Genomic DNA, 55,777 nt, shown 5'->3' with positions numbered 1-55,777 from the left:
TTCCACACCTTGCCCGAATGGAAGTACGGCGCCGTCAGCGTGACGTTGCGCAGCGGCGCCGCGCGGAAGACGTAGGAATCGTCGGCGGTCGCCGTCACCGCGAAGCGGCCCTTGTCGTTCTCCGGCAGCACTTCCGCGCCCGGCTTCTCGATCAGGCCGAACGGATAGTAGCCGTTGCCGCCGACGTTGATGCCGCTGTGGCAGGAGGCGCAGCCCTTGTCGATGAACAGCGCAAGACCCTGCTGCTGCTCCGTCGACATGGCGTTGTCGTCGCCATTGAGGAAGGCGTCGAAGGCGGCCGGCGTGATCAGCGTCGCCTCGAAGGCCTCGATCGCCTTCGCCATGTTGTCGAAGGTCACGGGATCGGCCTCGCCGGGGAAGGCAGCCTTGAACCATTCGACATATTTCGGCATCGACTTCAGCGTGGCGACGACCTGGGTCGGCGTGTTGGCCATCTCGACGCCGGCCTGGATCGGGCCTTTCGCCTGCGCCTTCAGGTCCTCGGCCCGGCCGTCCCAGAACTGCGCCTCGTTGAACACGGCGTTGAGCGCGGTCGGCGAGTTGCGCGGTCCCTTCTGCCAGCCGTGGCCGATCGAGGTTTCCAGGTTGTCGTCGCCGCCCGTCGCCAGGTTGTGACAGGAGTTGCACGAGAAGACCCCCGAGGCCGAGAGCCGCGGATCGAAGAACAGCGCCTTGCCGAGCTCGATCTTCTCCTTCGTGATGGGGTTGTCGCTGACCGCCGGATAGGTCGAGGGTAACGGCTTGAAGATGTCGAGCGCCGTCGCACGCAGATCGGCCGGAACCGGATCGGCGGCGAAGGCCACAGTCGCAAGGACCGACGCGGCGACGGTCGCAAGCAGGAATTTCATGGCTGCCTCCATTCGTTGGGATACGAACGGACTTTAGAACCGCTCCAATCTGGTTGTTTGCGCCAGATCAAACGGCCCTGCCCCGGCCTTGCGCATAAGCAAAAAGCCGCCCGAAAATTTCGGGCGGCTTCTCAATCGTCAAGAGATATGCGGCGTTTATTCCGCTGCCGCGCCCTCGCCGCCGGCGAGATCCGCCAGCATGGGGGTTGCAACGCCCGCGCCGGTCGACTTGCGGCGCTCGTCGAGAATCATCTCGTCGCGGGCCGTCGCGATGCGGCGGATCTGGGTCATCGTGCCACCGGTGCCCGCCGGGATGAGGCGGCCGACGATGACGTTCTCCTTGAGGCCCTGCAGGCCGTCGGTCTTGCCGGCGATCGCGGCTTCCGTGAGAACCTTGGTGGTCTCCTGGAACGAAGCGGCCGAGATGAACGACGGGGTCTGCAGCGACGCCTTGGTGATGCCGAGGAGGACGGGCTCGCCGTAAGCCGGCTTCTTGCCTTCCTCGATCAGCGCGTCGTTGACGTCCTCCAGCTCGATGCGGTCGACGTTGTCGCCCACGATGTAGCTGGAATCGCCGGCATCGGTGATCTCGACCTTCTGCAGCATCTGGCGGACGATCACCTCGATGTGCTTGTCGTTGATCACGACGCCCTGGAGCCGGTAGACTTCCTGGATCTCGTTGACGAGGTAGGAAGCCAGCGCTTCCACGCCCTTGATCGCCAGGATGTCGTGCGGCGCGGGGTTGCCGTCGAGGATGTAGTCGCCCTTTTCGATGTAGTCGCCGTCCTGAAGGTGGAAGGGCTTGCCCTTCGGGATCAGGTACTCGACCGGCTCGACACCGTCTTCCGCCGGCTCGATCGTCACGCGACGCTTGTTCTTGTAGTCGCGGCCGAAGCGGACGGTGCCATCGATCTCGGCGATGATGGCGTGGTCCTTCGGACGACGGGCCTCGAACAGCTCGGCAACACGCGGCAGACCGCCGGTGATGTCCTTGGTCTTGGCGCTTTCCAGCGGCGAGCGGGCAAGAACGTCACCCTGGGAGACCTTCTGGCCCGGCTCGACGGAGAGGATCGCGTCGACCGAGAGCATGAAGCGGGCCTCGCCGCCGCGGGACAGCTTGGCGACGGCGCCGTTCTTGTCCTTGATGACGATCGCCGGCTTGAGGTCGGTCCCGCGCGGCGTCGAGCGCCAGTCGATGACCGAACGCTTGGTGATGCCGGTGGACTCGTCCGTCGATTCCAGAACCGAGATACCGTCGACGACGTCCTCGAAGTGAACGATGCCTTCCACTTCCGTCATCATCGGACGGGTGTAGGGGTCCCACTCGGCGAGGCGCTGGCCGCGCTTCACCTTGTCGCCGTCGTCCACGAAGATCTTCGAACCGTAGGCCACGCGCTGCGAGGAGCGTTCCACGCCGCGCTCGTCCAGGATCTGGATCGCCATGTTGCGGCCCATCGCGACGAGGTTGCCGTCGGAGTTGCGCAGCATGTTGCGGTTCTTGATCTGCACCGTGCCTTCATACGAGGCTTCCAGGAACGACTGGTCGACCACGGTCGCCGTGCCGCCCAGGTGGAAGGTACGCATGGTGAGCTGGGTGCCCGGCTCGCCGATCGACTGCGCGGCGATGACGCCGACAGCCTCGCCGATGTTGACCGGCGTGCCGCGTGCAAGGTCGCGGCCGTAGCAGACGCCGCAGACGCCCGTCTGGATCTCGCAGGTCAGCGCCGAGCGGATGCGGACGGACTGGATGCCGGCCTTCTCGATCTCGGCGACGTGCGCCTCCTCGATCATCTTGCCGCCGGAGACGATGAGCTCGCCCGTGACCGGATGCAGGATGTCGTCGAGGGCGGTGCGGCCGAGGATGCGCTGTCCGAGCGAGGCCACGACCTGGCCGGCATCGACGATCGCCGTCATCGTGAGGCCCTTGTCGGTGCCGCAATCGGTGTGCGTGACGATGCAGTCCTGCGCGACGTCGACGAGACGGCGGGTCAGGTAGCCGGAGTTCGCGGTCTTCAAGGCGGTGTCCGCCAGGCCCTTGCGGGCGCCGTGCGTCGAGTTGAAGTACTCGTTCACGGTCAGGCCTTCCTTGAAGTTCGAGATGATCGGCGTCTCGATGATCTCGCCCGAGGGCTTGGCCATGAGGCCGCGCATGCCGCCGAGCTGGCGCATCTGGTTCGGAGAACCGCGGGCGCCGGAGTGGCTCATCATGTAGATCGAGTTCATCGGCTTCTGGCGGCCGGTCTCGGGGTCGAATTCGACGGCCTTGATGCGCGCCATCATCTCTTCCGCGACCTTCTCGGTGGCCTTGCCCCAGGCGTCGACGACCTTGTTGTACTTCTCGCCCTGGGTGATCAGGCCGTCGTTGTACTGCTGCTCGTATTCCTTGACCAGGTTCTCGGTGTCACCGACGATCTTCGCCTTGGTGTCCGGAATGACCATGTCGTCCTTGCCGAAGGAGATGCCCGCCCTGCAGGCATGGGCGAAGCCGAGCTGCATGATGCGGTCGCAGAAGATGACCGTGTCCTTCTGGCCGCAGTGGCGGTAGACCGTGTCGATCATCTTGGAGATGTTCTTCTTGGTCATTTCCTGGTTGCAGATGTCGAACGGGATGTTGCCGTTCTTCGGCAGCAGCTCGCCGATGATCATGCGGCCGGGCGTCGTCTCGTAGATCTTGCTGTAGGGCTTGCCTTCGGCGTCGACCGACTTGTAGCGGCCCTTGATCTTCGAGTGCAGCGTGACGACCTTGTTCTCGAGCGCATGGTGCAGTTCGCCCATGTCGGAGAAGGCCATGCCCTCGCCCGGCTCGTTCTGGTTCATGATCGACAGGTAGTAGAGGCCGAGGACCATGTCCTGCGAGGGAACGATGATCGGTGCGCCGTTCGCCGGGTGCAGGATGTTGTTCGTCGACATCATGAGCACGCGCGCTTCAAGCTGGGCTTCCAGCGAGAGCGGGACGTGGACGGCCATCTGGTCGCCGTCGAAGTCGGCGTTGAAGGCCGTGCAGACGAGCGGGTGCAGCTGGATCGCCTTGCCTTCGACCAGGGTCGGTTCGAAGGCCTGGATGCCCAGGCGGTGCAGCGTCGGCGCACGGTTGAGGAGCACCGGATGCTCGCGGATGACCTCGTCGAGGATGTCCCAGACTTCCGGCTTTTCCTTCTCGACCAGCTTCTTGGCCTGTTTGACGGTCGAGGAGAAGCCCTTCGCGTCGAGGCGGGCGTAGATGAACGGCTTGAACAGCTCGAGCGCCATCTTCTTCGGCAGGCCGCACTGGTGCAGCTTGAGTTCCGGACCCGTCACGATGACCGAGCGGCCGGAATAGTCGACGCGCTTGCCGAGCAGGTTCTGGCGGAAGCGGCCCTGCTTGCCCTTGAGCATGTCGCTGAGCGACTTCAGCGGACGCTTGTTGGCGCCGGTGATGACGCGGCCGCGGCGGCCGTTGTCGAACAGGGCGTCAACCGATTCCTGAAGCATGCGCTTCTCGTTGCGGATGATGATGCCCGGCGCGCGCAGCTCGATCAGCCGCTTCAGACGGTTGTTGCGGTTGATGACGCGGCGGTAGAGATCGTTGAGGTCCGACGTCGCGAAACGGCCGCCGTCCAGCGGCACGAGCGGGCGCAGGTCCGGCGGGATCACCGGAACGACCTTCATGATCATCCATTCCGGACGGTTGCCGGATTCCATGAAGTTCTCGACGATCTTCAGCCGCTTCATCAGCTTCTTCTGCTTCAGATCCGACGTGGTGTCGGCGAGATCCGAACGCAGGTCGCCGGCGATCTTTTCGAGGTTCATCGAGGCGAGCATCTCATAGATGGCCTCGGCGCCGATCATCGCCGTGAACTGGTCCTCGCCGTACTCGTCGACGGCGATCATGTACTCTTCTTCGGTCAGAAGCTGGTTTTCCTTGAGCGCGGTCAGGCCCGGCTCGGTCACGATGTAGTTCTCGAAATAGAGAACCCGCTCGACATCCTTCAGCGTCATGTCGAGCAGCGTGGCGATGCGCGAGGGCAGCGACTTCAGGAACCAGATATGGGCGACGGGCGCAGCGAGCTCGATATGGCCCATGCGCTCGCGGCGAACGCGCGACAGCGTGACTTCGACGCCGCACTTCTCGCAGATGATGCCCTTGTACTTCATGCGCTTGTACTTGCCGCACAGGCACTCGTAGTCCTTGATCGGCCCGAAAATGCGCGCGCAGAACAGACCGTCACGTTCCGGCTTGAATGTGCGGTAGTTGATCGTTTCCGGCTTCTTGATCTCACCGTACGACCAGGAGAGAATCTTCTCAGGGGAAGCGATCGAGATCCGGATGGAATCGAACGTCTGCGCAGGCACCTGCGGATTGAAAAGATTCATGACCTCTTGGTTCATGCCTAATCTCCTTCGTGGGCCCTAAGCCCTCAGCTTAGCAAGCGATTGCGGCGATACCCGGGTGCCGAACCGCTGCTTCAAACAGATAATGCCGCTCTTCGGAGCGGCCGAATTTCCGCCCTCGCCCGCAAAGGCGAGGCGGAAACGGTGCGCGCCTTTTCCGGCGCGCACCCGATCAGGATTACTCCGCAGCGTCCGGAAGCTGGCCGGCTTCCACGGCCGGGTCGACCTTCGAGTTCTCGAGTTCGACGGACAGGCCGAGCGAGCGCATTTCCTTGACGAGAACGTTGAAGCTCTCCGGAATGCCTGCCTCGAACGTGTCATCGCCGCGGACGATCGCCTCGTACACCTTGGTGCGGCCCGCGACGTCGTCCGACTTCACGGTCAGCATTTCCTGCAGCGTATAGGCGGCGCCGTAGGCCTCGAGCGCCCAGACCTCCATTTCCCCGAAGCGCTGGCCGCCGAACTGCGCCTTGCCGCCCAGCGGCTGCTGGGTGACGAGCGAGTACGGGCCGATCGAACGGGCGTGGATCTTGTCGTCCACGAGGTGGTTCAGCTTCAGCATGTAGATGTATCCGACGGTCACCTGGCGGTCGAACTGGTCGCCGGTACGGCCGTCGTAGAGCGTCGACTGGCCGGTGATCTTGAGACCGGCCTTTTCGAGCATCTCGTTGACGTCCTTCTCGACGGCACCGTCGAAGACGGGTGTCGCGATCGAGACGCCGCGGCGGGTCTGCTCGGCAAGGCGGACGATGGAGTCATCGTCGTAGTCCTTGATCGGCTCGCCCTTCGGGCCGGTGCCCATGACGCTGTCGATCGTGTCGCGCAGCGGCTTGATGTCGCCGCCCGCCTTGTAGGCGTCCAGCATCTCGCCGATCTGCTTGCCCATGCCGGCGCAAGCCCAGCCGAGGTGCGTCTCGAGGATCTGGCCGACGTTCATGCGCGAAGGCACGCCGAGCGGGTTCAGAACGACGTCGACATGCGTGCCGTCTTCGAGGAACGGCATGTCCTCGATCGGAACGATGCGCGAAACGACACCCTTGTTGCCGTGACGGCCGGCCATCTTGTCGCCCGGCTGGATCTTGCGCTTCACGGCGACGAAGACCTTGACCATCTTCATGACGCCCGGAGGCATCTCGTCGCCGCGCTGGACCTTCTCGACCTTGTCCATGAAGCGCTGCTCAAGGCGCGACTTGGACTCGTCGTACTGGCCGCGGAGCGCCTCGATCTCGCCCTGGACCTTCTCGTCCTCGACGGCGAACATCCACCATTGCGAGCGGGGATATTCGGAGATGACGGCGTTCGTCAGTTCCGTGCCCTTCTTGAAGCCCTTCGGGCCGGCAACGGCGACGTGGCCGCGCAGCATGTCGATCAGACGGCCGTAGACGTTACGGTCGAGGATCGCCTGCTCGTCGTCACGGTCCTTCGCCAGACGCTCGATCTCCTCGCGCTCGATCGCCATCGCGCGTTCGTCCTTCTCCACGCCGTGGCGGTTGAAGACGCGAACCTCGACGACCGTGCCGAAGGTGCCCGGCGGCATGCGCATGGAGGTGTCGCGCACGTCGGAGGCCTTTTCGCCGAAGATGGCGCGCAGGAGCTTTTCCTCCGGCGTCATCGGGCTCTCGCCCTTCGGCGTGATCTTGCCGACGAGGATGTCGCCCGGCTGGACTTCCGCACCGATGTAGACGATGCCGGCCTCATCGAGGTTCTTCAGCGCTTCTTCCGAGACGTTCGGGATGTCGCGCGTGATTTCCTCCGGGCCGAGCTTGGTGTCGCGGGCCATGACCTCGAATTCCTCGATGTGGATCGAGGTGAAGACGTCATCGCGCACGATGCGCTCGGACAGCAGGATCGAGTCCTCGTAGTTGTAGCCGTTCCACGGCATGAACGCGACGAGCGCGTTGCGGCCGAGCGCGAGGTCGCCGAGGTCGGTCGACGGACCGTCCGCGATGATGTCGCCCTTGTTCAGAACGTCGCCGACGGAGACCAGCGGGCGCTGGTTGACGCAGGTGTTCTGGTTGGACCTCTGGAACTTCTGCAGGCGGTAGATGTCGACGCCCGACTTCGACGGGTCGAGGTCTTCGGTGGCGCGGATGACGATACGGGTCGCGTCGACCTGGTCGACGACGCCGCCGCGGCGGGCCGCGATGGCGGCGCCCGAGTCACGGGCGACGACCGGCTCCATGCCGGTGCCGACGAACGGCGCCTCGGCACGCAGAAGCGGCACGGCCTGACGCTGCATGTTCGAGCCCATGAGCGCGCGGTTCGCGTCGTCGTTCTCCAGGAACGGGATGAGCGCGGCCGCGACCGAAACGAGCTGCTTCGGCGAAACGTCCATCAGGTTGACCATGTCGCGCGGCGCGAGCATCACTTCGCCCGAATGACGGCAGACGACGAACTCTTCCACGAACGCGCCGTCCGGGGTGAGCTCCGAGTTCGCCTGGGCGACGTAGTACTTCGCCTCCTCCATGGCCGAGAGGTAGACCACCTCGGTCGTGACCTTGCCGTCGACGATCTTGCGGTACGGGCTTTCGATGAAGCCGTACTTGTTGACGCGGGCGAAGGTGGCGAGCGAGTTGATCAGGCCGATGTTCGGGCCTTCCGGCGTCTCGATCGGGCAGATTCGGCCGTAGTGGGTCGGGTGAACGTCGCGGACTTCGAAGCCGGCGCGCTCGCGGGTGAGACCGCCCGGGCCAAGGGCCGAAAGACGGCGCTTGTGGGTGATTTCCGAAAGCGGGTTCACCTGGTCCATGAACTGGGAGAGCTGCGAGGAACCGAAGAACTCGCGAACGGCGGCAGCCGCCGGCTTGGCGTTGATCAGGTCCTGCGGCATGACCGTGTCGATCTCGATCGAGGACATGCGTTCCTTGATCGCGCGCTCCATGCGCAGGAGGCCGAGGCGGTACTGGTTCTCCATCAGCTCGCCGACCGAGCGGACGCGGCGGTTGCCGAGGTTGTCGATGTCGTCGATCTCGCCCTTGCCGTCGCGCAGCTCGACCAGCATCTTGACGACCGCCAGGATGTCTTCCTTGCGCAGGATGCGGACCGTGTCGGCGACGTCGAGGTCGAGGCGCATGTTCATCTTCACGCGGCCGACGGCGGAGAGGTCGTAGCGCTCCGGATCGAAGAACAGCGTGTTGAACATGGCTTCGGCCGATTCCATCGTCGGCGGCTCGCCCGGACGCATGACGCGGTAGATGTCGAACAGAGCGTCCTGGCGGTTCTCGTTCTTGTCCGCGGCAAGCGTGTTGCGGATGTAGGCGCCGACATTGATGTGGTCGATGTCGAGGACCGGGATCTCGTCGAAGCCCGCCGACAGGATGACCGGCAGCGTCTTCTCGTCGATTTCGTCGCCGGCTTCGAGGTAGATCTCACCCGTCTCGTAGTTGACGACATCTTCGGCGAGGTAGTTGCCGTAAAGGTCCTCGTCGGTCGCCTTGAGGGCCTTGAGGCCCTTCTCGGCGAGCTGCTTCAAGAGGCGCGGCGTCAGCTTCTTGCCGATCTCGACAACGACCTCGCCCGTGTCGGCATCGATCATATCCGCAACGGCCTTCTGGCCCTTCAGCGCGTCGGGATTGAAGGGAATGCGCCAGCCTTCGCCGTCGCGCTGGTAGAGCGACTTCGTGTAGAAGGTCGACAGGATGTCTTCGCCGTCCATGCCGAGGGCCATGAGCAGCGAGGTGACGGGGATCTTGCGGCGGCGGTCGATGCGCGCATGCACGATGTCCTTGGCGTCGAACTCGATGTCGAGCCAGGAACCGCGGTACGGGATGACGCGGGCGGCGAAGAGCAGCTTGCCGGAAGAGTGGCTCTTGCCCTTGTCGTGGTCGAAGAACACGCCCGGCGAACGGTGCATCTGGGAGACGATGACGCGCTCGGTGCCGTTGACGATGAAGGTGCCGTTGTCCGTCATGAGCGGCATGTCGCCCATGTAGACGTTCTGTTCCTTGATGTCCTTGATCGATTTAGCGCCGGTGTCCTCGTCGATATCGAACACGATGAGGCGCAGCGTCACCTTGAGCGGCGCCGCATAGGTCAGGTCACGCTGGCGGCATTCCTCGACGTCGAACTTCGGCTGTTCGAACTCGTAGGAGACGAATTCGAGCATGGAAGCGCCGGAGAAGTCCGTGATCGGGAAAACCGACTTGAAAACGGCCTGAAGGCCCTCGTCCGGGCGACCGCCGGCGGGCTCCTCGACCATCAGGAATTGATCGTAAGACGCCTTCTGAACCTCGATGAGGTTCGGCATTTCAGCGACTTCAGGGATTTTTCCAAAAAACTTGCGTACGCGCCTACGACCGTTAAACGAAAGGGTCTGAGCCATCGTCGCTCCTTCAAATTAAGCATCCGGGCCTGCAACGGACGGGGTTCGCTGGCCAGTCGATCCCGTCTATCATGGGTTGGTTCAAACTCGTCTCGCCGCCCAAGCCACGGACCGGATTGCCCAATCGCTCGGAGGAAGACCATCCTCTTGAAGAACCCATTACCCAAAAGCCGGTTTTCGCGGCTTTTGGGTAATCCGTTCGGAGGAATCGTCAATGGGAGAGGGTCGAAACCCTCTCCCACCGCATTCCGGTATTACTTGACGTCGACCTTGGCGCCGGCATCCTCAAGCTTCTTCTTGAGGTCGGCGGCTTCAGCCTTGGAAACGCCTTCCTTGACCGGCTTCGGAGCGCCTTCGACCAGGTCCTTGGCTTCCTTGAGGCCGAGGCCGGTGATGGCGCGGACTTCCTTGATGACGTTGATCTTGTTGGCGCCGGCGTCCGTCAGGACGACGTCGAACTCGGTCTTTTCTTCTTCAGCGGCAGCAGCAGCACCGCCGGCAGCGCCGCCGGCAGCAGCGACAGCCACGGGAGCTGCAGCCGAAACGCCCCACTTCTCTTCCAGAAGCTTGGAAAGCTCAGCGGCTTCCAGGACGGTCAGCGAGGAGAGTTCTTCAACGATCTTTGCGAGATCAGCCATTTTGATAGTTCCTTTTATTCGGTTCGAACTGGTGTGTTTGATTTACAGCGAAAAACCGCCTCAAGCGGCTTCGTCCTTCTTGGCGTAGGCTGCAAACACGCGGGCAAGCTGGCTTGCCGGTGCGGCCGTGACCGTGGCGACGCGCGTTGCCGGGGCCGCGATGAGGCCCAGGAGCTTTGCGCGAAGCTCGTCGAGCGAGGGCAGAGTCGCAAGCGACTTGACACCTTCGGCGTCGAGCGTGGTCGAGCCCATGGCGCCGCCGAGGACAACGAGCTTGTCGTTGGTCTTGGCGAAATCCATGGCAACCTTCGGAGCCGTGATCGGATCATTGCTGTATGCAATCAGCGTCTGACCCTGGAAGAGATCGGTGATCCCTTCGGACTCCGTACCCTGAAGGGCAATCTTGGCCAGGCGGTTCTTCGCGACCTTGACGGTACCGCCCGCTGCACGCATCTTCGTACGAAGATCGTTCATCTGTGCAACGGTGATGCCGGCGTAGCGCGCCACGACAACCGAACCGGAAGCCTTGAAGACTTCGTTCAGCTCCGTGACGAATTCGCGTTTTTCCGCTCTTTCCACTGCCTATCTCCAGTTGACAGGACCCTTGACTTCTCGCGGGGCCTGCCGGGTTTGCCTTTGCCGCCAGGGATCCGTTTGAAGGGATCCCGAGCGACGCTCGAGGATCCTGTCCCCCCGCGCTCGGCTCCGTGAGCCGCGGCACAGGCAAGGTAGGTTCGAACCGAATTCCGCGTCATCCGACGCTGATGAAATCCAGGTCTCACCCGTCTCATGCAGGCAAAGTGATTAAGGCATAACCACCTGCAATCTCGGACAGGAGTTCCGGGTTGCCCCGGAAATTCCCGGCCAGACGAGGCCGGGAATTCTTGTCTGGTCCGGCCGGGGCCGGACCCGAAACTTAAGCGACGCTGAGGGTCGACGGATCGACCTTCACGCCCGGGCCCATCGTGGACGAGATGGCAACGCGCTTGACGTAGTTGCCCTTGGCGCCGGCCGGCTTCGCCTTGATGACGGCGTCGGCGAATGCCTTGATGTTCTCTTCCAGCGCCTTGGCGTCGAAGGAGGCCTTGCCGACGCCGGCGTGAATGATGCCGGCCTTCTCGACGCGGAACTCGACGGCGCCGCCCTTGGAGGCCTTGACGGCCGAGGCGACGTCCATGGTCACGGTGCCGACCTTCGGGTTCGGCATCATGCCGCGCGGGCCGAGGACCTTACCGAGACGACCGACGAGCGGCATCATGTCCGGGGTCGCGATGCAGCGGTCGAAGTCGATCTTGCCGCCCTGGACGATCTCGACGAGGTCTTCCGCGCCGACGACATCCGCGCCGGCAGCCTTGGCTTCGTCGGCCTTGGCGCCGCGGGCGAAGACGGCGACGCGAACGTCGCGGCCCGTGCCGTTCGGCAGGTTGACGACGCCGCGGACCATCTGGTCGGCGTGGCGCGGGTCGACGCCGAGGTTCATGGCGACTTCGACGGTCTCGTCGAACTTGGCCGTTGCACGTTCCTTGACGAGCGAAATCGCGTCGGAAAGGCCATACAGCTTTACCGGGTCGATGCCCTCACGGATCTTCTGGATACGCTTTGCGATCTTGGCCATGGTCTTAACCTACCACTTCCAGGCCCATGGCGCGGGCGGAGCCCTCGACCATCGCCATTGCGCCTTCGATATCGGCGGCGTTGAGATCCTTCATCTTGGCTTCGGCGATCGACTTGATCTGGGCCTTGGTGAGCTTGCCGACGGACGCGCCCTTGCCGGGGGTCTTCGAACCGGAGTTGATCTTGGCTTCCTTCTTGAGGAAGTAGGTCACCGGCGGCTGCTTCATCACGAAGGTGAAGGACTTGTCCTGGTAGTAGGTGATGACGACCGGGATCGGCATACCCTTTTCCATTTCCTGCGTCGCCGCGTTGAACGACTTGCAGAATTCCATGATGTTAATGCCACGCTGACCGAGCGCAGGACCAATCGGCGGCGACGGATTTGCCGAGCCGGCCTTTACCTGCAGCTTGAGCTGGCCTGCAACTTTCTTAGCCATTTCTCTCTGCCTTTCAGAATGCGGCCGGTCGCCCGGCCCGTGATGCCGGCCCGAAGACCGGCGGCTGCGGTTGCGTGGTACGGTTCCGGGCGGCCCGGCTTAGAAGGCCGCCTTCCCTTCCACGCGATCGGCGGAAACTTCCGCCACCAACCCTCGCATGAAGATTGGACTTCGATGAGCGGCGCCCGAAGGCCGCCGCCGAAATCAGATTTTCTCGACCTGGGCGTATTCCAGCTCGACCGGGGTGGCGCGACCGAAGATCGACACTTCCACCTTGAGGCGCGAACGCTCCTCGTCCACGTCCTGGACGATGCCGTTGAACGAAGCGAACGGGCCGTCGGAAACGCGAACCTGCTCGCCGATCTCGAAGGAGACCGAGGGCTTCGGACGGTCGACGCCGTCCTGGACCTGCGAGAGAATCCGCTCCGCCTCGCTGTCCGGGATCGGGACCGGCTTGTTGTCGGAACCGAGGAAACCCGTGACCTTCGGCGTGTTCTTGATGAGGTGGTACGCCTCGTCCGTCAGGTTCGCCCGCACCAGCACGTAGCCGGGGAAGAACTTGCGCTCGGAATCGACCTTGCGGCCGCGACGCACCTCGACAACCTTCTCGGTCGGCACGAGAATCTTCTCAAAGAGATGCTCAAGACCCTTCTGGCGGGCCTTGTTCTCGATGTCCTCGGCGACCTTCTTCTCGAAATTCGAATAGGCGTGGACGATGTACCAACGGGAAGCCATGTTCATCTCCGACCGATCAAGCGCTTGCGCTGAGGATGAGGCCGATCAGCCAGGCCAGCAGCTGGTCCGCAGCGAAGAAGAACACCGCGGCAAGGAAGACCATGATGAACACCATGACGGTCGAGATCATCGTCTCGCGCCGCGAAGGCCAAGTCACTTTCGCCGTCTCGGAGCGTACCTGCTGCAGAAACGCAATCGGATTCGTTTTCGATGCCATTGAATGTCCACGCCATTACGGCGCGTAAAGCTGAACTCTCAGCCCCACGCACCGCGTGTCTGTTTTGCCCTACATAAAGCCCGATTCCCTTTTTCACAAGAGGCAACCCAAGCTTTTCGCGAATTTAGGCGGACGCACGCCGCCATGCCATCCGCTGCCGTCGCTGCAAGTGGTCCGCGCTGTCCGGCTGGAATGGCAGGGGCAGAGGGGCTCGAACCCCCGACCTGCGGTTTTGGAGACCGCCGCTCTACCAACTGAGCTATACCCCTATGCTCGCCTGCCGTTTCCGGGCGGAACGCCTCTCGCCGGCAAGGCATGGCGTCTTTACGGCGCGCGGACCGAGTTGGCAAGTCCGGAGACGAGATTTTTTCACAGCTTGCGCGGGGTGCCGCGCCCTGCCGGCTTGCGTCCTACCAGCGCAGGCGAAGCTGCGCCCTGACGGCGCCGATCAGCTCGGCGTCCTGCCGCCGCACCGAAGCGCTCAGGTCGAGGCCGTCGAAGACGCGCTGCTCGATGCAAAGCTCCGTGCCGATCCTCCTGCTCCCGGTGACGGCGGTGCCCGACGCGATGAAGGACGTGCCGGTGCGCAAGGCCTGCACCTGCGCCTTCTGCGTCATGCGCACAGAGCCGTTGTAGCCATGCCGTACATTCGCATCGGCGGAGACGGAGGGGCTCACCACGACGTCGACGGAACGCGTCGCCATCCACCGGCGCGAGACGCCGGCACTTGCCGATGCGCGCCCGGTCGCGGGGTTGTAGGCGGCCGTCGCATTGCGCTCGCCGCCGGAGCGCCCCTGCCCGCGCATTTCCGCCCAGAACCGGGCGTTGTCGCGCGTGTTACGGATCCGGCCCGTCGACGACGTGGCCACAGAGACGTCGACCCCGGCGCTCATGTCGCTTCTTGCGGCGGCCTTCGCACCCATGCGCAGGCGATAGGCATAGCCGGAGAGCTTTGTCGGCGCCCAGATGAGGAGGGAATCACCCGCCTGCGCCTTTCCGGCAGGCATCGTTACGAGAATCATCGAAAGGGCGAGCGCTGCGCGCGCCGCGCGGACAAGAACATGCATGGAGAACGGGCCTGTCTCGTGGTTGCCGTGATGCGCATGGCACGCCTCGTGCCCGCCACACGCAGAGGCGCCCCCACAAACCGGATCGCGACGATCCGCAGGCGCCGTGCCCCCGGCGCATCGTACCGCGGGCCAAGTCGCCCGAAGCGACGCGGCAAACCTACCCTTTGGCAGCCGCCGCCTCTATCCCCAGAACTGGCGAGTTATGGCCGGCGGCTAAAAAAGCCGGCTTTTTCAAAGCGTCCGGAAAAGAAGCGCTCTATGATTTCCCCGCTGCCGGCAGGACTGCGGAACCCCTCCCCCCGTCATGCCGGGCCAGGCGTGCACCGGCTTCACGGAAAAGGCCCCGCGGTTTCCCGCGGGGCCCTTATCAGGTCGAAGGACCCGGATTACTCGACGATGGAGGCGACGATGCCTGCGCCGACGGTGCGGCCGCCTTCGCGGATGGCGAAGCGCAGCTTCTCTTCCATCGCGATCGGAACGATCAGCTCCACGTCCACCGTCACGTTGTCGCCCGGCATCACCATCTCCGTGCCTTCCGGAAGCGTCACGATCCCCGTCACGTCCGTCGTGCGGAAGTAGAACTGCGGACGGTAGTTCGTGAAGAACGGCGTGTGACGGCCGCCCTCTTCCTTCGTCAGGATGTAGGCTTCCGCCTTGAACTTCTTGTGCGGCTTGACCGAACCCGGCTTGCACAGGATCTGCCCGCGCTCCACGCCGTCACGGTTCACGCCGCGCAGCAGCGCGCCGATGTTGTCGCCCGCCTGGCCCTGGTCCAGAAGCTTGCGGAACATCTCAACGCCCGTGCAGGTCGTCTTCGTCGTCGGGCGGATGCCGACGATCTCGATTTCCTCACCGACCTTGACGACGCCGCGCTCGACGCGGCCCGTCACGACCGTGCCGCGGCCCGAGATCGAGAACACGTCCTCGATCGGCATCAGGAACGGCTGGTCGATCGGACGCTCCGGCGTCGGGATGTACGCATCGACCTGCGCCATCAGCTCGCGGATCGCGTCCTCGCCGATCTTCTTGTCCGAATCCTCCAGCGCCGCCAGGGCCGAGCCCTTGACGATCGGAATGTCGTCGCCCGGGAAGTCGTAGGACGACAGAAGCTCGCGCACTTCAAGCTCCACCAGCTCGAGAAGCTCGGCGTCGTCAACCTGGTCGACCTTGTTCAGGAACACCACGATCGCCGGAACGCCGACCTGGCGGGCAAGCAGGATGTGCTCGCGCGTCTGCGGCATCGGGCCGTCGGCGGCCGAAACGACCAGGATCGCGCCGTCCATCTGCGCAGCGCCCGTGATCATGTTCTTCACGTAGTCGGCGTGGCCGGGGCAGTCGACATGCGCATAGTGGCGGTTCGCCGTCTCGTATTCCACGTGCGCCGTCGAGATCGTGATCCCGCGCGCCTTCTCCTCAGGCGCTGCGTCGATCTGGTCGTACGCCTTGAACTCCCCGAAATACTTCGTGATCGCCGCAGTCAGCGACGTCTTGCCATGGTCAACGTGACCGATCGTGCCGATATTCACGTGAGGCTTCGTGCGCTCAAACTTACCTTTTGCCATGTTTTCTTTCCTACTGAACGAAAGTTGGGCTAACCGGCCCTTCCGGTTTGGCAGGCGTTTAAGGCTTTCGCAACGAATGCGCAAGCGTTAAATGCACGGGAAAACATGCCGGAAACGAGCTGAGGCGAGCCAGATCGCTCCCATATCGGAATTCGGAATCACTTTTTCAAGACAAAGCTTTACAGCAGAATTCTGATTCCTTGAATCAGGAGAGGAAGCCAAGCGGAAAGCCGGAATCGCCCCGCATATTCCCCTCGAAGGCTTGAGAGCGGTCGATCTGCGCGCGCCGGCGGGCTGCCGGAAGTCGCAGCGCGCCGGATGCGCCGGGTTGCAAAACCTGTTGCTCCTCGCGTCCCCATCCTGTAGCGGGCGGGCCCAAAGCCGGCACCGCGTGAGGACAACCTCGCAGCCGACGGTCGTGGCCCGCGAACCTGCGCTTCAGGCTTCCTCGTCGTCGGCCTCGAGCAGGTCGATCAGTTCGGCGACGCGCGAGCCCGGCAGCGGGCGCCCCTGTCCCATCAGGGCCTCGTCGTTATGGAGCCAGTTCCACGCCTCCCTCAATTCCTCGCCCGATGCACCGGTCGCCATCAGGTCGGCCACCAGTTCGTCGTCCACAGGACCAAGGACGGACAGGATCTCGTCATGGGTCATCGGTATGCCTCCACCTTGCAAGATCAATGAATTACAGATGGGGCGGCAGTCCTCTTGAAACAAGGAAGGCGGGCTCGCAAATCATTTCACGCCGGTTGCCGAAGCCGGAGCCGGCAGTGCCGGGCAGCCGCCTCCCTCCATTGAAAATCGTCAGGCCCGCGGCGCCGATCCTCCATCGGCAACGGGTACGTTGACGGCAGTTGCCCGAAAGCCATGTCTCCCTCGCTTGGTTTCGGGCATGCCGCGCGGACACGGATTGCCTCCCAAGGGCAATCCGTGTCCGCGCGGCCGTGCGATCGCAAATATTGTGGCCGCCGTTCACGGAACCACCCTTGCCCGGCCGAAGATGCGAGCCATATCGCTTCAGGAAACCTCAAGGGAGCAAGAGCCATTTCCCCACGCGCCCTGCCCATCCTGCTGATCCCGCTAAGCAGCTGTTCCGGCACGCAGTCGGCGCTCGACCCGGCGGGCGAGGAGGCGGCGGCGATCTACCGGCTCCTCCTCGTCATGGTCGTCGGCGGCGCGCTGATCTGGCTCGCCGTCGTCGGCCTGCTCGTCCATGCCGGCAGGAAGCGGGAGAAACCGTGGTCGGCGGAGAAGGCCGGCCGGCTCATCGCCTGGGGTGGAGTCGCCTTTCCCGTCACCGTGCTGCTGGCGCTGCTTGCCTACGCCGTATGGCTGATGCCGGCGGTCCGGCCATGGCTCGCCCGCCAGGTGCCGGAGCCCGAGACGATCGCGGTCGTCGGCGAGCAGTTCTGGTGGCGCATCCGCTATCCGGCCGGCGACGGCGTGCCGGCCTTCGAGACGGCGAACGAGCTGCGCCTGCCGGTCGGCGAGCGCGTCGCCTTTTCGCTGACGACGGCCGACGTCATCCATTCCTTCTGGATTCCCGCCCTCGGCGGCAAGATGGACATGATCCCCGGCCGAACGAACACGCTGTCGCTGCTGCCGACGAAAACGGGCGTCTTCCGCGCGCCCTGCGCCGAATTCTGCGGCACTTCCCACACGCTGATGGCCTTCTCGGTCGTCGTCATGGAGCCGGCGGAATACGACGCCTGGCGGCGGGCGCAGGCGGCGGGCAACCGGCCGGCGGCCAGCGAAGGCGAGCGGCTCTTCGCGCATCACGGCTGCGCCGGCTGTCACAGCGTGCGCGGCGTGACGCCGCCGGCCGGCCTTGGACCCGACCTCACCTTCTTCGGCCAGCGCGGCACGGTCGGCGCCGGCACGCTCGCCAACACGCCTGAAAACGTCGCGCGCTTCATCCGCGATCCCGCCGCCGTCAAGCCCGGCGCGAAGATGCCGGCCTTCGCCATGCTGCCGGACCGGGAAATCGGCGCCATCGCCGCTTATCTCACGGGGCTCGAATGACCGAAACCGCCCGGCCGGAGCTTTCCAGAGAAGAGCGGGAGGCGCAGGAAGCGCAGCTGCGCGAGGTCTGGCGCACGCCGTCCGGCTGGCGCTACTGGACCTCGGTCAACAACACAGAGATCGGCCTCTGGTACGGCGCGGCGGCCTTCCTCTTCATGCTCTTCGCCGGGGTGTTGGCGCTGCTGGTGCGGCTGCAGCTCGCCGTGCCGGGGAACGATTTCCTTTCCGCCGATACCTTCAACCAGGCCTTCACCCTGCACGGCACGGTGATGATGTTCCTCTTCGCCGTGCCGATCTTCGAGGCCGTCGCCATCTTCCTGCTGCCCTCCATGCTCGGCGCGCGGGAGCTGCCCTTCCCCCGCCTCTCGGCCTTCGGCTTCTGGAGCTTTGCGCTCGGCGGCGTGTTCGTCTGCGGCTCGATCTTCTTCGGCGCGGCGCCGAACACCGGCTGGTTCATGTATCCGCCGCTCGCCACCGACAAGGAATATTCCGGCATCGGCGCAGACATCTGGCTGCTCGGCCTCTCCTTCATCGAGGTCGCCTCGATCGCCGCCGCGGTGGAGCTCATCGTCGGCATCATGAAGTGCCGCGCGCCCGGCATGCGCATCAACATGATGCCGCTCTTCGCCTGGTACCTGCTGATCGTCGCCGGCATGATCCTCTTCGCCTTCCCGCCGCTGATCGCCGGCGACATCCTGTTCGAGATGGAGCGGATGTTCGACTGGCCGTTCTTCGACGCGGCGCGCGGCGGCGACCCGCTGCTCTGGCAGCACCTCTTCTGGATCTTCGGCCACCCGGAGGTCTACATCATCTTCCTGCCGGCCATCGCGCTCATGGCGATGATCGTGCCGACCTTCGCGCAGCGGCCGATCGTCGGCTATTCCTGGATCGTGCTCGCCGCCGTCGGCACCGGCTTCCTCAGCTTCGGGCTGTGGGTGCACCACATGTTCACCACCGGCCTGCCGCAGATCTCGCTCGCCTTCTTCTCCGCCGCCTCCGAGGCGGTGGCGATCCCCACCGGCGTGCAGATCTTCGTCTTCATCGCCACCATGCTGGCCGGCCGCGTCATCTTCTCCGTGCCGATGCTCTTCGGCGCGGGCGGCCTTGCGATCTTCGTCATCGGCGGGCTGACGGGCGTCATGGTGGCGCTCGTGCCCTTCGACTGGCAGGCGCACGACACCTATTTCGTCGTCGCCCACCTGCACTACGTGCTGATCGGCGGCATGCTCTTTCCGGTCGTCGCGGGCATCTACTACTACTATCCGCTGCTGAACGCGCGCAAACTCTCCGACCGGCTCGGCAAGGTCGCCTTCTGGCTGATGTTCGCCGGCTTCAACATCGCCTTCTTCCCGATGCATCTTGCGGGCCTGCGCGGCATGCCGCGCCGCGTCTTCACCTATCCCGCCGACATCGGCTGGGACTGGTTCAACCTGATCTCGACCGTCGGGGCCTTCATCTTCGCCGCGGGCGTCGCCGTCGTGGTGATCGACGTGGTGCGCCCGAAGCACCGCCAGCCCAAGGGCGAGCAGAATCCCTGGAACTCCGGCACGCTGGAATGGATTTCCGAGCCGGAGGAGACTTGGGGCGTGCGCTCCATCCCCATCATCAGGAGCCGCTACCCGATCTGGGACCAGCCCGGCCTCATCGAGGACATCAAGGCCGGCCGCTACTACCTGCCCGACGCGAGGGACGGCGAGCGGGAGACGCTCGTCACCTCCGTGCTCGATGCGGAGCCGATCCAGTGCCTGCGCGTCGGCGGCACCTCGCTCCTCACCATTCTCGCCGCCTTCGCGCTCGGCGGCGTCTTCATCGCGCTCACCTTCCACTGGTGGATCGCGACGCTTCTCTGCGCCATCGTCACGCTCGCCGCCATCATCGCCTGGCTGTGGACCGGCACGGCCGTCATCCCGAAGGAGGAGATGCGGGATGTCGGCCTCGGCAAAACCCTGCCGCTCTACACGTCCGGGCCGCAATCGGTCGGCTGGTGGGCGATGTTCATCACCATGGCCGGCGACGGCACGGCCTATGCCAGCCTGATGTTCGGCTACTTCTTCTACTGGACGATCCACGAGGACTTCACGGGGGGACATGCTGGTCCCGGAATGCTGTGGCCGCTTGCGGCCGCCGCCCTCTTCACGCTTGCCTGGTTCGCCATGCTGATCGCCCGCCGCGTCAACGGAAATGACCGGCCCGATCTCACCCGCCTTTCGCTCATCGTCTCCGTCCTGCTGACGCTCTCGGCCTGTTGCGCCGGCCTTGCCGGGCCCTATTTCAACGGCATGGACCCGACCGCCCATGTCTATCCGGCGATCGTGTGGATCGTCGCCCTCTGGACCGTCCTGCACGGCGGCGTCGGCATCGTCATGCAGCTCTACTGCCTGGCGCGCAGCCTCGCCGGCCGGATGAGCGCACGCCACGACATGGATTTGCGCAACGTCGTGCTCTACTGGCACTTCCTCGTCATCACGGCGATCACGTCGTTCGGCGTCATCGGCCTCTTTCCGGAGGCAAGGTGACGCCATGCGCCTGATCCCCAAGGAAGTCGAAAGCCTCTGGACCCTCTTCACCGCACCGACGATCTGGGCGCTGCATTTCCTCGCCTGCTACATCACCGCCGCCGTCTATTGCGCGAAGGCGGGCGCCGCCGCGCTTTCCTTCGACGCGGTACGCTTCGCCCTCGGCGCGATCACGCTCGCCGCGCTTGCCGGCATCGTGCTCTCGGCCTTCCTCGCCTGGCGGCAATGGGGGTTCGGTTCGGGCGATCCGCCGCACGACGAACCGACCCGCAAGGATCGCCTGCTCTTCCAGGGCTTTGCGACATTGCTGCTCTCGGGCCTCAGCTTCGTGGCCGTGCTCTTCGTCGCCGTGCCGCTCGTCTTCATCGGGGCCTGCCAGCCATGAAGAGGATCGCGCTCGTTACCGGCCTCTGCCTGCTTGGCGTGCTTGGCGCCACCCTCGCGGCGAGCTTCGGGAACGGCTCCTTCACCGCACACATGGTCGTCCATATGGGAGTGGTCGCGGTTGCGTCACCTCTGATCGCCTACGGCATCGCCGACACGCCGCACGATCCGTTCCCGCCTCCGGCCCGGCCGTCGCCCATCCTCGCCTCGATCGTCGAGCTTGTCGTCGTGTGGTTCTGGCATGTCCCGGCGATGCGGCTCGTCGCAGACGGAAGCCTCGCCCTCACCCTCGTCGAGCAGGCGAGCTTTCTTGCCGCCGGCCTTCTTTTATGGCTCGCCTGCTTCCGCCCGGACGAAGGACGCCTTGCCGGCGCGATCGGCCTCTTGTTCACCTCCATGCACATGACCTTGCTGGGCGTGCTGCTCGCGCTCGCCCCGCGCCCCCTTTACGGCGAGGGCGATGTCACCTGCTTCGGCATGCCGCTCTCGGCCGCCGCCGACCAGCAGATCGGCGGCGTCGTCATGCTGATGACCGGCGCCTTCGCCTATCTCGCAGGCGGCATCGTGCTGCTGGCAGGCCTGCTGCGCGAGGACGCGAAACTGCCGACGGGAAAACCGCGATGCTGATCGGCTGGAGACATATCGCCGGCCTCATCGGCGCCGGCGCGCTTGCGGCCCTCCTCGTCGCCTGGGCCGGCGTCATCGGCATAGGCGCGAGCACCGGCCATTGGAAAGCAACGGACTGGTTCCTGCACTGGGCGATGCGCTCCTCCGTGCGCACCGCCGCCCTCGGAACGACGGTTCCGCCCTTCACTGAGGGCATGCTGCCGATGGCCGCCGGCCATTTCGAGGCGGGCTGCGCGATCTGCCACGGCTCGCCCGCCATGGCGCCGCCGGAGAGCGTCCGCAACATGCTGCCCGCTCCGCCGGACTTGACGGACAAGGTCGCAACCTGGAGCGACGCGGAGCTTTTCCAGATCGTGCAGCATGGCGTGCGCTTCACCGGCATGCCGGCCTGGCCGGTCGAGGGCCGCGAGGACGAAGCCTGGGCGATGGTCGCCTTCCTGCGCCGTTATCCGGCGCTCGACGCGGACGGGTATCGCGCATTGGCGGGCTTCGCCGCGAGCCAGTCGAAGAGGATGGACCGGTTGATCGAGACCTGCGAGGGCTGCCACGCACCGGGCCGGCTGGGAGCGGAAAGCCTCATCCCGCGGCTGTCCGGACAATCCGCGACCTATCTCGAGCAGGCCCTTGCAGCCTATGCGGACGGCACGCGGCCAAGCGGGGTCATGGCCGTTGCGATCCAGGGCCTGGCCGAGGCGGAACGGCAGGCCCTCGCCCGGCATTTCGCGGACCGGTCCCCGGCCTTCCCCCGGCCGGCCTCGGAGGACGCACGGCTTCGGCACGGCGAAACGCTCGCCCTGAAGGGCGATCCGGACCGGCGTATCCCTGCCTGCCTGTCCTGCCACGACAAGGCCGGGGCAAACCCGGCCTATCCGCGCCTTTCCGGCCAGCCCGCCGCCTATCTCGCCAACCAGCTCCGGCTCTTCGCCGGGAAGACGCGCGGCGGCGGGCCGTTCCGCGACGTGATGATCCGGGTGGCCGCCAATCTGGAAGCCGACGACATGACGGCCCTCGCCGCCTATTTCGCCACGCGCAGGCCATCGGATTGAACAGGTCCGGATCGCCGTTCCCGCGCCGGCGACGGGCATTCTCCAGTTTTTTCGGAACCGGACGCGCCTCTGCGGGTTGGTCAAGGTCAGTTCCGACAAAGAGGAGATCCGACGATGAAAGTCAGCGAAGTCATGACGCGCAATGTGCGTGTCGCCAATGCGGACGAGACCATCCAGGATGCCGCCCGCATCATGGCGGAGATCGATGCCGGCGTGGTGCCGGTCGGCAAGGACGGGAAGCTGGTGGGCATGCTCACCGACCGGGATATCGCCATCCGCGCCGTCGCCGAAGGCCGGGGACCGGATACGAAGGTCAGCGACGTCATGTCGGCCGAGGTGAAATATTGCTTCGACGACGAAGCGCTGGACGAGGTCTGCAGCAACCTCGGCGACCAGCAGATCCGCCGCATACCCGTCCTCGACCGCAACAAGCAGCTGGTCGGCATCCTGTCGCTCGGCGACGTGGCGGTCGAGACCGGAGGCGATGGCGCCGGCGAAGCGCTGGCGGCGATTTCCCGCCCGGGCGGCGCCCATTCCCAATCGAGCGCGCAGCCCCACTAGGCCGCGACCGTTCCGAGGCGTGCCGGACCCGTGAAGCGGCGTTCCGCTTCGCGGGTCCGTTGCGCTGTCCGCGACCTGCGGCGGACAATCAGCGTTGAACGGACTTGCCGGAGGCCGACAGCTTCCGGCCCGCAAACCGCATGGCCATGCCGATCGGGACGGCGATGATCCAGCACAGCAAGGCCGCAGCGTAGAGAACGGCTCGCGGAACGATTGCCAGGAGGCCCGTGAAGTGGACGGGCGACCATATCGCCGCAGCGGTGATCGCCACGTCGACCGGGACGCGGACGAGAGGGAAAAGGGCTGCGCCGACCGCCAGATAGACGAGCAGAGGCACCTTTGCCGCCCAACTCCAATCCCATGACAGCCATGCCGCGGCGGCGAACAAGCACGCCGCGATCGCATAGCTCGTGATGATGTACTGCCATTCCCATAGCGTCCTTTTCCGCCGTTCGGTCCCAGGCATCAAAACCCCTCCGCTCTCCTATCGAAGCCAGATGCGCTCAAGAGCTGCTCCAGCACGACGGATATGAGGATATGATCGCCGGACCGGCTTGACGAGCACGGCGGACAATATTCCGCGCTTGCCGGCCGATCGAAGGAGCATGGATCAGCGTTCGGATTCGTTGGCTTCGGGGGTCGCAGCCGTGAGCGAGGCCTCGTCGACCACCGTTATTTTCATGTAGTCCCCGGTGACGTACATCTCCTCCGTGCCCGGCGCCTTCGCCGTGAAGCGGATACCGCGCGCCGGCGTCACGCCCTTGCAGAACATCGAATAGCGCCGGACCACGCCCGCGTCGGAGAACTCGCCGATACGCGAGGACGGAAGATTGCCCCACACATCGCGCCACTCGCGGGGCAACCTGCCGCAATCGCCGCGCTCGCCATGGATGATGCGGCTCTGGCCGACGACCAGGCGGACCTCGGGCAGATAGGTGATGAGAGGTGCGTCATCGACCTCCGTTCGCCATGGCCTCCATTGCGTGTCCCAGGCAAGGCCGGTCGCCACGCCCATCGCGAAAAGCCCTGCCCCGGCAAGGACCGTCAGGATCAACCGCCTGTCCACTGCCGTATTCCCCCGCGCCGAAACGGCTGCCGGGCTTTCTTCGGGAGCTTCGTCCGCAGGAGGCTCCGAGGCGCTGCGCGCCCGGTCGTAAAGGGCGCTCCAGTGCGCCGCCAGCCCCGCGTCCGACTCGACCTTCAGGAGCCGCGAGAGGACCCGGACGCTCCGGGGCCGGGGCAGATGGCGGCCGGAGCGCCAGTTGTTGAGGTTGCGGACGGCCGTATCGAACTGCTTCTGCCCCCGCCCGCCCGTCATCTCGCAATATCTTGCCGCCAGCGACATGTTGTCGGAGAAGCCGCTGCGATCGCAAAGCGCATCGAAGAGCGTGTGCCAGGTATCGATATGCTCGAAGTTCCTTTCCATAGGCACCCTTTTTCAAAGACCTCGATCGTGCCCGGCCGAGGCGGACGTCACCTCGATCTTGAAGTAGTCGTCGAGCACCTTCAGCTCCTCGACACCCGGGCGAATGGCTATGAACTTGATGGCGCGCACGACCATCTCCTCCCCGCAGCCGTTCATCATCTTCGTGGCAAGGCCGCCGTCGACGAAAATACCCGTCTTGCTGGCCGGCAGGCCCGGCACGATGTCGGCCCAACTCGAAGGCGCGCCACCGCATCCTTCGACCGCGCCGTGTATGAGCTTCTCGGTTCCGACGGACAGAAACGCCCTTGCATTATAGGCGACCGTCGGAAGTCCCGCCCTGTCGGCCGGCATGTTGCCCGTGACCGCCAGTCCGTTCATTCCCGTCGCGACCAGGATCCCGGCGGGTAATGCCGCCGACCAGAACAGGACCGTCCGCGGCGTCAGTGCGCCCCCTCCGGCAGGCCTGCCGCCATCGCCCCCAAGGACCGCCTCCTGCAGGTCGACAGCGCGGCCGCGCTCTTCGCCGCCATGCACGGCGTGGTAGGTTTCATCCCACTTCCTCCTGAGGAACGGGTCCGAATCCACGTCGAGCAGCCTGGAAAGGACGGCGGCGTTGCGCCGCAGCGGGATGCGTTTGCCAAGACGCCAGTCGCGCAGGTTCTTCTCGGCCGCCTGGAAGTCCCTTTCGCCCGACCGCCCCATCTGCCGGCACAATTCGCTCGCCAGCTCGGCGTTCTCGGGATAGCCGCGCTGATGGCAAAGCCTGTCGAACAAAACGTTCCAGCTGCTCGATCCACCCCATTCTTCCGAAGTCAAGACAAGGCTTCCCCTTTTTGGAAAGTGTATGCGCACTCTAGCTGCAAGGCATGAAAGATGAAGGGGTTTTTCTTGGGGTTTTCCTATTTTTCCTGAGATTGCCCGATTTTCCGGTAGTCAATTTACTGGATTGTGCTTCCCTTCAAACGCTGAAACCAAGCAGCGTCGCCCGCTCGACTGCTGAACTCGGCTGCGGTGAAATCAACACGGGAGTGAATAATATGCGCGTCTCGGCCACCACTTTGATTACTGCCTTCGTCATCGGATGTTTTTCTGCATCGTCTGTCCACGCCGCGTGCACCGGAAGCAACGGCCGGGGATGGGGTAGCGGCAGGGGAGCGGGCCAGTTCGAAATGACCGCCCGCGACAAGAGCTGCAGGATCAGCTTTCCGGGCTTCATAGACGACGTCAGGAAGACCCGTATTCCTGCAACGGACGTCACCGTCACGCGGCAGCCGAAGAACGGCAAGGTTTCGGTGGCGGCGGGAAAAGGCGTGATCTACACGCCGAACGCAGGCTTCAAGGGCAAGGACAGGTTCTGCACGAAAAACACGTCCTCGAAAGTGAAGGGAAAATCCCTTTCCGGATGCGTCACGGTCACCATCCGGTAGCCTTCCTCGCGCCGGCCGGCAACGCCTTCTGACGTGAGAAAGGTCTCCGGTGCGCTTCCGGCCCGTAAACATGCCTGATTGGAACGGGCCTTCGACGACAGCGGCCGCATTCTACGGCGCGGCCCTGTTTCGTGAATGGTTTTCCGGACTTGCGCAAAAAACATGCCTCCCATGCCTTCGCCCGCCGCGGGGAAAAGTATTTCATGAGCCGTACGCGCGATTAAGATCGCAAGGCCTTCCCAAGCCGCGCGTCAGGACGGGCGGCGCCTTCGCAGACCTGCGCGCCGCGCTGCCTGGCGCGCTCGCCATCGACGAGTAGAACCATCCGCATGACCGCCGTCCACGACGACAGCCTCGCCTCCCCGCAGCCGGCACCGCGCAACCGCAACTTCGTCCTCTTCGCCGTGGCGCAATGCGCGAGCTTCACCGGCGCCTGGGCACAGAAGACGGCTGTCGGCTGGCTGACCTGGGAACTGACGCATTCGCCCGCATGGGTCGGCGCCGTCGCCCTCAGCGATCTCATCGCGGCACTATGGGTGGCCCCGCTCGCCGGCGCGGTCGCCGACCGCAGCAACCCCTACCGCCTGATCTGGTTCACCCAGGCGCTCACGGTCGTCAACTGCTGCATCATCTGGTTCCTCGTCGCCGCCGGGCTCGCCTCGCCGTGGCTGCTGCTCGCCTGGGCCGTGGCGGACTCAACGCTGCAAGGCTTCAACCAGCCGGTTCGCATGCTGGTGACGGGCGCGCTCGCGCCTGAGGGGCGGATATCGCAGGCGATCGCCGCCAACTCCATCGCCGTCAACGTCGCCCGGACGGCCGGTCCCGCGATCGCCGGCCTGCTCATCGTCAAGGCCGGCGTCGAGAGCGTCTTCCTTTTCAACGCGCTTTCCTTTGCCGTCGTGTTCGCGGCCTTGCTGCATGTCCGCCGCTGGATCGACCGCCCTGCCCTCGCCCCGCGTTCCGCGCGCCTTTCCGGCGAGGTTCTCGCCGGCTTCCGCTATATCCGCACGGAGCCGTCCATCGCGATGCTGTTCGTGCTGACGATCTCGTTCTCGCTGCTCGCCCGCCCCTTCACCGAGCTCTTTCCGGCCCTCGCCGGCGGTTCGTTCGGCGGCGGGCCGCAGATGCTGGCCATGCTGATGAGCGCGCAGGGACTGGGGGCCTTCGTGGGCGCAAGCTGGATGCTGCGGCGCCAGAGCACGCCGGCCCTCGTTCGCATAAGCTACGGCGCCGCCCTCGGCATCGCCGTGGCGCTGATCGCCTTTTCCTTCGCGGAATCGGCACTTTTCGCCCTGCCACTGATCGCGATCGCGGGCCTGTTCCACGTCGTGTGCAACATCGCCATGCAGTCCATGGCCCAGTCGCTCAGCCTTCCCGCCATGCGGGGCCGCGTGCTGGCGCTCTATACGCTCATCTTCCGCGCGGCACCCGCGCTCGGCGCCTTCGTGCTCGGCTGGCTTGCGGAGTGGTTCGATCTCCAGGTGATGATCGGCATCGCCGCCGGCCTCTTCGCCATCGTCGTCGTCGCCGCGCTGCCTTCCGCCAGGCGGATCTACTTCGGCGAGCGAACGTGACCGTTCACGCCTGCGCACCGCGCCCTTCGAGCGTCAGAACCCGAGTGGAAATCCGATCAGCCAGGTATCGGTCGTGCGTGACCAGCAGCATGGCGAGCCCCTTCTCGCGCACGATGCCGACGAGGAGCTCGATCACCTCCTTCTGGCTGACGGGATCGAGCCGCGAGGTCGCCTCGTCCGCAAAGAGGAAGACCGGATCGAGCAGCAGGGCACGCAGGACCGCGAAACGCTGCAACTCACCGCCGGAAACCTGCCCCGGCCGCCGGTCGAGCAGGTCGTTCCGCAGACGCAACCGGGCCAGCAGCGCCTCGACCTCGGACCATGGCCGCCCGTGCAGCCTTGCCAGATCGGCAAGCCCCTTGCGCAGCGGCTGATGCGGGATGAAGGCGGCCGGCGGATCCTGATAGAGCTTCTGGAAGCGCAAGGGCGCATGGCCGCCGCCCCGCGCCACCTCTCCCGCATCCGGGGGAACGAGCCCGAGCAGGATGTTGCCCACGGTGGTCTTGCCGCAGCCGCTCGGACCGACGATCGAGACGATCTCGCCGGCGCGAAGCTCGATGTCGAGATTGCGGAACAGGGTCCTGCCGCCGAAGGACTTTGCCAGCCCGCGCCCGCAGAGCACGACCCCGCCCCCGCCCGCCGGCGCCTGCCGCGCCCAGCCTTGCGGGTCGGCGGCGACCAGCGCGCGGGTATAATCGTGCTGCGGCGCGTCCAGCAGCGTCCCGGCCGCGCCGTATTCCACCAGCCGCCCGTCGAGCATGACGCCCACCGTGCCGCCAAGCGCGCGAGCCACCGCCACGTCATGGGTGATGGTCAGCAGCAGGCGCCCGTCTTCCGCCTCGCGCTTCAGCCGCGAGGCGACGGAATCCCGCAGGTCGGTATCCAGCCCCTTGGTCGGCTCGTCGGCGATGACGAGGTCGCTGCCGCCGGCATGGGCGATGGCGATCGCCACCCGCTGGCACATGCCGCCGGACATCTGGAACGGATAGAGCGAACCGGCATGGCCGAGGCCGACATCGGCAAGGTCGTCCTGCGCCAGCCGCGCGCTGCGGCGCGCATCCCTTCCCTTCACATGGCGGTGCACCTCCGCCACTTGCGCCGCGACCCGCATGGTCGGATCGAGCGCCAGCCACGGCTCCTGCGGCATCAGCGAAATCGCGCGTCCCCAGCGGCCGCGCCGCGCGGCGGGGGAGCCTGCCAGCAGATCGGCGCCGCCGAGGACCGCCCGGCCGGAGGCGTGGAGCTCCGGCGGCAGGTTCCCCATGATCGCCTGCGCCACCAGCGACTTGCCGGAACCGCTTTCGCCCAGCAGGGTCAAAGGCGCGCCGGCGCGGATCGAAAAGGAGACGTCCGTGACGATCCTCTGCCTGCCGGCATCGACGCAAAGGCCGTCGACCGTCAGTTCTTCCATGCTTGCCCGGACGTTCATGGGCGTTCTCCCTGCGCGACGAGTTGAAGGCCGAGCACCAGAAGGAAAATGAGGGCGGCGGGCAGCAGCACATGCACCGGCGCCTCGGCGTAATACGGCAGAAGCTCGACGATCATGCTGCCCAGTTCCGGCGTCGGCGGCTGCAGGCCGACGCTGATGGCGCTGAGCGTGGAAACCGCGACGATGGCGCTCGCCATGGCGAAGGCCGAGAGCGTCGCGATCATCGGCGCGATTGCCGGCAGCACCTGGTTGCGCAGGATGTAACCCGGCCCGAAGCCCAGCATCCGGGCGGCCTCGATCTGCGGCTGCACCAGGATCGTCGCCGTCGCGGCGCGCGTCACCCGGTAGAACTCCACCCAGAGCGTCAGCGCCAGGCCGAGAAACAGCGGGCCGTAATTTCCCGGCGCGAACGCCAGAAGCAGAAGCACGAGCATCAGCCCCGGAAGGGCGAGCACCACCGTGGCCAGGAAATCGAGCCCCCGAGCCAGCCATCCGCCCTTCCACGCGGCGGCAAGGCCGAGCAGCACGCCCGGAACGGCGGCGGCCAGCATGGTGAGGAAGGCGAGCCCGAAGGACAGCCGCGCCCCATGCGCAAGGCGCGCAAGCAGGCTGCGGCCGTAGTGATCGGTCCCGAGCAGATGATCGCCGCCGATCGGCGCGAGGCTTGCGCCGAAATCCTGCGCGGCCGGATCGGCCGTTATGAGGAGCGGTCCGAGCAGCGCGAAACCGCCGACGGCAACCAGAAGCGCCGCCCCGAGGAGCCGGCTGCCGCCGGAGCGCAGGCGCGGATGGTCGAGCAAGATGTCGCGGGTTGTCATGGCGTCCTCCTGAGGCGCGGATCGAGCCAGAGCGAAAACCCGTCGACGGCAGCGGTGATGACGACGAACATCAGGCCCATGGTCAGCGCCGTTCCCTGCACCATGGGAACGTCGCGCTCGACGATGGCGTGGACCAGCGCATGGCCGATGCCGGGATAGGCGAAGAGCGATTCCACCACCACGACGCCTTCGATGAGGTAGATCGCCTGCAGGCCGAGATAGGAAACCACCGGAATGGCGGCGTTGCGCAGGCCATGCCGGCGCACCACAACGGCCTCGGCAAGCCCCTTGTGGCGGGCGAAGGCGAAATAGGGCGCGCTTGCCACGGCGGCGACGGCGTTGCGCGTCACCCGGCTCGACATGGCGGCAAGCCCGAGCGACAGCGTGAGCGCCGGCAGCAGGATCTCGCGCGGCGAGCCGAAGCCCGCCGGCGGCAGCCAGCCGAGCTGCTTGGAAAAGACCAGCATCAGCACCAGCCCCAGCACGAAGGGCGGGACGGCGCGGAACACCGCCGCGCCGGCAAGGCCGAGCCGGTCGGCGATGCCGCCGGGCTTCAGGCCGCAGAGCACGCCGACGGCGGGGCCGATCAAAAGCGAGAGGAAAAGCGCCGCCGCCGCCAGCCAGACCGACGCGCCGAGCTGCGTCTTTAACTCCTCGACGACCGGAGCGCCCGTCACCAGGGAGTGCCCGAGATCGAAGCGCAGGAGGCTGCCGAGCCATTCGAGGAACTGGGCCGGCCAGGGGCGGTCGAGGCCGAGCTCCAGGCGGACCTTTTCCGCCGCGCCGGCGATGCCGGCGTCCGGCCCGTAGCGGCCGGCGGCGATCCGCATGGCGGCATCGCCCGGCAGCACCCGCATGAGAACGAAGCACAGCGCACCGACGGTGACGGCGACGACGGCCATCTGCACGAGACGCGCGAGAAGGAAGCGTTTCATCGGTCGCACTCCGTCACTCGGCCCAGCGAATTGCGGCGACGCCGTAGTTCACCTCCAGCGGATCGACCTCCACCCCGGCGATCCGCTTGTTGGAAACGATCGCGAGCTCGGACCAGGTAACGGGAATGCCCGGCAGTTCCGCCTGCAGGATCTCGACCGACCGGCGTTGCAGCCCGGCGCGTTCGCCCGGATCGCTGGTGACGGCCAGTTTCGCGATGATGTCCTGCATTTGCGCGTTCTCCCATCCCGTCGCGCCCCAATCGCTGCCGCCCGGCGCGTAGTCGGTCAGGAGCGTGCCGACCGGGTCGGGCACGATGGAATAGAGGCGGGACACCAGCCCCATTTGCAGCGTGCCGTCCTGGTGGCGGGCGGGAAGAGCTGGGTGGCCGCCAGCGCCGGATTGCGCAGGATCACCTTGGCGATCCCGGCACGATCGAGCGCGAGGCTGACGGCCTGCCGCTCCTCCACCTCGTCGAAGAACGGCGAGGCGGCGTTGAGCTTCAGGAGCCGCGTGCGGGGAATGGTGGCGATCTGCACGTCAAGCTTCGGATCGGCCTTCAGCCGGTCCACCGACACGGGCAGCATGGAGAAGACCAGATCGGCCTCGCCGCTCTCGGCCATCACCGCGCGCGTTTCGCCCTGCCCCACGGCCAGATAGCTGACTTCGGCGATGCCGGGCTTGCCGCCCCACCAGCTCTCCGAGGCCTCCATCTCCAGCCGCGCCGGCGGCGTCAGGCGCTTGACCTTATAGGGGCCGGTGCCGACGATCCCCGTCACCCTGCCCGCAGCGTCGAAGGACGAAGGCGCAAGAACGATCGTGCTGAAATGGACGAGATAGGCCGGCAGGGCGGAGAACGGCTTTTCGAGGCGGATCACCACGTCCTGCCCGTCGCTTTCGATGCCTGCGACCGGCGCCTGCGACAGAACGCCGACACCGGCAAGCGCCCGGTTGAGGCTCGCCGCCGCCGCATCCGCCGTGACGGGAGAGCCGTCGTGGAAGAGAGCGTCGCGGCGAAGCGTGAAGCGCCATGCCAGCCCGTCCCCGGAGACGTTCCAGCTTTCGGCCAGCCCCGGAACCAGCCGGCCCTGCCTGTCGGCGGTAACCAGCGTCTCGGCCACCTGAAGGCGGCTGAAGATGTAGCCGGTCTGGGCCGGATCGATGCCGGCGATCTCCCAGGGGCCGGCAATCTTCAGGGCCTCGGCGCAGGCATGGCCGATCGGCAGCGACGCTCCGAGCGCCAATGTCAGGAAGAGCGCTTTCACAATGCGCATCATGATCTCCATATTCGCTTAACGGGTTTGCGGAAAAGGTCGGCCCGGCTCGGGAACGAGCGCCGGACATGCATGGGCGACGTCATCGCGCGTGAGGTCCGCCATCGCCTTGTGGATCGAGGCCTGCGCTATCCGCCCGGCATGCATCACCAGCACCACGGTCTCCTTCGGCGGGCAGCCGGGAAGATGGCAGACGAGCTCGTTGACCGAGACGACCGCATCCTCGGGCAAGGCGAGCAGCTCGCGGGTCCATTGCTTGACAGTGCGCGCCTTGTTGACGACGCCGGCCGCGCGCCGCGCCAGGGGATTGACGAAGGCGCGGCTCATGCCGACCTCCGCTTCGGCAAGGAGGACGGCGCGAGCACCTCGAAAAGGTCGCGGATCGGCCTGGCGGGCATATCCTGCCCGATCAGCACGACGCGGGTCCGGCGGTCGCCATCCGGCCAGCGGTCCAGGCGCTGGAGGGGATAGAGCCGGTGCTGGACGGCGTGCGCGACAACCGGCCTTTCCGTGTCGTCCGTCACGGCGAATATCCCTTTCAGCCGCAGCAGGCCGGAGCCGGTATTGCTCGTGACCAGTTCCAGGAAGGTCATGACGGAGCGCGGGTCGAACGGCACGTCATGGTCGAGGCTGATCGCCGCGACCGCATTGCCATGGCGGTTCGGATCGTGCGCGTGCTCCGGATGACTGGCGAAGGCTTCCATGGCGAGCCAGCCGGGCACATCCTCCGCCTTGCCCCGGACGGAATAGGCATGGTCGCCGAACAGGCTGCGGAGATCGAAATCCGGCGCCTGCCGGTCGTGGACGGCCGCGGCCGGGTTCAGTCCATTGAGGTCGCTTGCCCGGGACACCTGCCCTTGCGCGATGTCCGTCTTGGTCAAGACGATGTGGTCGGCGAAAGCGAGTTGCTTCCATCCTTCCATATGGCTGTCGAGGGTCGCCCGGCCGGCGACGGCGTCGAAAGCGGTTATCACGCCGGAAAGGTAGAACTGCCGCGCCACGATGTGGTCGCGCAGGCCCGTTGCCGGCGCGCCGCCCGGAATGAGGCTGTTGACGATGGGCGCCGGATCGGCCAGCCCGGTGGTCTCGATGATCACGCGTGAAACGGGCGGCACGTCGCCGATCAGGCGCGCCTCGTGCAGCTCGTAAAGCGAGACGCGGATGTCGCTCGTCGCCGTGCAGCAGATGCAGCCGGTCGTCGTGCGGAAATACGTCTCGCGCCCGGCGCGCACAAGGTCATGGTCGATCGGGACCGTGCCGAACTCGTTGACGATGACGGCGGTGCCGGCAAAGCGGGGATCGGCGAGGATTTCGTTCAGCAGGGTCGTCTTGCCCGCGCCGAGAAAACCCGTCAGCAGCGTCACGGGCACCGGATCGTAGATGCGCCTCATGCCGGTCTCCGGGCTGGGGCGGCGACGTGCGCGCGATAGCCAAGGCTCATGTTGTCGAAGGCAGGGCAAATGTCGGTCATCGCGGCCTCGGGAACTCACCCCGCCTGCATAGGTAATGTTATTACATCCGTCAAACAAAAAGATACGTAATAACGTATCAATCCCTGTCGCCGCATGCCGGCATGGGGAAGATCCGGACCCGTTACTCGGGTTTGCGCCTGGTGGTGGAGGCCCGCTCGATCAGCGTGCACCCGACTTTGTGAACGCGATGCCGCCCGGGCCTCGGCTTCTTCGCGAGCTGTTCGATCGCCCAGGCGCCCATCGGGCGATGCGGAAGCTCGAGCGTGGTCAGCTGGGGCCTCAAATGGCGTGCCAGTTCGTCATCGTCGTATCCGACGACCGAAAGGTCGGCCGGAATGCTCAGCCCCGCTTCGCCGATCGCGTTGAAGCATCCCATGGCCATCTTGTCGTTCTGGCAGAAGATGGCCGTGGGCGGCTCCGCCAGCGCCAGAAGCTTTCGCGTCGCCTCGAAGCCGGACGTCGGTGTCCAGTTGCCTTCGACCACCAGGCGGCCGTCGTAGGGAATGCCGGCCTGCGCCAAAGCCTCCCTGTAACCGGCAAGCCGGTCCTGGGCCGCTTCCATGAAGCTCTCGCCGACGATCGTGCCGATGCGCCTGTGGCCCTTTTTTATGAGCGAGGCGGTCGCCAGGCACCCGCCGGTCACCTCGTCCGGCACCACCGATGGGAAGCGGTCGTCGCCCGTGTAGCAGTTGAGCAGCACCAGGGGGACGGGAAGGTCTTGCAGTGCCGGATCGAGGGAAACGCGGCGGGTGAAGACGGACATGTAGACGATGCCTTGCGCGCCCGCCTGGAGAAGCCGCGCCACCGCCTTGCGCTCGTGCTCCGCCCGCCCCTGCGTTTGCGCCACGAGAATGGTCACGTCGTTTTCCCATGACGCGTGCCGGGCGCCCTCGATGGCATTGACCGCCTCCGGCGTCGTCGCCAGCTGGTCCACGACGAAGCCGATGCAGCTGCCGCGCAGGTCCTCCAGGCCGGCACGACGGATCGGGCTTGCAAGCCCGTAGCCGAGGGATCGGGCGGCATCCAGCACCCGGCTGCGCAACTCCGGCGAGATCTTGATGTCGGTGACGTTGTTCAGCACGACCGAAACCGTCGCCTGCGAGCAGCCGGCCGCTTTTGCGACATCCATCATCGTCACGCGTTTCGTGCCGGTGCGACTTTTCATGCGCCTCCCCCATTCAGGTAGCGCCCATCCTTACACCAGCTAATAAAGTTCGACCATTGACTAATAATTATTAGTCGCGGTAAGCTCGCCGCAGTCTGGGAGGAAACAGCCAATGAAGACAAACCCCTCGTTCAAATATGACATCGCAGCCCAGGCCGCTCAGCTCGCCGAAGACGGAATCATCGGGCTGAAAGGCGCCTTCAGCCCCGAATGGGCCGACGACATGCGCGAAGACATGATGACGGCCTTCTGGTCCGCCATTCAGCGTCCGGGCGGCGCCGTCGGCCGCGGCCCGCGCCGCTGGTATGTCGAGATCCACCCGCAGGCGTTCCGCGGCTTTGTCGACCTCGTCACCCATCCCTGGGTCGTGGACGTCTGCACCAACGTGCTGGGGCCGGATTACCAGATCGTCGAAATCGGGTTCGACGTGCCGTTCCAGGGGGCGAAATACCAGCCCTGGCACCGCGACTTCCCCTCTCCGGTCGACACCTACCGCGACCGGAAGATCACCTCGCTCGCCTTCAACCTCACCGGCGTCGACGTCACCGAGGACATGGGGCCCTTCGAGGTGGCGCCGGGAACGCAATATGACGACGGCCGCGAATGGAAGCACGAAATGTTCCCCGACAAGTCGCTGTGGGGGCGCTTCCAGGAGCGGGCGACGCGCAAGTATCCGCAGCGCGGCGACATCTCCTGCCGGTCGGCGCTGACGGTCCATCGCGGCACGGAACATCGCTCGCCCATCGCGCGGCCCGTCATGGTGCTCGGCGTCGATGCGCCGGGAGCCGGGCACGCCGAGCTGCACGACATGATGGTCACCCGCGACTGGTACGACGCCCTGCCCGAGATCGCCAAAAAGCATCTCGTCTGCCGGGTCGTCGACGAGCTGGTGCCGATCACCCAGAAGCACGACATCGAGGGCCTGGTGATGGGCGCCGACCCGGCCTGAGTCGGACGCGTCGGTTCAAAGGATCGGCGACGGCATAGCCGATCATCGCCGAAACGCCGCGTGTCCAAACGGATGCGCGGCAGCATGACACGCGTGGCACGCCGATTTCATAAGTGATTGGAAAAACTGGAGCGGGTAGCGGGAATCGAACCCGCGTATTCAGCTTGGAAGGCTGCTGCTCTACCATTGAGCTATACCCGCGGGGTCATGATCCAAAGCAACGGAATGGTGGAGGGAGTTGGATTTGAACCAACGTAGGCTGAGCCAACGGATTTACAGTCCGTCCCCTTTAACCACTCGGGCATCCCTCCATATTCCGTCGGGATCAAGCGACCGGTGTCGATCAGCGGGCAGTGCCTTGCGGCGGCGCCTTCGATCTGGCGGGGTATATGAAGGGCGCAATTCATCCTGTCAACACGACGTTACGGAAAAAATTGCGAAAAACATCCTCGTCCCCACGCGCCGGCCGGAAGGCGCCGTTTGCGCCGCGTCCGCGCTCGGCCTATAAGGCCGCATGAGCAAAGACGACACTGGCGGCAAGTCCGCAAAAGACACCCATTACGCCAAACTGCGCCGGGCGCACCGCGACCAGCGGCGCGAGCGCGGCGAGATCCCGACGCCGAGGGACGACCGCCGCCGCAGGCAGGCGGAAGGCTGGAAACCGCCGGCGCCCGACCAGGTCTATCTCTACGGCCTGCATACGGTGCGCGCCGCGCTCGACAATCCGGAGCGGCAGATCATCAAGCTCTCGGTCAGCCAGAACGCCGCCCAGCGGCTGGAACTGCCGGACCTTTCCACCCTGCCCTACCCGGTCGAGACCGTGCTTCCCTCGGACCTCGACAAGGTGCTCGGGCCGGAAGCGATCCACCAGGGCGTGATGCTGGAAACGCGCGCGCTGCCGGTGCGGCGCCTGGAGGCGCTGAAGGACAGCCCCCTCCTCCTCGTCCTCGACCAGGTGACGGATCCGCACAATGTCGGCGCCATCATGCGCTCGGCCGTCGCGTTCAACGCCGGCGCGGTCATCACCACGCAGCGCCACTCGCCGACCGAATCGGGCGTGCTCGCCAAGACCGCTTCCGGCGCGCTGGAGCTCATTCCCTATATCCAGATCACCAACCTGGCGGATGCGCTGGAGGAGCTGCACAAGCTCGGCTTCCTGACGATCGGCCTCGATTCGGAAGGACCCGCGCCGCTGGAAGGCACGCTGTCCGGCCAGCGCATCGCGCTCGTCATGGGCTCTGAGGGCAAGGGACTGCGGCAGAAGACGCGTGCCACCTGCAAGGTGCTCGCCCGTCTCGACATGCCCGGCGCGATCAAGTCGCTCAACGTGTCGAACGCGGCCGCCATAGCGCTCTACGCCACGCACCGGCACCTGTTCGGCTGAACCGCGGCAAGAAACGCGAAAGCCCGCCGGTTTCCGCCGGCGGGCTTTCGTGGAAAGACGGCTTCCGGCCCCTAGCCGACCAGCCGCAGTCCGGCCCCGCCGGAAATGGAGCGTTCGGCCTCGGAAATCGCCTCGATCTTCGAGTCCGGGCCGAGGTTCAGGCCTTCGGCGCGCACCACTTCCACATCCGTGATGCCGAAGAAGCCGAGCACGGCCTTCAGGTAGCTTTCCTGGTGGTCCATCGCGGCCGCCGGGCCGGCGCTGTAATGGCCGCCGCGGGTGGAGACGACGATGACCTTCTTGCCCTTGGCAAGGCCTTCCGGGCCTTCGGCGGTGTAGCGGAAGGTCTTGCCGGCGACGGCGACGCGATCGATCCAGGCCTTGAGCTGGCTCGGCAGGGAGAAATTGTACATGGGCACGCCGAGGACGACGACGTCCGCGGCGAGGAACTCCTCGAGCACGGCGTGGTTCTCGGCGACGTCGGCCGCGATCCCGGCATCGATCTCTTTCGGATTCGCATTGGCGGCCATCAGGTGGGCGCCGGAGAGGTGCGGCAGCGGGTCGGCGACGAGGTCGCGATAGGTGATGGTTGCGCCCGGCTGCTCGGCCTTTATCTGGGCGACGACGGCAGCGGTGAGGCGGCGGGATACGGAATGGTCTCCGAGAATGCCGGAGTCGATATGGAGGACGTTCATCGGTCAGCACCTTTGCTTGAAATGGGGTGCGACACATATGCTCGGAAAACAATCATGTGATTAGACTGCAAAAATCCAATTGACCGTTTCAAATAAGAAACAATAAATCAGGCGATCACCGGAGACGACGCCATGCAGGACCTCAACGACCTCGCGCTCTACGCCGCCGTGGTGCGGCACAAGGGCTTTACCGCGGCGGCGAACGCGCTCTCGGTGCCGAAATCGAAGATCAGCAAGCGCATCGCCGCGCTGGAGGAACAGCTCGGCGTGCGGCTCATCGAGCGCTCGACCCGCAAGCTCTCCGTCACCGACATCGGCCAGTCCTTCTACGAGCGCTGCGAGGCGGTGCTTTCCGGCGTCGCGGCGGCGGAAGCCGTGGTCGCCGTCGCCAAGGCGGAGCCGGCGGGCACCGTGCGCATGTCGATGCCGCCCGGCTTCGCGCCGATGGTGGCCGACATCCTGCCGGGCTTCATGAAGCGCTATCCGCAGGTGCGCCTCTCGATCCTCACCACCGGCCGGCCGGTCGATCTCATCGAGGAGCGGATCGACGTCGCGCTGCGCGTGCGCGACAGCTACGACACCGACCAGTCGCTGATCGTGCGCCGCTTCGGCGGCACGCGGCGCTATCTTGCGGCAAGCCCGCGCTTCCTGGAACGCTATGGCCCGATCGACCTCGACGGTATCGGCCGCGTGCCCACGCTGTCCATGCAGGAGAACGCGTCCCGCGTTATCTGGACGCTCTTCCACGCCGACGGGGACGTGCATGACGTCTCCCACTCGCCGGTGCTCGCCTGCTCGGATTTCAACGTGCTGGAGCGGGCGACGATCGAAGGCGTGGGCCTCGGACTGCTGCCGGACATGGTCGTCGAGCGGGGTTTCCGCAACGGCCTGCTGACGCCGGTGCTGCCGGACTGGTCGAGCGCGGAATCGGCCGTGCACGCCGTCTTCACCTCGCGCCACGGCATGCTGCCGGCCGTGCGCGCCCTCATAGACTACCTTGCCGAGAACCTGCCGCGCTCGATGCAGCGCTGCCAGGAAATCGTCCCCAGAGCCGCCTCCGACAGCAACTGGTCGATCTGAAACGGCCCTTTTTACTTTACAGCGGCGGAGAATATGCTAACTCCCTCGCTGAGTGCCCTTATAGCTCAGTTGGTAGAGCACCTGATTTGTAATCAGGGGGTCGCGAGTTCGAGTCTTGCTGGGGGCACCACATCACACCCGTTCGCCGTTCTGCGAACGACTTCTCCCCGTCCCTACGTTTCTCATGACGGTCAGGCCGGTTCCCCCCGGACCGTACCTTTGTTTCCGCGCTCGGCCGGCAGCGGATGCCGCTCTTGACGTTCTGATCGAAATAGAACATAAAGGGAACAAACAGAGGATGAGACGATGCGGAACGACGCTTTGGAACGTGGAAATGCCATCCTTGAAGCCTGCAGGTCCCTGCGCGAGCGGCAGATGCAGAACCGCCTGGAGCTGCAGCGCAAGGCGGCAGCGGTCGCCAAGCCGCTCTATGTGCTCAAGAGCAAGAAGCAGTTGGAGCTGAGGCTGCAATGATCTCGCCATGGCGACGCAGAGGGCAGACGGGCCGCGAGGAAGCGGTCGAGATCCTTGCGCTTCACAATGGCGACGCGCTCGAGGCGCTGCGCACGATGATCGCCGAGCGCGATGCGGTCGAGGAACAGCTTGCGATCGCAACGCTGGTCATGGCGCGAACGCATGCCGGCCCAAAGCGCGGCCTCGAATCGTAAGAGACAACCGGATGCCCCCGTTGCGCCCCAAGGCGCAAGCCGCCTGCGCGGCGACGCATTGCCGTGCGGGGCCGACTGTCCTATAGGCCTGTCCAGCTCAAACCGGTGCCTTGCGGCACCATCAGCTCCCCCGCCGTTCGGAAAAGCCGGACAGCCGATCCGGCAGCGGCGCGAAGCGATCTTGCGGAGGAACGGACGTGACGGCAGACAATCAACCGGTTTCGAAGGTCACGGTGGAGAAGGACAAGAAGGGCCGGTACTTCTTCGTGCTGACCTATCGCGGCGTCACCTATCCGGTAAACGGCCCCTTCTCAAGCGCACTCCAGGCCGCCGCCGCCGGACAGGCCGTGCTCAGGCGCCTCGAGGCGCAGACGAACGGCCGGACCTCCTGAACGCGGGCGGCGGACCTCGCCCGCCTCGCCGTCCCTGTCATATTTTTCAGATGCGCGTGCCGTAAAGGCGTGCGACAAAGACCGGCCGGAACGGCAAGGCTTGCAGCGAGGATGCGGACCAGGGCATGACGCATAACTTCAAATCCCTCTCCTTCGTCGCCTCGCAGGCGCCCGAGGCGCAGGACGCGCGGAACGAGCTGATCGCCATCTACGGCAACACGGATCCGGAAGAGGCCGACGTGATCGTGGCGCTCGGCGGCGACGGGTTCATGCTGCAGACGCTGCACACGACGATGAATTCCGGCAAGCGGGTCTACGGCATGAACCGCGGCTCCATCGGCTTCCTGATGAACCGCTACGACACGAAGGACCTGCCGGCGCGCATCGAGGGCGCGGTGGAAAACGCCTTCCGGCCGCTCGAAATGGTGACGAGCGATGCGAGCGGCCAGGAACGCCGGGCACTCGCCATCAACGAGGTCTACCTGTTCCGCCAATCCTACCAGGCCGCCAAGCTGCGCGTCAGCGTCGACGGGCGCGTGCGGCTGGAGGAGCTGATCTGCGACGGCCTGCTGCTGGCCACGCCCGCCGGCTCCACGGCCTACAACCTTTCCGCCCATGGCCCCATCCTGCCGCTGGAGGCGCCGCTCCTGGCTTTGACGCCCGTCAGCGCCTTCCGGCCCCGGCGCTGGCGCGGCGCGCTGCTGCCCAACAAGGTCACCGTGGAGATCGAGGTGCTGGAGGCGGAAAAGCGCCCGGTGAATGCCGTGGCCGACAACACGGAGGTCAAGTCCGTCACCGCGGTGCGCATCGCCGAATCGGCGGGCCTTTCGGCGCGAATCCTCTCCGATCCGGATCATTCCTGGTCCGACCGGATTCTTGCCGAACAGTTCGATTATTGATGTCGCGACAGCACCGGGACAGGAGTCCGCCATGAAACGGCATATGCTTGCAAGCGCCCTCGCCCTCCTCCTCCTCGCCGGCCCGCCAGTCCTGGCGGACGATGCCTCGCCCGTTCCCGAAACGGTGACCTTCGTGGTGAGCACCGGCTTCTGGGAAGAACCGGTCGAAGAGGACGCGGAGGAAAACGCAAAGCCGGAAACGGCCGATGCGGACAAGCCGGCCGCCATGCGCCGCGGCTACTACAAGCTGATCGCCGTGCGGCAGCCGGACGGCACGGCAGAGGTCCACCTCCAGCAGATCGAGGCGACCCCGGACGGCCCGAAGGTCGCCTCCTCCACCGTGCTGGACGAGTTTTCCGCAATGAAGCCCTATGTGACGGACATCCGCCCGGAGAATTCCTCCGGCGTCACCACCCAACCGGGCCTCTTCGCCACGGTCTACCTCAAGACCGATCCGAAGGTCACCGAACCCGAAAGCTGGACGGTGCTGATCGACGACCTCGGCGAGATCAAGGTCGAACGGGCGACGAACTGAACCGCCGTTCCCATGCCCGGCAAACCTCTCCTCCGTCATGATCGGGTCAAGCCCGAGGGTGACGGAGGAGAGGTTTGTCATCAAACGTGGCGGGCGCCGAAGCGCCCGTCTTTGTTGCGGTTCCGCGGACCTCAGTTGAGGTCGTCCACGACCGCGTCGGCGCCGCCGTTGACGCGGTGGGCGAGCGCGGCTTCCATGAACTCGTCGAGCTCGCCGTCGAGGACATCCGAAGGGGCCGTGCTCTCGACGCCGGTCCTGAGGTCCTTGACCAGCTGGTAGGGCTGGAGGACGTAGGAACGGATCTGGTGGCCCCAGCCGATATCCGTCTTGGAGGCGGCCTCGGCGTTCGCGGCTTCCTCGCGCTTCTTCAGTTCCACCTCGTAGAGTCGGGCGCGCAGCATGTCCCAGGCCTTGGCACGGTTCTTGTGCTGCGAGCGCTCCTGCTGGCAGGCGACCACGATTCCGGTCGGGATGTGCGTGATGCGCACGGCCGAGTCGGTCGTGTTGACGTGCTGGCCGCCGGCGCCGGACGAACGGTAGGTGTCGATGCGGCAGTCGCTCTCGTTCACCTCGACGTTGATGGTCTCGTCGACGACCGGATAGACCCAGACCGAGGAGAAGGAGGTGTGGCGCCTGGCATTGCTGTCGTAGGGCGAGATGCGGACGAGCCGGTGCACGCCCGATTCGGTCTTCAGCCAGCCATAGGCATTGTGGCCCTTGACGAGGAGCGTGGCGGACTTGATGCCCGCCTCTTCACCGTCGTGGACCTCCAGGAGCTCCACCTTGTAGCCCGAGCGCTCCGCCCAGCGGGTGTACATGCGCAGGAGCATGTTCGCCCAGTCCTGGCTTTCCGTGCCGCCGGCGCCGGAATGCACTTCGAGGTAGGTGTCGTTGGCATCCGCCTCGCCGGAGAGCATGGCTTCCACCTGCTTGCGCGCGGCTTCCACCTTCAACGCCTTCAGCGCCTCTTCGGCCTCCTTGACGATCGAATCGTCGCCCTCTTCCTCGCCGAGCTCGATGAGCTCGATATTGTCCCTGAGCTGCTGCTCGATGGCTTTCACGGCGTTGATGCCCTCGTCCAACTGCTGGCGCTCGCGCATCAGCTTCTGGGCTTCCTGGGCATCGTTCCAGAGGGTCGGGTCCTCCGCCTTGTTGTTCAACCAGTCCAGTCGTCTTACCGCCTGATCCCAGTCAAAGATGCCTCCTCAGCAGGCTTATGGCCTGCTTGATTTCGTCGACGATGTTCTCGATTTCCGCGCGCATGTCCGTTTCTTCGATGCCTCAGGTTTCGGTGGCCCCGAAATAGAGAGGGCGGGCGCGGATGTAAAGCCCCGCGCCCGCCCTCCAAAAAGGATCCGGTGGATCAGAACAGGCCGCCGCTTCCGCCCGTCACCGCCTGGTTGGCCTGCGGCGAGCTCTTCAGGATCTCCTCCGGCGTCGCGTATTCCTCGCCGCCGATGACCGAGAAGACGTCGGCCGGGCCGGTGCCGGGCTTGAAGGCTTCCATGATCGTGTCCGGCTCGCCCTCATAGGCCTGCATGCCGGTCTTGCGGTTGACGGCGATGAACTGCATGCCTTCCGGCACGATGAACTTCGTCGGGCGCGTGCCTTCCAGCGCCGCCTGCATGAACTCGTTGAAGATCGGCGCGGCGAGCGAGCCGCCGGTCGCGCCGCGCCCGAGCGGCGCGGGATTGTCGAAGCCGATATAGAGGCCGGCGACGAGATCGGGCGTATAGCCGACGAACCAGGCGTCCTTCTCGTCGTTCGTCGTGCCGGTCTTGCCGGCCGTCGGACGGTCGAGCTTGATCTTGCCGGCGGCCGTGCCGCGGGTGACGACGCCTTCCATCATCGAGGTGATCTGGTAGGCGGTCATCGGGTCGAGCACCTGCTCGCGGTTGTCGGTGAGCGTCGGCTCTTCCTGGTTTTCCCAGTCGTTGGCGTTGCAGTTCTCGCAGGTCCGCTCCTCGTGGCGGAAGATCGTCTTGCCGTAGCGGTCCTGGATGCGGTCGATCAGCGAAGGCTTGATCTGCTTGCCGCCGTTGGCGAGCACCGCATAGGCCGAGACCATGCGCAGCACGGTCGTCTCGCCGGAGCCGAGCGACATGGAGAGCACCGGATACATCTTGTCGTAGATGCCGAAGCGCTCGGCATATTCGGCGACGAGGTTCATGCCCATGTCGTTGGCGAGGCGCACCGTCATCAGGTTGCGCGAGCGCTCGATGCCGAGGCGCAGCGTCGAGGGGCCGGCGGCGCCGCCGCCGTAGTTCTGCGGGCGCCAGACCTGGCCGCCGGCGACGATCTCGATGGGCGCGTCCATGATCACCGAAGCCGGCGTATAGCCGTTGTCGAGCGCGGCGGCGTAGACGAAGGGCTTGAAGGAGGAGCCCGGCTGGCGCATCGCCTGCGTCGCGCGGTTGAACTCAGACTGGCCGTAGGAGAAGCCGCCGACCATGGCGAGCACGCGGCCGGTATGCGGGTCCATGGCGACGAGACCGCCCTGCACCTTCGGCGGCTGGCGCAGGCGATAGCTGCCGCCCTCCATCGGCTCGACATAGACGACGTCGCCGACATTGAACACGCCGGCCGGCGACTTGGCCGTCTTGCGGTCCCCCTTGGCCGAACGGTAGGCCCAGCTCATGTCCTTGGCCTCGATGCGGCCGGTGACGCGTCCCTCGGCGACCTTGCCCGAGGCCTCCTTGCTCGGCTGGAGGCCGATGTCGGCGCCGCCGTCGTCGACGGCGAGCACGACGGCGAGCTTCCATTCCGGCACGTCGGAGAGCGCGCTGACCTTGGCAAGCTCCACGCCCCAGTCGCCGCCGATCTCGATCGTCTTGATCGGGCCGTGGAAGCCGCGGCGCTCGTCATAGCTCAGGAGGCCGCGCTGCAGGGCCTTGCGGGCGGCGACCTGGATGCGCGGGTCAAGCGAGGTGCGGACCGAAAGGCCGCCCTCGTAGAGCGCGTTGTCGCCGTAGCGCTCGATGATCTGCCGGCGCACCTCCTCGGAGAAATATTCCGAGGCGAAGAGGTAGGAGCCGCGGTGGCGCGGCGTGACGCCGAGCGGCTGGGCCTTGGCCTCCGCGCCGTCGCTCTGGGTGACGTAGCCGTTCTCGACCATGCGGTCGATGACCCAGTTGCGGCGCTCGATGGCGGCCTCCGTGCGGCGGAACGGATGGTAGTTCGACGGGCCCTTCGGCAGGGCGGCGAGATAGGCGGTCTCGGCGATCGTCAGCTCGGTGACGGACTTGTCGAAATAGGTGAGCGCCGCGCCCGCGATGCCGTAGGAGTTCAGGCCGAAGAAAATCTCGTTGAGGTAGAGCTCGAGGATACGGTCCTTGGAATAGGCCTGCTCGATGCGGAAGGAGAGGATCGCCTCCTTCACCTTGCGGTCGATCGTCTGGTCGGAGGAGAGCAGGAAGTTCTTGGCGACCTGCTGGGTGATCGTCGAGGCGCCGACCGGGCGGCGGCCCGAGCCCATGTTCTGGATGTTGGTGACGATCGCGCGGAAGAGGCCCGTCACGTCGACGCCGGGATGCTGGTAGAAGTTCTTGTCTTCCGCCGAGAGGAAGGCGGCCTTCACACGGTCGGGGATCGCCTGGATCGGCAGGTAGAGGCGGCGTTCGCGGGCATATTCGGCCATCAGCGCGCCGTTGCCGGCATGCATGCGCGTCGTCACCGGCGGCGCATAGCTGTTCAAGACCTCATAATCGGGAAGATCCTTGGTGACACTTCCGAGATAGACGGCGACAACCGCCGCCACGCCGAGGAAGAACACGGCGCCAATCCCGAAGAAATATCCAATCAGTCTGATCATGAGCCAGTTACCGATGCCTTATGTCTTTATAATTTCATCGGGCAGACCTGCCGCCCGGCCTTGCCGCCCCGGCCCGGAACTGCCGTTGCGCCTTCTCTTTCGAAGACGAGTCGTCCCCATTTTTCCCGATCCCGTCTAGCGATCGGAATGTGAGGAAAATAGGGCTTACAGCATGCGTTACCGCTTCGCCACCGCACAATGGCGGCCGCTGTCACTTTTCCGGCACAGGCAGACTAGCACGTTCCCCGCCCGCGCGCTTGCCTATCGCGAGACAAACTTAACCGCCGTTCGCGACGACGGTCGTGCGGTACTCGTCCACCGCCTTGGCGACAAGGCCGGCGACCTTCTTCTGCCAGGCCGGGTCGATCAGCAGCTGCTCGTCCTCCTTGTTCGACATGAAGCCGAGCTCGAGCAGGATCGAGGGCACGTCCGGCGCGGTCAGCACGCGGAAGCCGGCATGGCGGTGCGGATTGTTGATCAGCATCACCTCGTTCTTGAAGGTGTTGACGACGCTCTGGGCAAGGTTGATGGAAAAAGCCTGGGTCTCGCGGCGCGTCAGGTCGAGCAGGATGTCCGCGACCTCGGCCGGCTCGTCGACGAAGGAGATGCCGGCGATCTGGTCGGAGAGGTTTTCCCGTTCGGCAAGGCTCGCCGCCAGGCTGTCGGAGGCCTTGTCGGAAATCGTGTAGACCGTCGCGCCGCGGATGTCCTTCTGCTTCAGCGTATCGGCATGGATGGAGATGAGGAGGTTCGCGCCTTCGCTGCGGGCAAGCTGCACGCGCTGCGAGAGCGAGAGGAACTCGTCCTTCTCGCGGGTGAGGAAGGCGCGCGTGCCGGGCAGCGTGTTGAGCGTTTCAGCCAGGTGGCGGGCAAAGGCGAGCGTGACGTGCTTTTCTTCCGTCTTGGTGACGGCGCCGCGCGCGCCGTTGTCGATGCCGCCGTGGCCGGCGTCGACGGCGACGACGAACGTGCCGTCCGTCCTGCCGCCCGGCAGCATGATCGGCGTTTCGCCGGCCGCCGCCGGCAAGGAGGCCTCCTGCCAGCTCTGCTTTTCCATCTGGCCCTGGAAGACCTGGTCGGTGACGATCGCCGCGTCGATGACGAGGCGGTAGCTCGTGCCCCCCTGCTCCTCCTGGACCTCGGCAAGCACGACGCCGACGGGGCGCGGCGCGGTCAGAACGATGCGCGAGCGGCCGGCGGCCATGGTGCCGTAGCGGATGTCGGAGAAGATGCCGCGCGCCTCCAGTTCCTCCGCCTTGATGCCGAAATCGGTTTCCGGCAGGTCGATGAGGACGCGGTAGGGATTGGCGACGTAGTGGACGCTGAACTCCGGCCTGCGGTCGAAATCGATGATGAGGCGCGTGCGGGCATCGTCACCGGCCATGCGCGCGCCGAAGGCGAGCAGCGGCGCGGCGGAAGCCGGCGTCACGGCCGACAGGCAGAGCACGGCGACGATCGCGCCGGCCGCAAGGCGGAGAAATCTTTCGGTCAGAAGGCGTAGCATCACCACTGGCAGTCCGTTCAAACGCGTGGAAACCGCGCGATGCGGTGCAGGACAAAGCCCATAGATGCCCCCATATGGTTAACCAAAGCTTGCCGTGAGGCCGCGCCGCCGCAGCGGCGCACAGATCACCGCAAATCCATCAAGATTATGACGCTTTTGGCTTTTCCCTTGCCATTGTGACATATCCGCCATAAAAGCAAAATCAGGGAAAAAGATTAGACGGGATAGAATCGCTTAGAGCAGGCAGCCACCCCCTCTTAGGGATTTGGCGCCGAACCGGGCCTTCATCCGCCGTCGCACCGCTTTTTCCCGGACGATTAGATCGCGTAAGCCGGCGGTGGCCGGAACAGTCAAGGTGGTTTTCCACCGCTCGCCCTTAACCAAGGGCATTTCATCGGACCGATCAGGTCTATGGCACAGGCATTCTCGTTGGACGTTGATGTTGTCGCAGCGGATTTTATCAGAGGGTAACAGGCTCCGGGACGCTCGCGGTCCGGCCTTCCTCCGTCCGCTTAACCTTCACCGGAGCCCGACGGGAACTTACTTATCCGGCGCATCCCCCTCCTCCTCCGGCCCGTCCCTTTCGGGGATCGGCTCGCCGCCAGGAGCGCGGCTGCGCCGAGGAGCTCAAACTACATGGCAGAGAAAATGCTTATCGACGCGTCTCACGCTGAGGAGACGCGGGTTGTCGTCGTACGCGGGAACCGCATAGAAGAATTCGATTTCGAATCCCAATACAAAAAGCAGATCCGCGGCAACATCTACCTTGCCAAGGTCACGCGCGTCGAACCGTCGCTCCAGGCGGCCTTCGTCGACTACGGCGGAAACCGCCACGGCTTCCTGGCCTTCGCCGAAATCCACCCGGATTACTACCAGATCCCCCTCGCCGACCGTCAGGCGCTGCTGAAGGCCGAGGCCGAAGAGCACCGCCGCGACGACGACATCGAGCCGGTCGAGACCGGAACGGACCTTTCCGACGACGGCGAATCGGCAGGCGACGCTACCGAGGAGGCGCCGGTCGAGGCCGTTGCCGAGGCCGAGGTTGTCGAAGCCTCCGCGGACCTTGCGCAAGAGGCCCCGGCCGAAAAGCCGAAGAAGCCGCGCCGCACCCGCAAGGCCAAGGCGAAGACCGAGGAAGCCCCGGAAACCGAAGAGGCCGCTTCTTCGGAGAGCAGCGACGACGAGACGCCCGGCGGCGCGATGGCCATGGCCGTCGATGCCGACGAGATCTCCGAGCCCGCCGAGCGCAAGCGCGGACGCCGCCGGCGTGACGACGACGAGGATGACGACGACCACAACGGCGATGAGAAGGAAGTCATCGAATCCGTCGGCGCCGAGGACGCGATGGAAGAGGTCCCGGACCGCGTCGTGCGCAAGCCGCGCAAGCAGTACCGCATCCAGGAAGTCATCAAGCGCCGCCAGATCCTGCTCGTGCAGGTCGCCAAGGAGGAGCGCGGCAACAAGGGCGCGGCTCTCACCACCTATCTGTCGCTCGCCGGCCGTTATTCCGTCCTGATGCCGAACACGGCGCGCGGCGGCGGCATTTCGCGCAAGATCACCAACCTGCAGGACCGCAAGCGCCTCAAGGAAATCGCCCGCAGCCTGGACGTTCCGCAGGGCATGGGCGTCATCCTGCGCACCGCCGGCGCGAACCGCACCAAGGTCGAGGTCAAGCGCGACTTCGAATACCTGATGCGCCTGTGGGAGAACGTGCGCACGCTCACCCTCGCCTCCACGGCGCCCTGCCTCGTCTACGAGGAAGGCTCGCTCATCAAGCGCTCGATCCGCGACCTCTACAACAAGGACATCAGCGAGATCATCGTCGCCGGCGAGGAAGGCTACAGGGAGGCGAAGGCCTTCATGAAGATGCTGATGCCGAGCCACGCGAAGGTCGTCCAGCCCTACCGCGACGTGCATCCGATCTTCTCGCGCTCGGGCATCGAAGCCCAGCTCGACCGCATGCTGCAGCCGCAGGTGACGCTGAAGTCCGGCGGCTACATCATCATCAACCAGACTGAGGCGCTCGTCTCGATCGACGTCAACTCCGGCCGCTCGACGCGCGAGCACTCCATCGAGGAGACCGCGCTCCAGACGAACCTCGAAGCGGCCGAGGAAGTGGCGCGCCAGCTTCGCCTGCGCGACCTTGCCGGCCTCGTCGTCATCGACTTCATCGACATGGAGGAGAAGCGCAACAACCGCGCCGTCGAGAAGCGCCTCAAGGATCACCTCAAGAACGACCGCGCACGCATCCAGGTCGGCCGCATCTCGCATTTCGGCCTATTGGAGATGTCGCGCCAGCGCATCCGCGCCTCCGTCCTCGAATCGACTATGCAGACCTGCCCGCACTGCAACGGAACGGGGCACATCCGCTCGCAGTCGTCCGTTGCGCTGCATGTCCTGCGCGGCGTCGAGGAATACCTCCTCAAGAACACGACGCACAACATCACGGTCCGCACGACGCCGGACATCGCGCTCTACCTGCTCAACCACAAGCGCGGCACGATCATCGACTATGAGGCCCGCTTCGGCGTCGCCATCATCATCGAGGCGGACGCCCATGTCGGCGCGCAGCATTTCGCCATCGACCGCGGCGAACCCGTCGAGAACCCGGTCAGGATCGATCAGATCCTGCATTTCGAGCCCGAGCCGGAAGACGACGACGTCGTGATCGAGGAAGAGATCGACGAGGAAGAGGAAGAGGCCCGTCCCGCCGCCGCGCAGGGCTCGCCGTCCTCCTCCGACGAGAACGGCCGCAAGCGCAAGCGCCGCCGCCGCCGTCGCGGCCGTGGCCGCGAGAACGGCGAAGGCACGGACACCGCCTCCTTCGGCGGCGAGCAGGCCGGCGACGAGGATGTGCTCGACGACGACGAGGCCGAGGGCGAGGAAGGCACGGATGCAACCTCGCAGGCACAGGCCGGCGAGACGTCCGAGCAGCGCCGCAAGCGCCGCCGTCGCGGCAAGCGCGGCGGCCGCCGCAACCGCCCTGAGGACGGCACGGTCGAAGCCGGCGCCGAGAACGGCGAGGCCGATGATGCGGAAGACGGCGACGCGGTCGCGGCCGTCGAGGCGGAGGTTGCCGAAGTGGCTGTCGCTGCCGAAGAGGCACCGGCGGAAGCCGTCGCGGAAGAGGCGGCTCCCCCCGCCAAGCCGAAGCGCGCCCGCCGCAGCCGTGCCAAGGCCGAGGCCGTCGAGGAGCCCGTGACCGACGAGGTCGTCCGCAGCGAAATCGAAGCGCAGCCCGCTCCGGCTGCCGCCGAGGAAGAGGCAACGCCCGTCGAACCGGACGCCGAGCAGGCATCCGCCGATCTCGAAGAGCCGGCCAAGCCCGCCCGCGCCAACCGCGACATCAGCAAGATCGCGTCCGAGCCGGTGGTCAAGTCGTCGGGCGCCAAGGAAAGCGCGCCGGACGACGAACAGGACAAGCCCAAGAAGGGCGGCTGGTGGCAGCGCCGCGGCTTCTTCTAAGAGCCGGCCAGCAACCGCAGTTCAAAGGCCCGGTCTCGACCGGGCCTTCTACTGCCGACAAGGTCCGCCCAGCTTCTCCTTCGTCATGGTCGGGCCTGACCCGGCCATCCATAAGCCTTTGAAAAGAATGGATCCTCGGGTCAAGCCCGCGGATGACGGCGTGCTTGGGCAAGGTTCGCCGATACGCTGGGGCCCGGTCTTAACCGGGCTTTTCTTTGGCCTGCCGCCACTCCAGCCTTTTCCTCGCGCACCGGAATCGGGTGGCTCCGCCCTTCCCCGGAACGGCGATGCTCGCCGATGGCGGCGTTTCCATAAACCGCGTCTGAGAAAGCGATTCAGCTCCCTCAAGATCCGATTCCGTTTCCGGCCGCAACATCCTGAAACGGAAACGCTTTCCGCTGTCAGGCGAGCCATGCGGCGAGGCGGTCGACCGCCTCGCTTATCTCCTCGAAGGAGCCGGCATAGGAAAAGCGCATGGTATGATGGCCGTCCTTCGGGTCGAAGTCGATGCCGGGGGTCGCGGCGACATCGGTCTCGGCCAGCATGCGGCGGGCGAAGGCCATGCTGTCGTTGGTGAAACGGCTGACATCCGCATAGGCATAGAAGGCGCCGTCCATGGGCGAGGCGATGGAGAAGCCGAGTTCCGGCAGCCGCCTGACGAGGAAGTCGCGGTTCACGCGGTAGGCGTCGCGATAGACGTTCAGCTCCGCCTCCGCGCCGAGCGCGGCTTCGGCGGCGATCTGCGACAGTTCCGGCGCGGAGATGTAGAGGCTCTGGGCGATTCGCTCGACCGGGCGCACCAGCGCCTCCGGCAGCACCATCCAGCCGATCCGCCAGCCGGTCATGCAATAATATTTCGAGAAGGAATTGACGATCACCGCCTCCTCGCCGAATTCCAGCGCCGTCGCCTCCTGCCCGACGAAGGTGAGGCCGTGATAGATCTCATCCGAGATGAAGGCGATGCCGTTCTCCCGGCAATAGGCGGAAAGCGCCGCGAGATCGGCCCGCCCCGTCACCGTGCCGGTCGGGTTGGCGGGGCTGGCGAGAAGCACGCCGTCGATGCGGCCCGCCGCCTCAAGGGCCTGCGGCGTCAGCGTGAAGCCGTTCGCGGCGTTCACCTCTATCTCCACCGTCTCGATGCCGAGCGCGGCGAGAATGTTGCGATAGGCGGGGTAGCCGGGACGCGCGATGGCGACGCGGTCGCCGGCGTCGAACAGCGCGAGGAAGGCGAGGTTGAAGCCCGCCGAGGAGCCCGTGGTGATGGCGATGCGGCCGGGATCGACCGAAACGCCGTGACGGCTTCTGTAAAATTCCGAAATGGCGCGGCGGAGCGAGAGAAGGCCGAGCGCATCGGTATAGCCGATGCGGCCGATCTCCAGCGCCCGGCGGGCCGCCGCGCGCGCCGCGTCCGGCGCGGGGTGCACGGGCTGGCCGACGGCCATGGAGATGACGGGACGGCCTGCGGCCCGGCGCCTGGTCGCCTCGGCGAGCACGTCCATGGCGTGAAAGGGTTCGACGGCGCCGCGGCGGGAGAGTTTCATGGGCTTGCCTTCCGGTTTCCAAAACGTGTCGCGCGATAGCCTCGACGGGTCGGCGACAACGGCATGCGGGAGATAGAACACCCGAAGCGCGCGGAGCGAATCCGACCGATCGCGACAGGCTTCCCGCCGACGCCTTCCTGACGCAAGGTGTGTGCATTCACAATCCCGCGAGGGCCGAAAATCCGCCGCTTTTGCCCTATCGTTTGCGTGACGCCGACCATAAGGTCGTTGAAAGCGCCCGCCCGCGCCGCGTCCGGCATTGACGCGCGGGCGCCGCCAATGGCACTTCAGCGGCGCATCACGACGAGGACAGGACAGACATGACATTCAAGACGAAGCTTGCGGCCACCGTCGCTCTCACCATTGCGGCCGCAGCCCCCCTTCCCGCTCTCGCCCTCGACGATGCGCAGAAGAAGGAGATCGGCGAGTTCATCAAGGAATACCTCGTCGAGAACCCGGAAATCCTCATAGAGGTGCAGGAAGCCCTGCAGAAGAAGCAGGAAGAACAGCAGCAGGCCAAGGCCAAGAGCGCCATCACCGACAACGAGAAGGCGATCTTCGCCTCGCCCTACGACATCGCGCTCGGAAACCCGCAGGGCGACGTCACCATCGTCGAGTTCTTCGACTACAACTGCGGCTACTGCAAGCGCGCCCTCTCCGACATGGACGACATCCTGAAGGAGGACAAGAAGGTGCGCTTCGTGCTGAAGGAGCTGCCGATCCTCGGCCCCGATTCGCTCGCCGCCCACAAGGTGAGCGCCGCGGTGCGCGACCTTGCCCCGGAAAAGTACGGCGAGTTCCACAGGGCGCTGCTCGGCAGCGAAGGCCGTGCGACGGAAGAAAGCGCCATCGCGCTCGCCGCCGGCATGGGACTTTCCGAGGCCGACATCCGCAAGACCATGGCCGAAAAGCCGCATGACGACGCCGTTCGCCAGGCCTATTCGCTGGCCAACGATCTCGGCATCACCGGCACGCCCTCCTACGTGCTCGGCCAGGAAATGGTGTTCGGAGCCGTCGGCGCCGAGGACCTGCGCGAAAAGATCGCCAATGTGCGCGCCTGCGGCAAGGCGACCTGCTGACGGCCGTCATCTTCTTGCCATGCCGGTCATGTTCAGCCTGCGCTGCTTGTGGACATCGCCCCTTTCGACCGGAAAAGCCCTTGCCCTTGGGGCTTTCCCTGCGGAAACCGCCGGTCTATAGGTAGTCCTCTATCCAGCATGCGGAATTGCGAATGGCTCCAACCCTTTTCGTGCTCAACGGCCCCAACCTGAACGCGCTCGGCAAGCGCGAGCCGGGTATCTACGGCGGCCAGACGCTCGCCGACATCGAGGCGCTGTGCAAGGCGGAGGGCGAGAAGCTCGGCTTTGCCGTCGAGTTCCGCCAGTCCAACCACGAAGGCGACCTCATCGACTGGATCCACGAGGCCGGCGAGGCCGCCGCCGGCGTCGCCATCAATGCCGGCGCCTATACCCACACCTCGATCGCCCTCGCCGACGCCATCCGCGCCGTCAAGGTGCCGGTGGTCGAACTGCACCTTTCCAACGTGCATGCACGCGAGGAATTCCGCCACAAGTCGATGATCGCGCCCGCCGTGAAGGGTGTCATCTGCGGTTTTGGCGCGCACAGCTACGTCCTTGCGCTTCATGCGCTCTCGTCCATCACGAAATAAGAAGAACCAGAGGCTCATTTCCATGGCTGACAAGAAACACGGCATCGATCAGGCTCTGATCCGCGATCTCGCCAACATCCTCACCGAGACGGACCTGACGGAGATCGAAGTGGAGCAGGACGACCTGCGGATCCGCGTCTCGCGTGCCGGCACCCCGCACTATGTCCAGGCTCCGGTCGCTCCCCCGGTTGCCGCCGTCAGCGCGACGCCCGCAACCACGGCCTCCGCCGCCGTCGCCCCGGCCGCCGACGCGCGCAGCAACAAGAATGCCGTGACGGCGCCGATGGTGGGCACCGCCTACCTCGCCCCGGCGCCGGGCGCCCGCCCCTTCATCGAGGTCGGCGCGGCGGTCAAGGAAGGCCAGACCATCCTCATCATCGAAGCCATGAAGACGATGAACCAGATCCCCGCGCCGCGCTCCGGCAAGGTCACGGAAATCCTCGTGCAGGACGCAAGCCCCGTCGAATACGGCGAACCGCTGATCGTCATCGAATAAGGCGGACCCAATGATCTCCAAAGTCCTCATCGCCAACCGCGGCGAAATCGCCCTCCGGGTCCTTCGGGCCTGCAAGGAGCTGGGCATCGCCACGGTTGCCGTGCATTCGACGGCGGATGCCGACGCCATGCATGTGCGCCTTGCCGACGAGAGCGTGTGCATCGGCCCGCCGCCCTCGCGCGAGAGCTACCTCAACATCCACCAGATCGTCGCCGCCTGCGAGATCACCGGCGCCGACGCCGTGCATCCGGGCTACGGCTTCCTGTCGGAGAACGCCAAGTTCGCGGAAATCCTCGATGCGCACGGCATAACCTTCATCGGCCCGACCGCGGAGCACATCCGCATCATGGGCGACAAGATCACCGCCAAGAAGACGGCGGAAGCGCTCGGCATCCCGGTCGTTCCGGGCTCCGACGGCGAGGTGAAGCCGGAGAACGCGCTGGACGTCGCCCGAAAGATCGGCTTTCCCGTGCTCATCAAGGCCACCGCCGGCGGCGGCGGGCGCGGCATGAAGGTCGCAAGGAGCGAGGCCGACCTCGAGGAGGCGGTCTCGACGGCCCGGTCCGAGGCGCTCGCCGCCTTCGGCAACGACGCCGTCTACATGGAAAAATACCTCGGCAAGCCGCGCCACATCGAGATCCAGGTCGTCGGCGACGGCATGGGCAATGCCGTGCATCTCGGCGAGCGCGACTGCTCGCTGCAGCGCCGCCACCAGAAGGTCTGGGAAGAGGCGAACTCCCCGGCGCTCAATGTCGAGCAGCGCATGAAGATCGGCCAGATCTGCGCCGATGCCATGAAGAAGCTGAAGTACCGCGGCGCCGGCACGGTCGAATTCCTCTACGAGAACGGCGAGTTCTACTTCATCGAGATGAATACCCGCCTGCAGGTGGAGCACCCGATCACCGAGGCCATCACCGGCATCGACCTCGTGCACGAGCAGATCCGCGTCGCCTCCGGCGCCGGCCTCTCGGTGCGCCAGGAAGACATCGTCTTTTCCGGCCACGCCATCGAGTGCCGCATCAATGCGGAAGACCCGCGCACCTTCGTTCCCTCGCCGGGCACGATCACGCACTTCCACGCGCCCGGCGGCCTCGGCGTGCGGGTCGATTCGGGCGCCTATCAGGGCTATCGCATCCCGCCCTACTACGACAGCCTGATCGGCAAGCTCATCGTGCACGGCCGCACCCGCGTCGAATGCATGATGCGCCTGCGCCGCGTGCTGGACGAATTCGTCATCGACGGCATCAAGACGACGCTGCCGCTCTTCCAGGACCTGATCGGCAACCAGGACATCGCCAACGGCGACTACGACATCCACTGGCTGGAAAATTACCTGGCCAGCAAGACCGACGCCTGAGGGGCGGCGGTCCGATGGCGGGGCGTCGCAGCCGACATCCGGAGATCACCCCGGACCTCCTCCTGCGCGCCTATTCCATCGGCCTCTTCCCGATGGCCGATTCGGCGGACGACCCGGAGCTGTTCTGGGTCGAGCCGGAAATGCGGGGCGTCATCCCGCTCGACAGGTTCCACGTCTCGCGCAGCCTCGCCAAGACGATCCGCAAGAAACCCTTCGACATCCGGTTCGACACGGCCTTCGACAAGGTGATCGCCTCCTGCGCGGAAATGGCGCCCGACCGCCCCTCGACCTGGATCAACGCGAAGATCAAGTCGCTCTATTCGACGCTGCACAGGATGGGCCATGCACATTCCGTCGAGGCGTGGGAGGGCGACAGGCTCGTCGGCGGCCTCTACGGCGTCTCGCTCGGCGCGGCCTTCTTCGGCGAGAGCATGTTCTCCCGGCGCACGGACGCCTCGAAGATCTGCCTCGTCCATCTGGTGGAGCGCTTGAAGACCCGCGGCTTCCGCCTGCTCGACACGCAGTTCACCACGGAGCACCTGAAGACGTTCGGGGCGATCGACGTGCCGAAGATCGAGTACGAGGACATGCTGGCCAACGCGCTGGCCTCGCCGCATCTGCCGTTCTGACAGCCGTGCCGTGGGGGCGGATCCTCGGGTCAAGCCCGAGGATGACGCAAGAAGAGAGAATCGCGATAAAGGCAACGGCACCTGTGCCGCACCATTTGACGGAAGGAGAACCTCTCCTCCTCTCCGTCATCCTCGGGCTTGTGTGGAAGAAGTGTGGTTTACTGGATGCACCGGCCGGGATGCGCATCCCGGCCGGTG

At 65.6% G+C, this 55,777-nt stretch carries 50 protein-coding genes and 4 tRNA genes (1 of these 54 cut by a window edge); 23 read left to right on the top strand and 31 right to left on the bottom strand.

Going from position 1 to position 55,777, the window contains the following annotated elements:
- The 13 genes from ACIIOY_RS18070 to ACIIOY_RS18010 all read right to left on the bottom strand — a co-directional run.
- On the bottom strand, positions 1-869 hold the 5' portion of the coding sequence (locus ACIIOY_RS18070; RefSeq protein ID WP_411036071.1) for a cytochrome-c peroxidase. The gene continues 181 nt to the left of window position 1, outside the view; the window shows 869 of its 1,050 coding nt (coding positions 1-869); it begins with the start codon at positions 867-869; its stop codon lies beyond the left edge, outside the window.
- 156 nt (positions 870-1,025) lie between these two features.
- The gene (gene rpoC, locus ACIIOY_RS18065) at positions 1,026-5,237 is read right to left on the bottom strand and encodes a DNA-directed RNA polymerase subunit beta' (protein WP_411036070.1); all 4,212 of its coding nucleotides are present in this window, start codon (positions 5,235-5,237) and stop codon (positions 1,026-1,028) included.
- A 181-nt stretch (positions 5,238-5,418) separates the two neighbouring features.
- Complete coding sequence (gene rpoB, locus ACIIOY_RS18060) at positions 5,419-9,561, bottom strand: DNA-directed RNA polymerase subunit beta (RefSeq protein ID WP_411036069.1); 4,143 nt, start codon at positions 9,559-9,561, stop codon at positions 5,419-5,421.
- A 254-nt stretch (positions 9,562-9,815) separates the two neighbouring features.
- Positions 9,816-10,199, bottom strand: coding sequence for a 50S ribosomal protein L7/L12 (rplL, locus tag ACIIOY_RS18055; RefSeq protein WP_411036068.1), 384 nt, complete (start codon positions 10,197-10,199; stop codon positions 9,816-9,818).
- A gap of 60 nt (positions 10,200-10,259) precedes the next feature.
- A complete protein-coding gene (rplJ, locus tag ACIIOY_RS18050; RefSeq protein ID WP_411036067.1) occupies positions 10,260-10,778 on the bottom strand; it encodes a 50S ribosomal protein L10 in 519 nt (172 codons plus the stop codon).
- A 337-nt stretch (positions 10,779-11,115) separates the two neighbouring features.
- A complete protein-coding gene (rplA, locus tag ACIIOY_RS18045; RefSeq protein ID WP_411036066.1) occupies positions 11,116-11,814 on the bottom strand; it encodes a 50S ribosomal protein L1 in 699 nt (232 codons plus the stop codon).
- A 4-nt stretch (positions 11,815-11,818) separates the two neighbouring features.
- Positions 11,819-12,250, bottom strand: a complete 432-nt coding sequence (gene rplK, locus ACIIOY_RS18040; RefSeq protein WP_411036065.1) for a 50S ribosomal protein L11 — start codon at positions 12,248-12,250, stop codon at positions 11,819-11,821.
- A 204-nt stretch (positions 12,251-12,454) separates the two neighbouring features.
- Positions 12,455-12,985, bottom strand: coding sequence for a transcription termination/antitermination protein NusG (gene nusG, locus ACIIOY_RS18035; protein ID WP_411036064.1), 531 nt, complete (start codon positions 12,983-12,985; stop codon positions 12,455-12,457).
- Between the two features lie 16 nt (positions 12,986-13,001).
- The gene (gene secE, locus ACIIOY_RS18030) at positions 13,002-13,202 is read right to left on the bottom strand and encodes a preprotein translocase subunit SecE (protein ID WP_411036063.1); all 201 of its coding nucleotides are present in this window, start codon (positions 13,200-13,202) and stop codon (positions 13,002-13,004) included.
- A 193-nt stretch (positions 13,203-13,395) separates the two neighbouring features.
- A tRNA-Trp gene (locus ACIIOY_RS18025) sits at positions 13,396-13,471 on the bottom strand.
- A gap of 141 nt (positions 13,472-13,612) precedes the next feature.
- Positions 13,613-14,269: a hypothetical protein gene (locus tag ACIIOY_RS18020; protein ID WP_411036062.1), complete on the bottom strand. Its 657-nt coding sequence runs from the start codon at positions 14,267-14,269 to the stop codon at positions 13,613-13,615.
- Positions 14,270-14,658: 389 nt separating this feature from the next.
- Positions 14,659-15,834: an elongation factor Tu gene (tuf, locus tag ACIIOY_RS18015; RefSeq protein ID WP_411036061.1), complete on the bottom strand. Its 1,176-nt coding sequence runs from the start codon at positions 15,832-15,834 to the stop codon at positions 14,659-14,661.
- Between the two features lie 438 nt (positions 15,835-16,272).
- The gene (locus ACIIOY_RS18010) at positions 16,273-16,485 is read right to left on the bottom strand and encodes a hypothetical protein (protein WP_411036060.1); all 213 of its coding nucleotides are present in this window, start codon (positions 16,483-16,485) and stop codon (positions 16,273-16,275) included.
- 276 nt (positions 16,486-16,761) lie between these two features.
- Here ACIIOY_RS18010 and coxB point away from each other — a divergent pair, with 276 nt between their 5' ends.
- The 6 genes from coxB to ACIIOY_RS17980 all read left to right on the top strand — a co-directional run bounded on the left by coxB (position 16,762) and on the right by ACIIOY_RS17980 (position 22,987).
- Positions 16,762-17,853 carry a cytochrome c oxidase subunit II gene (gene coxB / locus ACIIOY_RS18005; protein ID WP_411036059.1) on the top strand — a complete coding sequence of 364 codons (1,092 nt, stop codon included), beginning with the start codon at positions 16,762-16,764 and terminating at the stop codon, positions 17,851-17,853.
- Positions 17,850-20,369 (top strand): cytochrome c oxidase subunit I, encoded by a 2,520-nt coding sequence (gene ctaD, locus ACIIOY_RS18000; protein WP_411036058.1) that lies wholly within the window; start codon positions 17,850-17,852, stop codon positions 20,367-20,369. The genes coxB and ctaD overlap by 4 nt, the downstream gene beginning before the upstream one ends.
- A gap of 4 nt (positions 20,370-20,373) precedes the next feature.
- The gene (locus ACIIOY_RS17995; protein ID WP_411036057.1) at positions 20,374-20,754 is read left to right on the top strand and encodes a hypothetical protein; all 381 of its coding nucleotides are present in this window, start codon (positions 20,374-20,376) and stop codon (positions 20,752-20,754) included.
- Positions 20,751-21,380, top strand: a complete 630-nt coding sequence (locus ACIIOY_RS17990) for a cytochrome c oxidase assembly protein (RefSeq protein WP_411036056.1) — start codon at positions 20,751-20,753, stop codon at positions 21,378-21,380. Before ACIIOY_RS17995 ends, ACIIOY_RS17990 begins: the two co-directional genes overlap by 4 nt.
- Positions 21,374-22,426, top strand: a complete 1,053-nt coding sequence (locus ACIIOY_RS17985) for a c-type cytochrome (protein ID WP_411036055.1) — start codon at positions 21,374-21,376, stop codon at positions 22,424-22,426. The genes ACIIOY_RS17990 and ACIIOY_RS17985 overlap by 7 nt, the downstream gene beginning before the upstream one ends.
- A 114-nt stretch (positions 22,427-22,540) precedes the next feature.
- Positions 22,541-22,987: a CBS domain-containing protein gene (locus tag ACIIOY_RS17980; RefSeq protein ID WP_411036054.1), complete on the top strand. Its 447-nt coding sequence runs from the start codon at positions 22,541-22,543 to the stop codon at positions 22,985-22,987.
- Between the two features lie 88 nt (positions 22,988-23,075).
- Here ACIIOY_RS17980 and ACIIOY_RS17975 read toward each other — a convergent pair whose 3' ends face one another.
- From ACIIOY_RS17975 to ACIIOY_RS17965, 3 genes are all read right to left on the bottom strand, one after another.
- Positions 23,076-23,453, bottom strand: a complete 378-nt coding sequence (locus ACIIOY_RS17975; protein ID WP_411036053.1) for a hypothetical protein — start codon at positions 23,451-23,453, stop codon at positions 23,076-23,078.
- Positions 23,454-23,597: 144 nt separating this feature from the next.
- Positions 23,598-24,413 (bottom strand): hypothetical protein, encoded by an 816-nt coding sequence (locus ACIIOY_RS17970; protein WP_411036052.1) that lies wholly within the window; start codon positions 24,411-24,413, stop codon positions 23,598-23,600.
- 12 nt (positions 24,414-24,425) lie between these two features.
- Positions 24,426-25,229 carry a hypothetical protein gene (locus ACIIOY_RS17965; RefSeq protein ID WP_411036051.1) on the bottom strand — a complete coding sequence of 268 codons (804 nt, stop codon included), beginning with the start codon at positions 25,227-25,229 and terminating at the stop codon, positions 24,426-24,428.
- A 50-nt stretch (positions 25,230-25,279) separates the two neighbouring features.
- On the opposite strand from ACIIOY_RS17965, the gene ACIIOY_RS17960 reads away from it, so the two are divergent.
- Together ACIIOY_RS17960 and ACIIOY_RS17955 are read left to right on the top strand one after the other, a co-directional pair.
- Positions 25,280-25,840, top strand: a complete 561-nt coding sequence (locus ACIIOY_RS17960) for an Ig-like domain-containing protein (RefSeq protein WP_411036050.1) — start codon at positions 25,280-25,282, stop codon at positions 25,838-25,840.
- A gap of 329 nt (positions 25,841-26,169) precedes the next feature.
- A complete protein-coding gene (locus ACIIOY_RS17955) occupies positions 26,170-27,414 on the top strand; it encodes an MFS transporter (RefSeq protein WP_411036049.1) in 1,245 nt (414 codons plus the stop codon).
- A gap of 4 nt (positions 27,415-27,418) precedes the next feature.
- Here the strand turns inward: ACIIOY_RS17955 and ACIIOY_RS17950 are convergent, their stop codons facing one another.
- From ACIIOY_RS17950 to ACIIOY_RS17915, 8 genes are all read right to left on the bottom strand, one after another.
- On the bottom strand, positions 27,419-28,843 hold the full coding sequence (locus ACIIOY_RS17950) for an ABC transporter ATP-binding protein (RefSeq protein ID WP_411036048.1): 1,425 nt from the start codon (positions 28,841-28,843) through the stop codon (positions 27,419-27,421).
- Positions 28,840-29,661 carry an ABC transporter permease gene (locus ACIIOY_RS17945; RefSeq protein ID WP_411036047.1) on the bottom strand — a complete coding sequence of 274 codons (822 nt, stop codon included), beginning with the start codon at positions 29,659-29,661 and terminating at the stop codon, positions 28,840-28,842. The genes ACIIOY_RS17950 and ACIIOY_RS17945 overlap by 4 nt, the downstream gene beginning before the upstream one ends.
- A complete protein-coding gene (locus ACIIOY_RS17940) occupies positions 29,658-30,596 on the bottom strand; it encodes an ABC transporter permease (RefSeq protein WP_411036046.1) in 939 nt (312 codons plus the stop codon). Before ACIIOY_RS17940 ends, ACIIOY_RS17945 begins: the two co-directional genes overlap by 4 nt.
- Positions 30,597-30,609: 13 nt before the next feature.
- Positions 30,610-30,939, bottom strand: coding sequence for a periplasmic substrate-binding domain-containing protein (locus ACIIOY_RS17935; protein ID WP_411036045.1), 330 nt, complete (start codon positions 30,937-30,939; stop codon positions 30,610-30,612).
- Positions 30,882-31,868: an ABC transporter substrate-binding protein gene (locus ACIIOY_RS17930; protein WP_411036044.1), complete on the bottom strand. Its 987-nt coding sequence runs from the start codon at positions 31,866-31,868 to the stop codon at positions 30,882-30,884. The genes ACIIOY_RS17935 and ACIIOY_RS17930 overlap by 58 nt, the downstream gene beginning before the upstream one ends.
- Positions 31,869-31,886: 18 nt before the next feature.
- Positions 31,887-32,195 (bottom strand): hypothetical protein, encoded by a 309-nt coding sequence (locus ACIIOY_RS17925; protein WP_411036043.1) that lies wholly within the window; start codon positions 32,193-32,195, stop codon positions 31,887-31,889.
- The gene (locus ACIIOY_RS17920; protein ID WP_411036042.1) at positions 32,192-33,259 is read right to left on the bottom strand and encodes a CobW family GTP-binding protein; all 1,068 of its coding nucleotides are present in this window, start codon (positions 33,257-33,259) and stop codon (positions 32,192-32,194) included. The genes ACIIOY_RS17925 and ACIIOY_RS17920 overlap by 4 nt, the downstream gene beginning before the upstream one ends.
- A gap of 202 nt (positions 33,260-33,461) precedes the next feature.
- Positions 33,462-34,505 (bottom strand): LacI family DNA-binding transcriptional regulator, encoded by a 1,044-nt coding sequence (locus tag ACIIOY_RS17915; protein ID WP_411036041.1) that lies wholly within the window; start codon positions 34,503-34,505, stop codon positions 33,462-33,464.
- A 112-nt stretch (positions 34,506-34,617) separates the two neighbouring features.
- On the opposite strand from ACIIOY_RS17915, the gene ACIIOY_RS17910 reads away from it, so the two are divergent.
- A complete protein-coding gene (locus ACIIOY_RS17910; RefSeq protein WP_411036040.1) occupies positions 34,618-35,454 on the top strand; it encodes a phytanoyl-CoA dioxygenase family protein in 837 nt (278 codons plus the stop codon).
- Positions 35,455-35,581: 127 nt separating this feature from the next.
- On the opposite strand, the gene ACIIOY_RS17905 is transcribed toward ACIIOY_RS17910, so the two are convergent.
- Together ACIIOY_RS17905 and ACIIOY_RS17900 are read right to left on the bottom strand one after the other, a co-directional pair.
- Positions 35,582-35,655 (bottom strand) — tRNA-Gly (locus ACIIOY_RS17905).
- A gap of 25 nt (positions 35,656-35,680) precedes the next feature.
- Positions 35,681-35,765, bottom strand: a tRNA-Tyr gene (locus ACIIOY_RS17900).
- Between the two features lie 203 nt (positions 35,766-35,968).
- Here ACIIOY_RS17900 and rlmB point away from each other — a divergent pair.
- Complete coding sequence (gene rlmB, locus ACIIOY_RS17895; RefSeq protein ID WP_411036039.1) at positions 35,969-36,838, top strand: 23S rRNA (guanosine(2251)-2'-O)-methyltransferase RlmB; 870 nt, start codon at positions 35,969-35,971, stop codon at positions 36,836-36,838.
- A gap of 71 nt (positions 36,839-36,909) precedes the next feature.
- On the opposite strand, the gene ACIIOY_RS17890 is transcribed toward rlmB, so the two are convergent.
- Positions 36,910-37,533 (bottom strand): FMN-dependent NADH-azoreductase, encoded by a 624-nt coding sequence (locus ACIIOY_RS17890; protein ID WP_411036038.1) that lies wholly within the window; start codon positions 37,531-37,533, stop codon positions 36,910-36,912.
- A 132-nt stretch (positions 37,534-37,665) separates the two neighbouring features.
- Here ACIIOY_RS17890 and ACIIOY_RS17885 point away from each other — a divergent pair, with 132 nt between their 5' ends.
- From ACIIOY_RS17885 to ACIIOY_RS17855, 7 genes are all read left to right on the top strand, one after another.
- The gene (locus ACIIOY_RS17885) at positions 37,666-38,613 is read left to right on the top strand and encodes a LysR family transcriptional regulator (RefSeq protein WP_411036037.1); all 948 of its coding nucleotides are present in this window, start codon (positions 37,666-37,668) and stop codon (positions 38,611-38,613) included.
- A gap of 54 nt (positions 38,614-38,667) precedes the next feature.
- A tRNA-Thr gene (locus ACIIOY_RS17880) sits at positions 38,668-38,743 on the top strand.
- Positions 38,744-38,919: 176 nt separating this feature from the next.
- Complete coding sequence (locus ACIIOY_RS17875) at positions 38,920-39,087, top strand: hypothetical protein (protein WP_411036036.1); 168 nt, start codon at positions 38,920-38,922, stop codon at positions 39,085-39,087.
- Positions 39,084-39,281 (top strand): hypothetical protein, encoded by a 198-nt coding sequence (locus ACIIOY_RS17870; RefSeq protein WP_411036035.1) that lies wholly within the window; start codon positions 39,084-39,086, stop codon positions 39,279-39,281. The genes ACIIOY_RS17875 and ACIIOY_RS17870 overlap by 4 nt, the downstream gene beginning before the upstream one ends.
- Before the next feature lie 197 nt (positions 39,282-39,478).
- The gene (locus tag ACIIOY_RS17865) at positions 39,479-39,673 is read left to right on the top strand and encodes a hypothetical protein (RefSeq protein ID WP_411036034.1); all 195 of its coding nucleotides are present in this window, start codon (positions 39,479-39,481) and stop codon (positions 39,671-39,673) included.
- Between the two features lie 125 nt (positions 39,674-39,798).
- Positions 39,799-40,572, top strand: coding sequence for an NAD kinase (locus tag ACIIOY_RS17860; protein WP_411036033.1), 774 nt, complete (start codon positions 39,799-39,801; stop codon positions 40,570-40,572).
- Between the two features lie 31 nt (positions 40,573-40,603).
- A complete protein-coding gene (locus ACIIOY_RS17855) occupies positions 40,604-41,107 on the top strand; it encodes a hypothetical protein (protein WP_411036032.1) in 504 nt (167 codons plus the stop codon).
- 131 nt (positions 41,108-41,238) lie between these two features.
- On the opposite strand, the gene prfB is transcribed toward ACIIOY_RS17855, so the two are convergent.
- The 3 genes from prfB to ACIIOY_RS17840 form a co-directional block, all read right to left on the bottom strand.
- Positions 41,239-42,370 (bottom strand): peptide chain release factor 2 gene (gene prfB, locus ACIIOY_RS17850; RefSeq protein ID WP_411036031.1). Its coding sequence is split into 2 segments (ribosomal slippage): positions 41,239-42,300 and positions 42,302-42,370, totalling 1,131 coding nucleotides; the frame shifts between segments, so codons are not numbered across the junction.
- A gap of 100 nt (positions 42,371-42,470) precedes the next feature.
- Positions 42,471-44,918 carry a penicillin-binding protein 1A gene (locus ACIIOY_RS17845; protein WP_411036030.1) on the bottom strand — a complete coding sequence of 816 codons (2,448 nt, stop codon included), beginning with the start codon at positions 44,916-44,918 and terminating at the stop codon, positions 42,471-42,473.
- 277 nt (positions 44,919-45,195) lie between these two features.
- Positions 45,196-46,422 (bottom strand): N-acetylmuramoyl-L-alanine amidase, encoded by a 1,227-nt coding sequence (locus tag ACIIOY_RS17840; protein ID WP_411036171.1) that lies wholly within the window; start codon positions 46,420-46,422, stop codon positions 45,196-45,198.
- Positions 46,423-47,058: 636 nt separating this feature from the next.
- On the opposite strand from ACIIOY_RS17840, the gene ACIIOY_RS17835 reads away from it, so the two are divergent.
- Positions 47,059-49,887 (top strand): Rne/Rng family ribonuclease, encoded by a 2,829-nt coding sequence (locus ACIIOY_RS17835; protein ID WP_411036029.1) that lies wholly within the window; start codon positions 47,059-47,061, stop codon positions 49,885-49,887.
- 401 nt (positions 49,888-50,288) lie between these two features.
- On the opposite strand, the gene ACIIOY_RS17830 is transcribed toward ACIIOY_RS17835, so the two are convergent.
- On the bottom strand, positions 50,289-51,428 hold the full coding sequence (locus ACIIOY_RS17830) for a pyridoxal phosphate-dependent aminotransferase (RefSeq protein ID WP_411036028.1): 1,140 nt from the start codon (positions 51,426-51,428) through the stop codon (positions 50,289-50,291).
- 320 nt (positions 51,429-51,748) lie between these two features.
- Here ACIIOY_RS17830 and ACIIOY_RS17825 point away from each other — a divergent pair, with 320 nt between their 5' ends.
- The 5 genes from ACIIOY_RS17825 to aat all read left to right on the top strand — a co-directional run bounded on the left by ACIIOY_RS17825 (position 51,749) and on the right by aat (position 55,579).
- Positions 51,749-52,507 (top strand): DsbA family protein, encoded by a 759-nt coding sequence (locus ACIIOY_RS17825; protein ID WP_411036027.1) that lies wholly within the window; start codon positions 51,749-51,751, stop codon positions 52,505-52,507.
- Positions 52,508-52,659: 152 nt separating this feature from the next.
- Positions 52,660-53,097 carry a type II 3-dehydroquinate dehydratase gene (gene aroQ / locus ACIIOY_RS17820; protein WP_411036026.1) on the top strand — a complete coding sequence of 146 codons (438 nt, stop codon included), beginning with the start codon at positions 52,660-52,662 and terminating at the stop codon, positions 53,095-53,097.
- 22 nt (positions 53,098-53,119) lie between these two features.
- Positions 53,120-53,593, top strand: a complete 474-nt coding sequence (accB, locus tag ACIIOY_RS17815) for an acetyl-CoA carboxylase biotin carboxyl carrier protein (protein WP_411036025.1) — start codon at positions 53,120-53,122, stop codon at positions 53,591-53,593.
- Between the two features lie 10 nt (positions 53,594-53,603).
- Positions 53,604-54,950 carry an acetyl-CoA carboxylase biotin carboxylase subunit gene (gene accC / locus ACIIOY_RS17810; RefSeq protein WP_411036024.1) on the top strand — a complete coding sequence of 449 codons (1,347 nt, stop codon included), beginning with the start codon at positions 53,604-53,606 and terminating at the stop codon, positions 54,948-54,950.
- A gap of 14 nt (positions 54,951-54,964) precedes the next feature.
- Positions 54,965-55,579 carry a leucyl/phenylalanyl-tRNA--protein transferase gene (aat, locus tag ACIIOY_RS17805; protein WP_411036023.1) on the top strand — a complete coding sequence of 205 codons (615 nt, stop codon included), beginning with the start codon at positions 54,965-54,967 and terminating at the stop codon, positions 55,577-55,579.
- The last annotated feature ends 198 nt before the right edge of the window (positions 55,580-55,777 follow it).

This window comes from Shinella agrisoli (assembly GCF_046557955.1).
GTDB lineage: Bacteria > Pseudomonadota > Alphaproteobacteria > Rhizobiales > Rhizobiaceae > Shinella.
Note: the sequence above shows the minus strand (reverse complement) of the source record. Positions and strands in the feature narration are given on the sequence as shown.

Excerpts from the sequence above, each read along its gene's own strand:
- ACIIOY_RS17840 (WP_411036171.1), bottom strand. The coding sequence starts at position 46,422 with ATGCTACGCCTTCTGACCGAAAGATTTCTCCGCCTTGCGGCCGGCGCG.
- ACIIOY_RS17845 (WP_411036030.1), bottom strand. The coding sequence starts at position 44,918 with ATGATCAGACTGATTGGATATTTCTTCGGGATTGGCGCCGTGTTCTTC.
- ACIIOY_RS17855 (WP_411036032.1), top strand. The coding sequence starts at position 40,604 with ATGAAACGGCATATGCTTGCAAGCGCCCTCGCCCTCCTCCTCCTCGCC.
- ctaD (WP_411036058.1), top strand. The coding sequence starts at position 17,850 with ATGACCGAAACCGCCCGGCCGGAGCTTTCCAGAGAAGAGCGGGAGGCG.
- ACIIOY_RS17950 (WP_411036048.1), bottom strand. The coding sequence starts at position 28,843 with ATGAACGTCCGGGCAAGCATGGAAGAACTGACGGTCGACGGCCTTTGC.
- ACIIOY_RS17975 (WP_411036053.1), bottom strand. The coding sequence starts at position 23,453 with ATGCCTGGGACCGAACGGCGGAAAAGGACGCTATGGGAATGGCAGTAC.
- ACIIOY_RS17860 (WP_411036033.1), top strand. The coding sequence starts at position 39,799 with ATGACGCATAACTTCAAATCCCTCTCCTTCGTCGCCTCGCAGGCGCCC.
- rpoB (WP_411036069.1), bottom strand. The coding sequence starts at position 9,561 with ATGGCTCAGACCCTTTCGTTTAACGGTCGTAGGCGCGTACGCAAGTTT.
- ACIIOY_RS17980 (WP_411036054.1), top strand. The coding sequence starts at position 22,541 with ATGAAAGTCAGCGAAGTCATGACGCGCAATGTGCGTGTCGCCAATGCG.
- ACIIOY_RS17835 (WP_411036029.1), top strand. The coding sequence starts at position 47,059 with ATGGCAGAGAAAATGCTTATCGACGCGTCTCACGCTGAGGAGACGCGG.
- ACIIOY_RS17885 (WP_411036037.1), top strand. The coding sequence starts at position 37,666 with ATGCAGGACCTCAACGACCTCGCGCTCTACGCCGCCGTGGTGCGGCAC.
- ACIIOY_RS18020 (WP_411036062.1), bottom strand. The coding sequence starts at position 14,269 with ATGCATGTTCTTGTCCGCGCGGCGCGCGCAGCGCTCGCCCTTTCGATG.
- ACIIOY_RS17875 (WP_411036036.1), top strand. The coding sequence starts at position 38,920 with ATGCGGAACGACGCTTTGGAACGTGGAAATGCCATCCTTGAAGCCTGC.
- ACIIOY_RS17940 (WP_411036046.1), bottom strand. The coding sequence starts at position 30,596 with ATGAAACGCTTCCTTCTCGCGCGTCTCGTGCAGATGGCCGTCGTCGCC.
- ACIIOY_RS17985 (WP_411036055.1), top strand. The coding sequence starts at position 21,374 with ATGCTGATCGGCTGGAGACATATCGCCGGCCTCATCGGCGCCGGCGCG.
- ACIIOY_RS17910 (WP_411036040.1), top strand. The coding sequence starts at position 34,618 with ATGAAGACAAACCCCTCGTTCAAATATGACATCGCAGCCCAGGCCGCT.
- ACIIOY_RS17890 (WP_411036038.1), bottom strand. The coding sequence starts at position 37,533 with ATGAACGTCCTCCATATCGACTCCGGCATTCTCGGAGACCATTCCGTA.
- ACIIOY_RS17995 (WP_411036057.1), top strand. The coding sequence starts at position 20,374 with ATGCGCCTGATCCCCAAGGAAGTCGAAAGCCTCTGGACCCTCTTCACC.
- ACIIOY_RS17960 (WP_411036050.1), top strand. The coding sequence starts at position 25,280 with ATGAAAGATGAAGGGGTTTTTCTTGGGGTTTTCCTATTTTTCCTGAGA.
- ACIIOY_RS18010 (WP_411036060.1), bottom strand. The coding sequence starts at position 16,485 with ATGACCCATGACGAGATCCTGTCCGTCCTTGGTCCTGTGGACGACGAA.
- ACIIOY_RS17955 (WP_411036049.1), top strand. The coding sequence starts at position 26,170 with ATGACCGCCGTCCACGACGACAGCCTCGCCTCCCCGCAGCCGGCACCG.
- ACIIOY_RS17945 (WP_411036047.1), bottom strand. The coding sequence starts at position 29,661 with ATGACAACCCGCGACATCTTGCTCGACCATCCGCGCCTGCGCTCCGGC.
- ACIIOY_RS17990 (WP_411036056.1), top strand. The coding sequence starts at position 20,751 with ATGAAGAGGATCGCGCTCGTTACCGGCCTCTGCCTGCTTGGCGTGCTT.
- rplK (WP_411036065.1), bottom strand. The coding sequence starts at position 12,250 with ATGGCTAAGAAAGTTGCAGGCCAGCTCAAGCTGCAGGTAAAGGCCGGC.
- ACIIOY_RS17935 (WP_411036045.1), bottom strand. The coding sequence starts at position 30,939 with ATGGGGCTGGTGTCCCGCCTCTATTCCATCGTGCCCGACCCGGTCGGC.
- rpoC (WP_411036070.1), bottom strand. The coding sequence starts at position 5,237 with ATGAACCAAGAGGTCATGAATCTTTTCAATCCGCAGGTGCCTGCGCAG.
- ACIIOY_RS17970 (WP_411036052.1), bottom strand. The coding sequence starts at position 24,413 with ATGGAAAGGAACTTCGAGCATATCGATACCTGGCACACGCTCTTCGAT.
- rplL (WP_411036068.1), bottom strand. The coding sequence starts at position 10,199 with ATGGCTGATCTCGCAAAGATCGTTGAAGAACTCTCCTCGCTGACCGTC.
- ACIIOY_RS17915 (WP_411036041.1), bottom strand. The coding sequence starts at position 34,505 with ATGAAAAGTCGCACCGGCACGAAACGCGTGACGATGATGGATGTCGCA.
- nusG (WP_411036064.1), bottom strand. The coding sequence starts at position 12,985 with ATGGCTTCCCGTTGGTACATCGTCCACGCCTATTCGAATTTCGAGAAG.
- accB (WP_411036025.1), top strand. The coding sequence starts at position 53,120 with ATGGCTGACAAGAAACACGGCATCGATCAGGCTCTGATCCGCGATCTC.
- tuf (WP_411036061.1), bottom strand. The coding sequence starts at position 15,834 with ATGGCAAAAGGTAAGTTTGAGCGCACGAAGCCTCACGTGAATATCGGC.
- rplA (WP_411036066.1), bottom strand. The coding sequence starts at position 11,814 with ATGGCCAAGATCGCAAAGCGTATCCAGAAGATCCGTGAGGGCATCGAC.
- accC (WP_411036024.1), top strand. The coding sequence starts at position 53,604 with ATGATCTCCAAAGTCCTCATCGCCAACCGCGGCGAAATCGCCCTCCGG.
- ACIIOY_RS17870 (WP_411036035.1), top strand. The coding sequence starts at position 39,084 with ATGATCTCGCCATGGCGACGCAGAGGGCAGACGGGCCGCGAGGAAGCG.
- ACIIOY_RS17920 (WP_411036042.1), bottom strand. The coding sequence starts at position 33,259 with ATGAGGCGCATCTACGATCCGGTGCCCGTGACGCTGCTGACGGGTTTT.
- rlmB (WP_411036039.1), top strand. The coding sequence starts at position 35,969 with ATGAGCAAAGACGACACTGGCGGCAAGTCCGCAAAAGACACCCATTAC.
- ACIIOY_RS17930 (WP_411036044.1), bottom strand. The coding sequence starts at position 31,868 with ATGCGCATTGTGAAAGCGCTCTTCCTGACATTGGCGCTCGGAGCGTCG.
- aroQ (WP_411036026.1), top strand. The coding sequence starts at position 52,660 with ATGGCTCCAACCCTTTTCGTGCTCAACGGCCCCAACCTGAACGCGCTC.
- secE (WP_411036063.1), bottom strand. The coding sequence starts at position 13,202 with ATGGCATCGAAAACGAATCCGATTGCGTTTCTGCAGCAGGTACGCTCC.
- aat (WP_411036023.1), top strand. The coding sequence starts at position 54,965 with ATGGCGGGGCGTCGCAGCCGACATCCGGAGATCACCCCGGACCTCCTC.
- ACIIOY_RS17825 (WP_411036027.1), top strand. The coding sequence starts at position 51,749 with ATGACATTCAAGACGAAGCTTGCGGCCACCGTCGCTCTCACCATTGCG.
- ACIIOY_RS17925 (WP_411036043.1), bottom strand. The coding sequence starts at position 32,195 with ATGAGCCGCGCCTTCGTCAATCCCCTGGCGCGGCGCGCGGCCGGCGTC.
- ACIIOY_RS17830 (WP_411036028.1), bottom strand. The coding sequence starts at position 51,428 with ATGAAACTCTCCCGCCGCGGCGCCGTCGAACCCTTTCACGCCATGGAC.